Origin of the sequence: Streptomyces sp. NPDC085931 (assembly GCF_044540565.1) — a bacterium.
Classification (GTDB): domain Bacteria; phylum Actinomycetota; class Actinomycetes; order Streptomycetales; family Streptomycetaceae; genus Streptomyces.
Genome location: NZ_JBITSK010000001.1, coordinates 114,876 through 172,546, shown reverse-complemented (window position 1 = coordinate 172,546; position 57,671 = coordinate 114,876). Strand labels below are relative to the sequence as shown.

The 57,671-nt window shown below is 72.7% G+C and carries 43 protein-coding genes, 1 tRNA gene and 1 pseudogene (2 of these 45 cut by a window edge); 29 read left to right on the top strand and 16 right to left on the bottom strand.

Translation table 11 applies throughout. From position 1 onward, the window contains the following. Positions 1 to 506: pseudogene (locus ACIGAN_RS00710) on the bottom strand (LysR substrate-binding domain-containing protein); it reaches 377 nt to the left of the window's first position. Positions 507 to 677: 171 nt separating this feature from the next. Between ACIGAN_RS00710 and ACIGAN_RS00705 the strand changes: the two are divergent. After that, a complete protein-coding gene (locus ACIGAN_RS00705; protein ID WP_399854612.1) occupies positions 678 to 1,694 on the top strand; it encodes a bile acid:sodium symporter family protein in 1,017 nt (338 codons plus the stop codon). Here the strand turns inward: ACIGAN_RS00705 and ACIGAN_RS00700 are convergent. The 3 genes from ACIGAN_RS00700 to ACIGAN_RS00690 all read right to left on the bottom strand — a co-directional run bounded on the left by ACIGAN_RS00700 (position 1,630) and on the right by ACIGAN_RS00690 (position 5,853). Continuing rightward, entirely contained in the window at positions 1,630 to 2,871 is a 1,242-nt protein-coding gene (locus ACIGAN_RS00700) for a DUF4185 domain-containing protein (RefSeq protein WP_399854305.1), read from the bottom strand. The two genes, ACIGAN_RS00705 and ACIGAN_RS00700, sit on opposite strands and share 65 nt — an antisense overlap. An 11-nt stretch (positions 2,872 to 2,882) precedes the next feature. Next, complete coding sequence (locus ACIGAN_RS00695; protein ID WP_399854304.1) at positions 2,883 to 4,766, bottom strand: exo-alpha-sialidase; 1,884 nt, start codon at positions 4,764 to 4,766, stop codon at positions 2,883 to 2,885. Positions 4,767 to 4,935: 169 nt separating this feature from the next. Then, positions 4,936 to 5,853, bottom strand: a complete 918-nt coding sequence (locus ACIGAN_RS00690) for a zinc-binding alcohol dehydrogenase family protein (protein ID WP_399854303.1) — start codon at positions 5,851 to 5,853, stop codon at positions 4,936 to 4,938. 122 nt (positions 5,854 to 5,975) lie between these two features. Between ACIGAN_RS00690 and ACIGAN_RS00685 the strand changes: the two genes are divergently transcribed. Beyond that, positions 5,976 to 6,413: a MarR family winged helix-turn-helix transcriptional regulator gene (locus ACIGAN_RS00685; RefSeq protein WP_365093917.1), complete on the top strand. Its 438-nt coding sequence runs from the start codon at positions 5,976 to 5,978 to the stop codon at positions 6,411 to 6,413. Between the two features lie 96 nt (positions 6,414 to 6,509). Here the strand turns inward: ACIGAN_RS00685 and fdhD are convergent, their stop codons facing one another. Genes fdhD through ACIGAN_RS00660 form a run of 5 tightly spaced genes read right to left on the bottom strand, consistent with a single transcriptional unit; the run spans position 6,510 to position 12,940 of the window. Beyond that, a complete protein-coding gene (fdhD, locus tag ACIGAN_RS00680) occupies positions 6,510 to 7,358 on the bottom strand; it encodes a formate dehydrogenase accessory sulfurtransferase FdhD (protein WP_365741932.1) in 849 nt (282 codons plus the stop codon). A gap of 7 nt (positions 7,359 to 7,365) precedes the next feature. Continuing rightward, entirely contained in the window at positions 7,366 to 8,226 is an 861-nt protein-coding gene (locus ACIGAN_RS00675; RefSeq protein WP_399854302.1) for a 2Fe-2S iron-sulfur cluster-binding protein, read from the bottom strand. Continuing rightward, positions 8,223 to 10,046, bottom strand: a complete 1,824-nt coding sequence (locus ACIGAN_RS00670) for an NADH-ubiquinone oxidoreductase-F iron-sulfur binding region domain-containing protein (protein ID WP_399854301.1) — start codon at positions 10,044 to 10,046, stop codon at positions 8,223 to 8,225. Before ACIGAN_RS00670 ends, ACIGAN_RS00675 begins: the two co-directional genes overlap by 4 nt. A 6-nt stretch (positions 10,047 to 10,052) precedes the next feature. Next, positions 10,053 to 11,972, bottom strand: a complete 1,920-nt coding sequence (locus tag ACIGAN_RS00665) for a molybdopterin oxidoreductase family protein (RefSeq protein ID WP_399854300.1) — start codon at positions 11,970 to 11,972, stop codon at positions 10,053 to 10,055. After that, the gene (locus ACIGAN_RS00660; protein ID WP_365741923.1) at positions 11,969 to 12,940 is read right to left on the bottom strand and encodes a 2-dehydropantoate 2-reductase; all 972 of its coding nucleotides are present in this window, start codon (positions 12,938 to 12,940) and stop codon (positions 11,969 to 11,971) included. Before ACIGAN_RS00660 ends, ACIGAN_RS00665 begins: the two co-directional genes overlap by 4 nt. Positions 12,941 to 13,136: 196 nt before the next feature. Between ACIGAN_RS00660 and ACIGAN_RS00655 the strand changes: the two genes are divergently transcribed. The 19 genes from ACIGAN_RS00655 to ACIGAN_RS00565 all read left to right on the top strand — a co-directional run bounded on the left by ACIGAN_RS00655 (position 13,137) and on the right by ACIGAN_RS00565 (position 37,020). Beyond that, positions 13,137 to 14,471 carry an OFA family MFS transporter gene (locus tag ACIGAN_RS00655; RefSeq protein ID WP_365741921.1) on the top strand — a complete coding sequence of 445 codons (1,335 nt, stop codon included), beginning with the start codon at positions 13,137 to 13,139 and terminating at the stop codon, positions 14,469 to 14,471. Then, positions 14,440 to 14,580, top strand: a complete 141-nt coding sequence (locus ACIGAN_RS00650) for an MFS transporter small subunit (protein ID WP_365093934.1) — start codon at positions 14,440 to 14,442, stop codon at positions 14,578 to 14,580. The genes ACIGAN_RS00655 and ACIGAN_RS00650 overlap by 32 nt, the downstream gene beginning before the upstream one ends. Positions 14,581 to 14,729: 149 nt before the next feature. Next, positions 14,730 to 15,668, top strand: coding sequence for a beta-ketoacyl-ACP synthase III (locus ACIGAN_RS00645; RefSeq protein WP_365093936.1), 939 nt, complete (start codon positions 14,730 to 14,732; stop codon positions 15,666 to 15,668). Positions 15,669 to 15,837: 169 nt separating this feature from the next. Next, positions 15,838 to 16,515, top strand: a complete 678-nt coding sequence (locus ACIGAN_RS00640) for a GntR family transcriptional regulator (RefSeq protein ID WP_365093939.1) — start codon at positions 15,838 to 15,840, stop codon at positions 16,513 to 16,515. 279 nt (positions 16,516 to 16,794) lie between these two features. Then, positions 16,795 to 17,976 (top strand): ROK family transcriptional regulator, encoded by a 1,182-nt coding sequence (locus ACIGAN_RS00635; protein ID WP_365093942.1) that lies wholly within the window; start codon positions 16,795 to 16,797, stop codon positions 17,974 to 17,976. 160 nt (positions 17,977 to 18,136) lie between these two features. Further along, the gene (locus tag ACIGAN_RS00630; RefSeq protein ID WP_399854299.1) at positions 18,137 to 19,654 is read left to right on the top strand and encodes a sugar ABC transporter ATP-binding protein; all 1,518 of its coding nucleotides are present in this window, start codon (positions 18,137 to 18,139) and stop codon (positions 19,652 to 19,654) included. Further along, positions 19,651 to 20,670 (top strand): ABC transporter permease, encoded by a 1,020-nt coding sequence (locus tag ACIGAN_RS00625; protein WP_365741914.1) that lies wholly within the window; start codon positions 19,651 to 19,653, stop codon positions 20,668 to 20,670. The genes ACIGAN_RS00630 and ACIGAN_RS00625 overlap by 4 nt, the downstream gene beginning before the upstream one ends. 17 nt (positions 20,671 to 20,687) lie before the next feature. Beyond that, on the top strand, positions 20,688 to 21,734 hold the full coding sequence (locus ACIGAN_RS00620) for a substrate-binding domain-containing protein (protein WP_365093951.1): 1,047 nt from the start codon (positions 20,688 to 20,690) through the stop codon (positions 21,732 to 21,734). Positions 21,735 to 21,789: 55 nt separating this feature from the next. Further along, positions 21,790 to 23,001: a Gfo/Idh/MocA family protein gene (locus ACIGAN_RS00615; RefSeq protein ID WP_365093953.1), complete on the top strand. Its 1,212-nt coding sequence runs from the start codon at positions 21,790 to 21,792 to the stop codon at positions 22,999 to 23,001. Positions 23,002 to 23,015: 14 nt separating this feature from the next. After that, positions 23,016 to 24,014, top strand: coding sequence for a sugar phosphate isomerase/epimerase family protein (locus ACIGAN_RS00610; RefSeq protein ID WP_365741911.1), 999 nt, complete (start codon positions 23,016 to 23,018; stop codon positions 24,012 to 24,014). 263 nt (positions 24,015 to 24,277) lie between these two features. After that, positions 24,278 to 28,009: a ThuA domain-containing protein gene (locus tag ACIGAN_RS00605; RefSeq protein WP_399854298.1), complete on the top strand. Its 3,732-nt coding sequence runs from the start codon at positions 24,278 to 24,280 to the stop codon at positions 28,007 to 28,009. Positions 28,010 to 28,091: 82 nt separating this feature from the next. Next, positions 28,092 to 29,492: an inositol-3-phosphate synthase gene (locus ACIGAN_RS00600; RefSeq protein ID WP_399854297.1), complete on the top strand. Its 1,401-nt coding sequence runs from the start codon at positions 28,092 to 28,094 to the stop codon at positions 29,490 to 29,492. Positions 29,493 to 29,494: 2 nt separating this feature from the next. Continuing rightward, positions 29,495 to 30,607, top strand: a complete 1,113-nt coding sequence (locus tag ACIGAN_RS00595; protein ID WP_399854611.1) for an SCO3242 family prenyltransferase — start codon at positions 29,495 to 29,497, stop codon at positions 30,605 to 30,607. After that, positions 30,604 to 31,623 carry a sugar phosphate isomerase/epimerase family protein gene (locus ACIGAN_RS00590; RefSeq protein WP_399854296.1) on the top strand — a complete coding sequence of 340 codons (1,020 nt, stop codon included), beginning with the start codon at positions 30,604 to 30,606 and terminating at the stop codon, positions 31,621 to 31,623. The genes ACIGAN_RS00595 and ACIGAN_RS00590 overlap by 4 nt, the downstream gene beginning before the upstream one ends. Next, complete coding sequence (locus tag ACIGAN_RS00585) at positions 31,620 to 32,372, top strand: EboA domain-containing protein (protein ID WP_399854295.1); 753 nt, start codon at positions 31,620 to 31,622, stop codon at positions 32,370 to 32,372. Before ACIGAN_RS00590 ends, ACIGAN_RS00585 begins: the two co-directional genes overlap by 4 nt. Then, entirely contained in the window at positions 32,372 to 33,280 is a 909-nt protein-coding gene (locus tag ACIGAN_RS00580; protein WP_365741900.1) for a TatD family hydrolase, read from the top strand. The genes ACIGAN_RS00585 and ACIGAN_RS00580 overlap by 1 nt, the downstream gene beginning before the upstream one ends. A gap of 3 nt (positions 33,281 to 33,283) precedes the next feature. Then, positions 33,284 to 34,453 (top strand): metabolite traffic protein EboE, encoded by a 1,170-nt coding sequence (gene eboE / locus ACIGAN_RS00575; RefSeq protein WP_365741898.1) that lies wholly within the window; start codon positions 33,284 to 33,286, stop codon positions 34,451 to 34,453. After that, entirely contained in the window at positions 34,450 to 35,862 is a 1,413-nt protein-coding gene (locus ACIGAN_RS00570; RefSeq protein ID WP_399854294.1) for a nucleotide pyrophosphatase/phosphodiesterase family protein, read from the top strand. The genes eboE and ACIGAN_RS00570 overlap by 4 nt, the downstream gene beginning before the upstream one ends. 105 nt (positions 35,863 to 35,967) lie before the next feature. Further along, a complete protein-coding gene (locus tag ACIGAN_RS00565; RefSeq protein ID WP_365741894.1) occupies positions 35,968 to 37,020 on the top strand; it encodes a sugar phosphate isomerase/epimerase family protein in 1,053 nt (350 codons plus the stop codon). A gap of 68 nt (positions 37,021 to 37,088) precedes the next feature. Here ACIGAN_RS00565 and ACIGAN_RS00560 read toward each other — a convergent pair whose 3' ends face one another. The 5 genes from ACIGAN_RS00560 to ACIGAN_RS00540 form a co-directional block, all read right to left on the bottom strand. Then, a complete protein-coding gene (locus ACIGAN_RS00560; RefSeq protein ID WP_399854293.1) occupies positions 37,089 to 38,474 on the bottom strand; it encodes an OFA family MFS transporter in 1,386 nt (461 codons plus the stop codon). Between the two features lies 1 nt (position 38,475). Next, entirely contained in the window at positions 38,476 to 39,864 is a 1,389-nt protein-coding gene (locus tag ACIGAN_RS00555; RefSeq protein WP_365741890.1) for an OFA family MFS transporter, read from the bottom strand. 122 nt (positions 39,865 to 39,986) lie between these two features. Then, positions 39,987 to 42,131 carry an acetate--CoA ligase family protein gene (locus ACIGAN_RS00550; protein WP_399854292.1) on the bottom strand — a complete coding sequence of 715 codons (2,145 nt, stop codon included), beginning with the start codon at positions 42,129 to 42,131 and terminating at the stop codon, positions 39,987 to 39,989. Between the two features lie 4 nt (positions 42,132 to 42,135). Beyond that, on the bottom strand, positions 42,136 to 43,377 hold the full coding sequence (frc, locus tag ACIGAN_RS00545) for a formyl-CoA transferase (RefSeq protein ID WP_365093987.1): 1,242 nt from the start codon (positions 43,375 to 43,377) through the stop codon (positions 42,136 to 42,138). 12 nt (positions 43,378 to 43,389) lie between these two features. Further along, complete coding sequence (locus ACIGAN_RS00540; protein ID WP_365741883.1) at positions 43,390 to 45,072, bottom strand: thiamine pyrophosphate-binding protein; 1,683 nt, start codon at positions 45,070 to 45,072, stop codon at positions 43,390 to 43,392. 142 nt (positions 45,073 to 45,214) lie between these two features. On the opposite strand from ACIGAN_RS00540, the gene sucC reads away from it, so the two are divergent. From sucC to ACIGAN_RS00525, 3 genes are read left to right on the top strand one after another with little or no spacing between them, the layout of a single operon-like run. Further along, positions 45,215 to 46,345 carry an ADP-forming succinate--CoA ligase subunit beta gene (sucC, locus tag ACIGAN_RS00535; RefSeq protein WP_399854291.1) on the top strand — a complete coding sequence of 377 codons (1,131 nt, stop codon included), beginning with the start codon at positions 45,215 to 45,217 and terminating at the stop codon, positions 46,343 to 46,345. Between the two features lie 14 nt (positions 46,346 to 46,359). Beyond that, a complete protein-coding gene (gene sucD, locus ACIGAN_RS00530; RefSeq protein WP_399854290.1) occupies positions 46,360 to 47,253 on the top strand; it encodes a succinate--CoA ligase subunit alpha in 894 nt (297 codons plus the stop codon). Between the two features lie 48 nt (positions 47,254 to 47,301). Continuing rightward, positions 47,302 to 48,843: an aldehyde dehydrogenase family protein gene (locus tag ACIGAN_RS00525; RefSeq protein WP_399854289.1), complete on the top strand. Its 1,542-nt coding sequence runs from the start codon at positions 47,302 to 47,304 to the stop codon at positions 48,841 to 48,843. Between the two features lie 401 nt (positions 48,844 to 49,244). Here the strand turns inward: ACIGAN_RS00525 and ACIGAN_RS00520 are convergent, their stop codons facing one another. Continuing rightward, positions 49,245 to 50,576 (bottom strand): DUF2254 domain-containing protein, encoded by a 1,332-nt coding sequence (locus ACIGAN_RS00520; RefSeq protein ID WP_399854288.1) that lies wholly within the window; start codon positions 50,574 to 50,576, stop codon positions 49,245 to 49,247. 142 nt (positions 50,577 to 50,718) lie between these two features. On the opposite strand from ACIGAN_RS00520, the gene ACIGAN_RS00515 reads away from it, so the two are divergent. Beyond that, a tRNA-Leu gene (locus ACIGAN_RS00515) sits at positions 50,719 to 50,803 on the top strand. 109 nt (positions 50,804 to 50,912) lie between these two features. On the opposite strand, the gene ACIGAN_RS00510 is transcribed toward ACIGAN_RS00515, so the two are convergent. Continuing rightward, the gene (locus ACIGAN_RS00510; RefSeq protein WP_399854287.1) at positions 50,913 to 52,703 is read right to left on the bottom strand and encodes a helix-turn-helix domain-containing protein; all 1,791 of its coding nucleotides are present in this window, start codon (positions 52,701 to 52,703) and stop codon (positions 50,913 to 50,915) included. A 266-nt stretch (positions 52,704 to 52,969) separates the two neighbouring features. Between ACIGAN_RS00510 and ACIGAN_RS00505 the strand changes: the two genes are divergently transcribed. The 4 genes from ACIGAN_RS00505 to fusA form a co-directional block, all read left to right on the top strand. Then, entirely contained in the window at positions 52,970 to 53,803 is an 834-nt protein-coding gene (locus tag ACIGAN_RS00505) for an NAD(P)H-binding protein (protein WP_399854286.1), read from the top strand. Between the two features lie 146 nt (positions 53,804 to 53,949). After that, positions 53,950 to 54,864: a YceI family protein gene (locus ACIGAN_RS00500; protein WP_365741871.1), complete on the top strand. Its 915-nt coding sequence runs from the start codon at positions 53,950 to 53,952 to the stop codon at positions 54,862 to 54,864. A gap of 123 nt (positions 54,865 to 54,987) precedes the next feature. Beyond that, positions 54,988 to 55,818, top strand: coding sequence for a hypothetical protein (locus ACIGAN_RS00495; RefSeq protein ID WP_399854285.1), 831 nt, complete (start codon positions 54,988 to 54,990; stop codon positions 55,816 to 55,818). Positions 55,819 to 56,217: 399 nt separating this feature from the next. Next, positions 56,218 to 57,671, top strand: the 5' portion of a protein-coding gene (gene fusA / locus ACIGAN_RS00490) for an elongation factor G (protein ID WP_399854284.1). It continues 589 nt past the right edge of the window; the window shows 1,454 of its 2,043 coding nt (coding positions 1–1,454); its start codon is at positions 56,218 to 56,220; the stop codon falls past the right edge of the window.

Here is a 57,671-nt window from a genome sequence, read left to right as displayed (position 1 = left end):
GCTCGGCGCCGATCCACACCAGCCGGTCGTGCCGGACCAGCTCACCGCGCGGGTCCTCGGGCCGCCGCTTGGCGAGGACGAGGTCGAGCTGCCCGGCGGCCAGCTGCTCGTGCAGCGTCCCCGACAGCTCCACCGTCAGCTCCAGGTCGACCTCCGGGTGCTCGTGCCGGAAGCCCTCCAGGATCTCCGGCAGCCGGGTCAGCACGAAGTCCTCCGAGGGCGCCGAAGCGCAGCCGGCCGCGCAGCCGGGTGCCGGTGAAGAACGCCGCCGCCTGCTCGTGCACCTCCAGGATCCGGCGGGCGAAACCGAGCATGGCCTCGCCGTCCTCGGTCAGCTCCACGGAGTGGGTGTCCCGGCTGAACAGCGTCCGCCCGGTCGCGTCCTCCAGCCGCCGCACGTGCTGGCTCACCGTCGACTGCCGCAGTCCGAGCCGTCGCGCGGCCTGCGTGAAGCTCAGGGTCTGCGCCACCGACAGGAAGGTCCGCAGATGCGAGGGGTCGTACACGCGACCGAGCTTATCTCGCCACGTGATGACAGTCAGAGCGGTGTACGGGATTCCCGATCGCCGGGCGGGGGAGCAGGATGGAAGGGGGACGTCCCGGCCTTGCCGGGTCCGCCCGTCCCGTCCGTACCGAGTGAGTGGAGCCTCGTGAAACGCCTGCGCCGGCCGCGCCGGATGCCGATCGACCCGTACATCCTCCTCCTGCTGGCGACGGTGGGCCTCGCCGCGCTGCTCCCGGCGCGGGGGACCACCGCGGAGGTGGCCTCCGGCGCCTCCACGGCGGCGATCGCCCTGCTGTTCTTCCTGTACGGGGCCCGGCTCTCCACCCGCGAGGCGCTGGACGGACTGCGCCACTGGCGGCTCCACGTCACGGTCCTGGCCTGCACCTTCGCCGTCTTCCCGCTGCTCGGCCTGGCGGCCCGCGGGCTGGTACCGGTGATCCTGACGCATCCCCTCTACCAAGGGCTGCTCTTCCTCACGCTCGTCCCGTCGACCGTGCAGTCCTCGATCGCCTTCACCTCGATGGCCCGCGGCAACGTGCCCGCCGCGATCTGCGCGGGCTCCTTCTCCTCCCTCGTCGGCATCATCGCCACCCCGCTGCTCGCCGCCTCCCTGCTGGGCGGCAGCGGCGGCGGCTTCTCCGCCGACTCGCTGGTGCGGATCGTGCTGCAGCTGCTCGTGCCGTTCCTCGCCGGACAGCTGCTGCGCCGCTGGATCGGCGGTTTCGTCACCCGCCACAAGAAGGTCCTCGGCCTGGTGGACCGCGGCTCGATCCTGCTCGTCGTCTACACGGCGTTCAGCCAGGGCATGGTGCAGGGCATCTGGCACCAGGTCAGCCCGCTCAGGCTGGGCGGGCTGCTGGCCGTCGAGGCCGTGATCCTCGCCGTGATGCTGCTGCTGACCTGGTACGGCGGGAAGGCGCTGGGCTTCGGCCGGGAGGACCGCATCACGCTCCAGTTCGCCGGCTCGAAGAAGTCCCTGGCCGCCGGACTGCCCATGGCGAGCGTCCTGTTCGGCGTGCACGCCTCGCTGGCCGTGCTGCCGCTGATGCTCTTCCACCAGATGCAGCTGATGGTCTGCGCGGTGATCGCCAAGCGCCGCTCCCGCGACCCCGGGGCCACCGGCGTCAGCGCGCCGGAGCCGGCCGCAGGATCACGAACCGCGGTCGGTACAGGGACACGTTCCGGCTGAGCTGAGCCGCCGCGCCGGCCGTCTCCAGCCAGTTGACGTCGTAACTCAGCACGAGCCGTCCCTCCCCGCTCAGCACCGGGTGAGCCTGCGGGTTGTAGGCGGCGACCTGGCCCGGCGGCAGCTCCGGGCTGAACTCCCTCACCGGCCCGTGCCACGGCCCCTGCGGGGAGCACGCCCAGTACACGGCCACGGCGGTCAGGCCCCTGGTGCCGGTGGCCATGGTGAACAGCAGGTAGGCGCCGTCGTCGCGGACCACCGAGAAGGCGCTGCCCACCCCCCGGCGCCGCCCGTCCCCGAGCACCGCCCGGGGTCGGGCGCCGGCCGTCCAGTCCGAGCCGTCCCAGTACTGCCAGGCGGCCGGATCGGCCAGCCTGCCCTCCGGCACCCGGGCCGCGTAGGCGTGCGACGCCGGGCGGGACACGGCCCGGCCGTCGTCCCCGCCGAAGACGTACGTCCAGCCGTCCTCGGCCACCAGCGTGGTGCCGAACAGCACGCGCCGGGACGGGTCGGGGACCAGCTGCTCGTCGAGGACCTTCGCGACCGACTCCAGGCGCAGACCGGGCAGGGACAGCGTGGCGACCTCGGTCGCGGTGGGCACGCCGTAGATCCAGGGGGCGGGGCCGGCCGTGCGGACCCACAGCAGGACGCGGACGACCTGCTCGGCGGAGCCGGGGGAGCGGGGCTCGACGCGGGCCGCGACCGGCCAGCGCCACTGGTTCGGTGCCGGGTCGGCGAAGAGCGGGGCGGGGAGCGTGGATTCGAGCCGGCCGTCGCGCATCAGCACGGCCGAGTTGCGCACCAGCGGTGCGGTGGCGTCCCGCCAGGCGTAGGACTCGCCGTGCGGGTTGGGCGGGCCGTACACCGGGCCCAGGTAGGTGTCCGAGAACAGCCACAGCACGCGGCCGTCCGGCAGCCGCACCGAGTGGGTGCCGTCGCCGCCGGTCCAGTCGTCGGTGCGGGAGGCGTCGTCGCCGTAGCGGGTGAACTCGCCGGTGAGGCGCTCGTCCGGCTGCCAGGAACCGACCGTGCGCGCCCGGCAGGCACCGCCGTCGGGCCGCGCGTCCTCGTCGCCCGGCCGGGCGATGAGCAGCGCGGCCCCGAGAACCAGGACCAGCAGCAGGCCGATCCCGGTTCCCGCGCGCTGTCGTGCTCGTGCTGCGTATGCGTCGTCGGGCACGCCCCGTGACGTTAGTTGCTGCCGCTCACCTGGTCCATGGGGAGCCAGGCCACCGTGCCCCGCGCGGCCGCGCCCGAGGCGCCGGAGGCCAGCTCCCGGTCGGACAGGGCACGGTTCCACACGCGGACGTCGTCGACCGCCCCGGTGAGGTACGCCCTGCTGTCCATGCGCTGCCCGATGTGCACCCCGAAGGGGGAGTTGCGGCTGACCGAGCCCGCCACGTCCGGGGTGCTGACCGCCTCGCCGTCCAGGAGGAGCGTCAGCCGCCCGCCGCCGCGGCGCAGCGCCAGGTGGTGCCAGCGGCCGTCGTTGCGGGCGCCGTCGCTCCATACCGAGGCCGTGCGGACGGTCGCCGCGCCCGAGCGGGTGGTGATCAGCGCCCGGACCCGGTCGCTCGCCGGCTCGCCGCGCAGCCAGACCTGCGGCTGGGTGCCGCCGATGCCGCCCATCCACAAGAAGGGCTGCTCCCCGGCCGTGGCGGTGTAGCGGAAGAACAGGGAGGCCGTGAAGTCACCCTCGCCGAGCGGCAGCCGGGAGCGGTACGGCAGGCGTACGGCGTCGTCGGTGCCGTCGAAGGACATCGCGCTGCCGCGCACTCCCGCCGTGCGCGCGGCTCCGCCGAGAACGGCCGCCGGCTCGGCGCCCGCCGCCGCGTCCCGGGTGGTCGGGTCGGCGCCCCGGCGGGGCTTCAGCCAGTCCTCGGTGAAGCGCGCGAAGCGGATCTCGTCCCGGGCGTCGGCCGCGCCGCCCTCGTAGAGCAGGCCCACGGTCGAGCCGTCGACCGCCGCCATGTCGGAGTAGCCGGACCAGTCGGTGGTGACGACCGTGCCCCGGTCCACGCTCTCCCAGGTGCGCCCGCCGTCGTAGGAGGAGCGGACCGTCATCGTGCGGCGCCGGTCGGGATCGGCCGGGGCCGACAGCAGCATGCGGTCGCCGAGGCGCAGCGTCGCGCCCTGCACCTGCGGCGTGTAGAAGTCCGGCAGGGCGCGGAAGGGCGTGGCGAAACTGTCGCCGCCGTCGGTGCTGACGGTCTGGGCGCGGTGGCCGAGGTCGGTGCCGTCCTGCTCCCGGCCGCTGACGAGGAGGGCGCCGTCGGCGCGCTCGGTGAGCGTCACCTCGGACGGCTTCTGCCGGAAGGTGCCGTCCTCCTCTATGGGCCAGGTGTCGGTGGCACCGATCCGCCAGTGGTCGCCGCCGTCGTCGCTGACGACGAGCGCCGCGTGGTTCGCCGAGACGCGACTGCCGTTCCACGTCTCGGTGTTGACGCCGAACACCAGCCGCCCGGCGTGCTCGCCGCGGGTCAGCTGGATGCCGTGCACGGGGCCGGTGGCGTACCAGGAGTTCCAGTCTCCGGGCAGGATCTGGTCGCTCAGGTCGCGCGGTCGCGACCAGGTCCGGCCGTCGTCGTCGCTGTACTGCAGGTGCGGGGTGCGGTCGCAGGGGATCGAGCAGTTCCCGGCGTCCGTGCGGCCGGTGTTGTACGTCTCGGCCAGCAGGACGCGGCCGGTGCGGCGGTCCACCAGGGGCGCGGGGTTGCCGTGCGTGTCGCCGGCGCCCTCGTTGACGACCTGGAGCGGGCCCCAGGTGCGGCCGCCGTCGGTGGAGCGCTTGAGGACGATGTCGATGTCGGCGGCGTCCCCGCAGTTGAGGACGCGGCCCTCGGCGAAGGCGAGCAGTGTGCCGCTGGTGGTGCGCACGATCGCCGGGATCCGGAAGCAGGCGTAACCGGGGTCCTGGGCGGCCTTGAAGAGGACCTGCTGCTCGAACTCCGGTGCCGCCGTGGGGGGTTGGGCCCCGGCCGGTGCGGGGGCCGCGAGCAGCGCCGCGGCGGCCGCGGCGGCGGTCAGGGTGGCGGTCGGGGCGGATCTCAGACGGGTGCGAAGACTTGACGGCATGGTGCGGCCTGCCCTTCATGCGTCTGTCGGCTGGACCACCGGGGCACGGGCATGCAAGGTCAGTTCATCCGGACATCCGGACATCCCATGTCCTGGGTGGGGTCACAGACGGTACTTGGCTTCCCGGACCCCCACAAGCACCGTGCGCCAGGGGATCGGGCGCCGTGCGTCAGGGGATCAGGACGACCTTGCCGAGGTTGGACCGCGCCTCGATCTCCCCGTGCGCCTTCGCCGCGTCCGCCAGGGCGAACTCGCCGTGCACGGCCGGCCGGAGCTCACCGGCCGCGAACAGCCGCCACAGCTCCTCGCGCCACTGCTCGTACACTTCCGGCCTCCCGCGGGTGATCCGGGCCACCTGGAAGCCGATGACCGACTTGGCGCCCACGAGCAGGTCGTAGGCCCGGACGGTGCCGCCGCCCGAGCTGTACGCCACCAGCCGTCCCTCCGGGGCGAGCGCGGCGAGGGCCGGGGCGAGCACCTCGCCGCCGACGGCGTCCAGGGCGTAGTCGACGGGCGTGCCCCAGCTGTCGTCGCCGTAGGTGATGACGTGGTCGGCGCCCAGGCCCCGGACGAAAGAGGCCTTGGCCGGGTCCGAGACGGCGCCCACGACCCGCCCCGCGCCGCGTGTCCTGGCCAGTTGCACCGCCAGGTGGCCGACCCCGCCGGCCGCCGCCGTGACCAGGGCCGCTTCGCCCGGCTCCGGGCGCGCCGCCTCCAGGGCGCCGAGCGCGACGAGGCCGCTGCGCACCAGGGCGACCGCGGTGACGGCCCCGGCGTCGCGCGGGACCGGGGAGGCCATCGCCTCGTGCAGGAGCGCGAAGTCGGCGTAGCCGTGGCCGAAGCAGAGTCCGGTCACCCGGTCGCCGGTGGAGAAGCGGCTGACGCCCTCGCCGACGGCCGTGACCTCCCCGGCGATCTCACCGCCGAGCGGGACCGGCTCGGCCGCCTCCGTGACCTTCCGGACGACCGGGAGTGTCACGCCGATCGCCTCCGTGCGCACGAGCAGCTCTCCGGGGCCCGGCTCGGGGACCGGGGCCACCTCGACGAACAGGGGGCCGCCTCGGGATTCGTAGCGGACGCGGCGCATCGCACCTCCGGGATCGCGGGTCGTCCCGCGGGTCGTGGGGCATCCCGACGGATTCGTTGGGACGCCCAACGGTATAGGAGGATCATAGGAAGAACCAACGATTTCTTGGCTAGGCTGCGCCCATGTCGGAAGCTCCCCTCCTCGCGATCCGCTCCCTGCCCAGCTGGCTGCTCGGCCGCGCCGCCGCCCGGGGCCGGGCCCTGGTGGCCGAGGCCCTGGCCGAACTGGACCTGCGGATGTGGCACCACGTGGTGCTGTCGGCCGTCCGCGACCTCGCGCCCGTCGCCCAGGCCGACCTCGGCCGCGCGGTGCGGCTCGACCCCAAGGACCTGGTCGGCGTCCTCGACGACCTCCAGGCGGCCGGCCTCGCGGTGCGCGAGCCCGATCCGCGCGACCGCCGCAAGAACGCGGTGTCCCTCACCGCACGGGGAGCCCGCCTGCTCGAGCGGTGCGAGAAGGCGGCGCGGGCCGCCAACGACGAGCTGCTCGCCCCGCTGTCGGCGGCGGAGCGGGAGCAGTTCACCGGGATGCTGCGGCGGATATCCGGCACGGGGGACTGACGGGCCGCGCGGCCGGAAGGCCGAGACGGGGCCCCTGCGGCGCAGGGGGCGCTCCCCGCCGGTCGGGGCCCCGCCCGTGCAGCGGGGCGAACCTGCTCAGCCCTGGGCGGCCGCGGCCCGCACAGCGATCCGGTCCTCACCCGCGTACACGTTCATGGAGGCGCCCCGCAGGAAGCCCACCAGCGTCAGGCCCGTCTCGGCGGCCAGGTCCACCGCCAGCGAGGACGGGGCCGACACCGCCGCCAGCACCGGGATGCCGGCCATCACGGCCTTCTGCGCCAGTTCGAAGGAGGCCCGGCCCGACACGAGCAGGACCGCCCGCGACAGCGGCAGCCCCCCGCTCTGCAGGGCGCGGCCGACCAGTTTGTCGACCGCGTTGTGCCGGCCCACGTCCTCCCGCACGTCGAGCAGTTCGCCGTCCTCGGAGAACAGGGCCGCCGCGTGCAGGCCGCCCGTCCGGTCGAAGACCCGCTGGGCGGCGCGCAGCCGGTCCGGCAGGCTCGCCAGCAGCTCGGGGGTGACCCGGACCGGCGGGGTGTCGGCGATGGGCCAGCGGGCCGTGGTGCGCACCGCGTCCAGCGACGCCTTGCCGCACAGGCCGCAGGAGGACGTCGTGTAGACGTTGCGCTCCAGGGTGATGTCGGGGATCACCACGTCCGGGGCCGTCTGCACGTCGACCACGTTGTACGTGTTCGAACCGTCGGCCGTGGCCCCGGCGCAGTAGACGATGTTCCGCAGGTCCCGCTGCCCGCCCAGCACGCCCTCGCTCACCAGGAAGCCCGCCGCCAGCGCGAAGTCGTCGCCCGGGGTGCGCATGGTGATCGCCAGGGGCTTGCCGTTCAGCCGGATCTCCAGTGGCTCCTCGGCGACGAGCGTGTCGGGACGGCTGGAGACCGCCCCGTCCCGGATGCGGAGCACCTTGCGTCGTTCCGTGACTCGTCCCATGTCCTGATCAGTCCCGGTTCTGTACGTGCTGGTAGCCGAAGCGGCCCTTGATGCAGAGATTGCCGTGGGTCACCGGGTTGTCGTGCGGCGAGGTGACCTTGACGATCTCATTGTCCTGCACGTGCAGCGTCAGGTTGCAGCCCACTCCGCAGTACGCGCACACCGTGGTCGTCTCCGTCTGTCTGGATTCGTCCCAGGTACCCGCCGCGCGCATGTCGAACTCGGACTTGAACGACAGCGCGCCCGTGGGGCACACCTCGATGCAGTTGCCGCAGTACACGCACGCCGAGTCGGTCAGCGGCGCGTCGTGCTCGACGGCGATCCGCGCGTCGAAACCGCGCCCGGCGACCGAGATCGCGAAGGTGTTCTGCCACTGGTCGCCGCAGGCGTCGACGCACTTGTAGCAGAGGATGCACTTGTCGTAGTCCCGCACGTAGAGGTCGTTGTCGACCCGGGGCTCCTCGCCGAGCCGGGCCGCGTCCGGGCCGAAGCGGTCCGGCTTCGCCTCGTACTCCTTGAGCCACCCGGCGACCCGGGGCGTGGTCGACAGGTCGACGGAGGACGCCAGCAGCTCCAGGACGACCTTCCGGCTGTGCCGGGCCCGCTCGGTGTCCGTGCGGACCTCCATGCCCGGCTCGGCCTTGCGCGAGCAGGCCGGGGCCAGGGTGCGCGCCCCCTCGACCTCGACGACACAGACCCGGCAGGCGTTCTTCGGGCGCAGCGTGTCGCCCTCGCACAGGGTGGGGATGTCCTTGCCCGCCGCCCGGCAGGCGTCGAGGATCGTCGAGCCCTCGGGCACCCGGGCGGGTGCGCCGTCGAGGGTGAACTCCAGCAGCCGGCGCGGGATCCCCAGCGGTGTGACGGTCATTCGTACGCCCCCAGACGGTCGATGGCGGATTCCACGGCGTTCCACGCGGTCTGCCCCAAGCCGCAGATGGAGGCGTCCCGCATCGCACGGCCGACCTCCCTGAGCAGGGCGATGTCGCCCGCAGCGGCGGCTCCCGTGCGCTCCGCGATCCGGTGCAGCGCCTCCTCCTGGCGCACGGTCCCGACCCGGCAGGGCACGCACTGCCCGCACGACTCGTCGCGGAAGAACTCGGCGATGCGCAGCAGCAGCCGGGGCAGGGGCACGCTGTCGTCGAAGGCCATCACGACGCCCGAGCCCAGGGTCGTGCCGGCCTCGCGCGTGCCCTCGAAGGTGAGCGGGATGTCCAGCTCGTCGGCCCGGACGAAACCGCCCGCCGCCCCGCCGAGCAGCACCGCCCGCAGCCCGTCCCGCACCCCGGCCAGCGCGAGCAGCTCGCCCAGCGTGGCGCCGAACGACAGCTCGTAGACACCGGGCCGTGCCACGCTCCCGGACACGCAGAACAGCTTGGGCCCGGTGGAGCGCTCCGTGCCGATCGCCGCGTACGCCGGGGCGCCCAGGGTCAGGATCGGCAGCACGTTGACCAGCGTCTCGACGTTGTTCTCCACCGTCGGCTTGCCGAACAGGCCCTTCTCCACCGGGAACGGGGGCTTCGAGCGGGGCTCGCCCCGGTAGCCCTCGACGGAGTTGAACAGGGCCGTCTCCTCGCCGCAGATGTAGGCGCCCGCGCCGCGCCGGATTTCGATGTCGAAGGCGTACCCCTGACCGAGGACGTCGTCGCCGAGCAGGCCCCGGGCGCGCGCCTGGCCGATCGCGTGCTCCAGGCGGCGCAGGGCGCGCGGATACTCGCCGCGCAGGTACAGGTAGCCCCGGTGGGCGCCGGTGGCGTACCCGGCGATCGTCATCGCCTCGATCAGCGCGTACGGGTCGCCCTCCATCAGGACCCGGTCCTTGAAGGTGCCGGGCTCGGACTCGTCGGCGTTGCAGACCAGGTAGTGCGGGCGGTCCGGCTGGGACGCCGTGGCCTGCCACTTGCGGCCGGTGGGGAAGGCGGCCCCGCCCCGCCCGACCAGGCCCGAGTCGGTGACCTCGCGGATGACGCCCGCAGGGCCCAGCTCGAAGGCCCGGCGCAGGGCCGCGTAACCGCCGTGGGCGCGGTAGTCGTCGAGCGACGCCGGATCGACCACGCCGACGCGGTGCAGCAGCATCAGGCCGGCCTGCCCGGCCTGCGGCACCGCCAGCGCGGCCGGGGGCTCCTGCGGCGCCGAGTCCGGCGCGCTCGCGGCGAGGACGGCGTCGCGCACGGTCGCCGGCGCCGACACCGCCGTGCGCACCGGGTCACCGGCCCTGATCGCCAGCGCCGCCGGGGCGCGTTCGCACAGGCCCAGGCACGGGCTGCGCTGCACGCTCACCCCGCTGCCGGGGCCCAGCCGCTCCTCGATCCCCGCGCACAGCCCGGGCGCCCCGGCCGCCGCGCACGCCAGGTCCGTGCACACGTGCAGCACGGTCGCCGGGCGCGGGGTGACGGAGAACATCGCGTAGAAGGTGGCGACCCCGTACGCCTCGGCCGGGGGCACCGTCAGCCGCCGGCACAGGTAGTCCAGGGCCCCGTCGCTGATCCAGCCGACCCGGTCGTTGAGGGCGTGCAGCCCCGGCAGCAGCAGGTCGCGGCGGTCCCGGGCCTCACGTCCGCCCCGGGCCCACCGCAGGTCCGCGTCGGAACGGTCGGCGCCCTCCCAGGAGGACTCCGGGGGCCCGAGCAGGGCGTCCACGGCCGCCCGTTCCTCGTCCGTCGGTTTGCTGTCGCCGAAGTGCAGGTCCACGGTGCGTCACCCCACGATGGTCGCGATGGGCAGCTTCTCGATCCGGATCGCCGACGCCTTGAACTCCGCCGTCCCGGCGATCGGGCAGTTCGCCTCGATCGTCAGCGCGTTGGTGTCCACCTCGTCCGGGAAGTGCATGGTCATGAAGGCGAGCCCGGGCCGCAGCGCGGGATCGACCCACACCGGCGCGGTCACCGACCCGCGCCGCGAGGTCACCCGCACCCGCTCACCGACCACGACCCCGTAGCGCTCCGCGTCCTCGGGGGACAGCTCGATGTACTCGCCGCGGCGCAGCGGCGAGGCGTAACCACCGCTCTGCACCCCGGTGTTGTACGAGTCGAGCCGCCGCCCTGTGGTGAGCCGGATCGGGTAGCGCTCGTCGGTGAGGTCCACCGGCGGGTCGTGCTGCACGATCCCGAACGGCGCGAGCCGCCCGCGCCGGGCGGGGTCGGGGTCCCACAACCGGCCGTGCAGATAGGTCGGTTCCAGCCCGTCGGTGCTGGGGCAGGGCCACTGGATGCCCTGGTGCTCCTCCAGGCGCGCGTACGTCATGCCGTAGTGGTCGGGGGAGACCGAGCGCAGCTCGTTCCACACGGTCTCGGCGTCGGCGTACTTCCAGTCGTGGCCGAGGCGGGCGGCGAGGTCGCAGAGGATGTCGATGTCCTCGCGGGCCTCGCCGGGCGGGGTGACGGCCCGGCGCACGCGCTGGACCCGGCGTTCGCTGTTGGTGGTGGTGCCCTCGGTCTCCGCCCAGCCGGCCGTGGCGGGCAGGACGACGTCCGCCAGCTCGGCCGTCTTCGTCAGGAAGATGTCCTGCACGACCAGGAAGTCGAGCGCCTGCAGCCGTCGCACGGCCTGCTCGCTGTCGGCCTCGGACTGGGCCGGGTTCTCACCGATGCAGTAGACGGCCTTGAGGGTGCCGTCCTCCATCGCCTCGAACATCTCCGTGAGGTTCAGGCCGTAGTGCGGCTGGATGACGGTGTCCCAGGCCGACTCGAACTTCAGCCGGGTGTCCGGGTTGAGGATGTCCTGGAAGCCCGGCAGGCGGTTGGGGATCGCGCCCATGTCGCCGCCGCCCTGCACGTTGTTCTGCCCGCGCAGCGGCTGCAGGCCCGAGCCCCAGCGGCCGACGTGCCCGGTGAGCAGGGACAGGTTGATCAGGGCACGCACGTTGTCGGTGCCGTTGTGGTGCTCGGTGATGCCGAGGGTCCAGCACAACTGGGCGCGCTCGGCCCGGGCGTAGGCGTGCGCCAGCTCCCTGATGGCCGCCGCCGGGACGCCGGTCACCTTCTCGGCGAGCGACAGCGTCCACGGCTCGACCAGGGCCCGGTACTCCTCGAAGCCGGTGGTCGCCCGCTCGATGAACGCCTCGTTGGCCAGCCCCGCGCGGATGATCTCGCGGCCGATCGCGTGCGCCATCGGGATGTCCGTGCCGACGTTCAGGCCCAGCCAGCTCTCGGCCCACTCGGCGGTGGAGGTGCGGCGCGGATCGACCGCGTACATCCGCGCCCCGTTCCGGATGCCCTTCAGCACGTGCTGGAAGAAGATCGGGTGCGCGAAGCGGGCGTTGGATCCCCACATCACGATGACGTCGGTGTGCTCGATCTCCTCGTACGACGAGGTGCCGCCGCCCGAGCCGAACGCCGCCGACAGGCCGGCCACGCTCGGGGCGTGGCAGGTGCGGTTGCAGGAGTCGACGTTGTTGGTGCCCATGACGACCCGGGCGAACTTCTGCGCCACGTAGTTCATTTCGTTGGTGGCGCGGGCGCAGGAGAACATGCCGAACGCCCCCCTGTTGCGGTCCAGGCCCCGGGCGGCACGGTCCAGGGCCTCCTCCCAGCTCGCCCGTCGGAAGGGCTCGTCACGCGAGTCCCTGACCAGCGGGTGCGTGAGCCGGGTGTACGTCTTCGGCCGGCGTTTCCTCATGCGGCGCTCCTCAGGGCGAGCAGGTCCGAGATGGCGTGCACGGTGCGCAGGGTGGGCACGTCCACGCCGGTGATCTCCGCCAGCTCCACGACGGCCGCGAGCAGCACGTCGAGTTCGAGCGGCTTGCCGCGCTCCAGGTCCTGGAGCGTGGAGGTGCGGTGGTCGCCGACGCGCTCGGCGCCCGCCAGCCGGCGCTCGATGGACACCCCGACGTCGCAGCCCAGGGCCTCGGCGACGGCGAGGGTCTCGGTCATCATGATCTCGATGACCCGGCGCGTCCCGCCGTGCAGGCACATCTGCCGCATGGTGGCGCGGGCGAGCGCGCTGATCGGGTTGAAGGAGATGTTGCCGAGCAGCTTGAGCCAGATGTCGTTGCGCAGGTCCGGCTCGACCGGGCACTTCAGGCCACCGGCCTGCATGGCCGCGCCGAAGCGCAGACAGCGCGCCGAACGGCTGCGGTCGGGCTCGCCGATGGAGAACCGGGTGCCTTCCAAGTGCCGGACGACGCCCGGCCCTTCGAGTTCGGTCGCGGCGTAGACCACGCATCCGACGGCCCGCTCGGGCGCGAGCACCGCACTGACCGCGCCGCCCGGGTCCACGCTCTCGATCCGGTGGCCGTCGAAGGGGCCGCCGTGGCGGTGGAAGTACCACCAGGGGATGCCGTTCTGGGCCGCCACGACGGCCGTGGTGCCGTGCAGCAGTGGCGCGATCAGCGGCCCGCACGCCGCGTACGCGTTGGCTTTCAGACCCAGGAACACGTAGTCGGCCGGGCCCACTTCGGCCGGGTCGTCGGTCGCGTGCGGGTGCGCGGTGAAGTCGCCGCGCGGGCTGCGCACCCGGACTCCGTGCCGCCTCATGGCCGCCAAGTGCGGTCCACGGGCGATGAGATGCACATCGGCGCCCGCGCGGTGGAGCGCGGCGCCGACGTAGGCGCCGATGGCACCGGCGCCGAGAACTGCGACTTTCATAACGAGGGAGCTCCGTTCGGTCGAGGGTACCGAGGAACTGCCGAGGCTCTGTCGACGAAATATTGTCTACAGTATGGAGGTTGGGGCGGCAAGGGTCCGCGCACCGACCGTTCGGCGCAGACCGCATACCGCTCACCGCATACGGTCGACGCGCCGCCTTCTCAACCGGCCCGCGGATCCTTACCGTCCGGGGTTCATGAGTCCCCCCGTCGCGCCCGTGGGCTGGAGCCGCTGGCTCGTCCCGCCCGCCGCTCTCTCCGTACACCTCTCCATCGGCCAGGCCTACGCCTGGAGCGTGTTCAAGCCGCCCCTGGAGTCCGCGCTCGGGCTCAGCGGCACCCAGAGCGCGCTGCCCTTCCAGCTGGGCATCGTCATGCTGGGCCTGTCCGCCGCGTTCGGCGGCACGCTCGTGGAGCGCAACGGCCCGCGCTGGGCGATGACCGTCGCGCTGATCTGCTTCTCCTCCGGCTTCCTGCTCTCCGCGCTGGGCGCGTCCCTGGAGCAGTACTGGCTGATCGTCCTCGGCTACGGCTTCGTCGGCGGCATCGGCCTCGGCATCGGCTACATCTCCCCGGTCTCCACCCTCATCAAGTGGTTCCCGGACCGGCCCGGCATGGCCACCGGCATCGCCATCATGGGCTTCGGCGGCGGCGCGCTCATCGCCTCGCCGTGGAGCGCCCAGATGCTGGAGTCGTTCGGCTCCGACAGCTCCGGCATCGCGCTGGCCTTCCTCGTCCACGGGCTGTCGTACGCGGTCTTCATGCTGCTGGGCGTGCTGCTGGTCCGGGTCCCGCGCGACGCCCCGCAGGCGGGAGTCAGCGCGCGGCCGGCCCCCGCCGGACCGCAGGTGTCGGCGAACCGGGCCATCCGCACCCCCCAGTTCTGGTTCCTGTGGATCGTGCTCTGCATGAACGTCACCGCCGGCATCGGCATCCTGGAGAAGGCCGCGCCGATGATCACCGACTTCTTCGCGGACACCTCCACACCGGTGTCGGCGACGGCCGCCGCCGGTTTCGTCGCGCTGCTCTCGGCGGCGAACATGGCCGGGCGCATCGGCTGGTCCTCGACCTCCGACCTCATCGGCCGCAAGAACATCTACCGCGTCTACCTCGGAGCCGGCGCGCTGATGTACACCCTGATCGCCCTGTTCGGCGACTCCTCCAAGCCCTTGTTCGTGCTGTGCGCGCTGGTCATCCTCTCCTTCTACGGGGGCGGCTTCGCGACGATCCCGGCGTACCTGAAGGACCTCTTCGGCACCTACCAGGTCGGGGCCATCCACGGGCGGCTGCTCACCGCCTGGTCCACGGCCGGGGTGCTCGGGCCGCTCATCGTCAACTGGATCGCCGACCGGCAGGAGGAGGCCGGCCGGCATGGCGCGTCGCTGTACGGCCTGTCGTTCGTCATCATGATCGGCCTGCTCGTCGTCGGCTTCGTCGCCAACGAACTCGTCCGACCCGTCGCCCCCCGCCACCACGTCCCCGCCCCGAGGGAGGCCGCTCATGCCGAGCGACAGCAGTCAGAGCCCGCCTAGCGCCGACCGGCGGTGGCTGATCGCCCTGGCCTGGGTGTGGGTGGGCGTCCCGCTCGCCTACGGGCTGTACGAGCTGGTCCGCAAGGCGACGCAGCTGTTCACCGGGTAGCCGTTCGACAGGTGTCCGGGTGTCCGCACTCCTGACGGAAGCTGACAACCAGGGCGCCCGATTCCTGTCGCCTCGGCTGCCGTCGTACCCGCGAGTCACTGATCAGACTGGTGGATCCGCTGCCCAAGGAGACGAGGGGGACCCACCCAATGAACGGCTCGCGCATCGCCGCCGTCGGCCACTACCAGCCCGCCAAGGTGCTCACCAACGAGGACCTGGCGGGCCTGGTGGACACCACTGACGAGTGGATCAGGAGCCGGGTGGGCATCCGCACCCGCCACATCGCGGGCCCGGACGAGCCGGTCGACGAGCTGGGCGCGCACGCCGCCGCCAAGGCCCTGGCGGCGGCCGGACTGGCCCCGGCCGACATCGACCTGGTGCTGGTCGCCACCTCCACCGCCGTCGACCGCTCGCCCAACATGGCCGCCCGGGTCGCCGCCCGGCTCGGCGTCCCGCAGGCCGCCACCATGGACCTCAACGTGGTGTGCGCCGGCTTCACCCACGCCCTGGCCACCGCCGACCACGCCGTCCGCGCCGGGGGCTCCCGCCGGGCGCTGGTCATCGGGGCCGACAAGATGTCCGAGGTGACCGACTGGAGCGACCGCACCACGTGCGTACTCGTCGGGGACGGGGCCGGGGCCGCGGTGGTGGAGGCCGCGGACGAACCGGCCATCGGGCCCGTGCTGTGGGGCTCGGTGCCCGAGATGGGCCACGCGGTACGGATCGAGGGCACCCCGCCGCGCTTCGCGCAGGAGGGGCAGAGCGTCTACCGCTGGGCGACCACACAGCTGCCGCCCATCGCGCGCCGGGCGTGCGAGCGCGCCGGGCTGGAGCCCGCCGACCTCGCCGGGGTCGTACTGCACCAGGCGAACCTGCGCATCATCGAACCCCTCGCCGAGAAGATCGGCGCCGTCAACGCCGTCGTCGCCCGCGATGTCACCGAGTCCGGCAACACCTCGGCCGCGAGCATCCCGCTGGCCTTCTCCAAGCTGGTCGAGCGCGGCGCGATCACCACGGGCGACGCGGTCCTGCTGTTCGGCTTCGGCGGGAACCTCTCGTACGCGGGCCAGGTCGTGCGCTGCCCCTGAGTCCCGCCGGCCGCGCGGAGGGTGAGGCGGGCGATGTGACGCGGCCAACTCCCCGGAACCCTGGCCCTTGTGCGCCGTAGACTGTAGACGAAAGACAATCGATACTGACTCTGCGGCGACACCGGCGTCGGCCGCGCTGTGCACGGCCCTGCCGAGGAGGGGGACCGCGATGCTGTCGACAGGCCTGCCCCAAGGGGCGGTACCCAAGCTGGAACGCCCGGGTCCGCTGCGCGACCGCGTCTACGAGGCACTCCTCGAACTCATCACCACCCGCGCCCTGCAGCCCGGCCAGCATCTGGTCGAGAGCGAACTCGCCGGGCATCTGGGCGTGTCCCGGCAGCCGGTGCGCGAGGCGCTGCAGCGGCTCAACACCGAGGGGTGGGTCGATCTGCGGCCCGCCCAGGGCGCGTTCGTGCACGAGCCGACGGAGGAGGAGGCCGACCAGCTCCTCACGGTCCGTACGCTGCTGGAGGCCGAGGCGGCCCGCCTCGCCGCGGCCAACGCCGACAGCGCCGGCATCGCCACCCTGGAAGCGCTGTGCGCACAGGGCGAGAAGGCCGTGGAGGCCGACGACGTGGACGGGGCCGTCGCCATGAACGCGCGCTTCCACGCCAAGATCATGGAGCTGGCCGGCAACACGGTCCTGGCCGAACTCGCCGCCCAGGTGGACCGGCGCGTGCGCTGGTACTACACGCCGGTGGCCCGGCAGCGCGGCCACCAGTCCTGGATCGAGCACCGCGAACTCATCGCCGCGGTCAGCGCCCGCGACGAGCAGCGGGCCACCCAGCTGATGCGCGAACACACCGAGCACACGCGGCGGTCGTACCACGCCCGAGCGCGTTCGTAGGCTCCGGCCGATCCGGCGGCACCTCCCCCGGCGCGCACCGCCCGGGGGAGGTGCCGGCCTGCGCTTCTCACCGTCCGGGCCCCTCCCGGTCCATCGGGCAGGAGGGGTGCCTGCTCCCGTCTTTGTCCTCTGAGTGGAAAAAGTAGGGGGCAATTCCTGCGCGACTTCTTCCCACTCCCGGCAGCCGCTGCTACGTTCCCTCCGAAAGCACACGCCACCGAGGTGGCGGAAAACCGGCGCGCACAGGCCGATCGAGGCGGGGAGGGGCTCGTGAGACGTATGACCGCACGACCCGGAAACGCCCACCAGGCCCGACTGCTCAAACTGCTGCGCGACGGCGGCCCCAACTCCCGCGCCCAGCTGGGCGACCAGGTCGACCTCTCACGGTCCAAGCTCGCCGTGGAGGTGGACCGGCTGCTGGAGACGGGGCTGGTCGTGGCCGACGGACTCGCCGCCTCGCGCGGTGGCCGCCGCTCCCACAACATCCGGCTCAACCCCGAACTCCGGTTCCTCGGCGTCGACATCGGCGCGACCTCGGTCGACGTCGCCGTCACCAACGCCGAGCTGGAGACCCTCGGGCACATCAACCACCCCATGGACGTGCGCGAGGGCCCGGTCGCGGTCTTCGAGCAGGTCCTGGCCATGGCCGCGAAGCTGAGGGCCTCCGGGCTCGCGGAGGGGTTCGACGGCGCCGGCATCGGCGTCCCCGGCCCGGTCCGCTTCCCCGAGGGCGTGCCGGTCGCACCGCCGATCATGCCCGGCTGGGACGGCTTCCCCGTGCGGGAGGCGCTCAGCCAGGAACTCGGCTGCCCGGTCATGGTCGACAACGACGTGAACCTGATGGCGATGGGGGAGCAGCACGCGGGCGTCGCCCGCACCGTCGCCGACTTCCTCTGCGTCAAGATCGGCACCGGCATCGGCTGCGGCATCGTCGTCGGCGGTGAGGTCTACCGCGGCACGACGGGCAGCGCCGGTGACATCGGGCACATCCAGGCCGTCCCCGACGGCCGCCCCTGCGCCTGCGGCAACCGGGGCTGCCTGGAAGCCCACTTCAGCGGGGCGGCCCTCGCCCGCGACGCCCTGGAGGCCGCCCAGCAGGGGCTCTCGGCCGAACTGGCGTCACGCCTGGAGACGAGCGGTGAACTGACCGCCGTCGACGTCGCCGCGGCCGCCGCCGCCGGGGACGCCACCGCCCTGGAACTGATCCGCGAGGGCGGCAACCGCACCGGCCAGGTCATCGCCGGCCTGGTCAGCTTCTTCAACCCGGGCCTGGTGGTGATCGGCGGCGGGGTGACCGGACTCGGCCACACCCTGCTCGCCGCCATCCGCACCCAGGTCTACCGCCAGTCGCTGCCGCTCGCGACCGGCAACCTGCCCATCGTCCTGGGCGAACTGGGACCCGCCGCTGGCGTCACCGGCGCGGCCCGGCTCATCAGCGACCACCTGTTCTCTCCCGCCTAAGCGCACCTCAGCACGTCAGCGAAACCCCGGCACGTCAGCGAAACCCCGGCACATCAGCGCACTCCAGCACGTCAGCGCACTCCAGCACGTCGGCACCGCGCTCTCCGTACCGAGCCCCGCCCTGCCCTGAACCGGCCCGCACGCCCGCCAAGGGGACCTCATGGCACCAGAACCACCGCTGCTCAGCATGTCCGGCATCACCAAGTCGTTCCCCGGAGTCCGGGCCCTCGACGGCGTCGACCTCGACGTCCTGGCCGGCGAGGTGCACTGCCTGCTCGGCCAGAACGGCGCCGGCAAGTCGACCCTCATCAAGGTCCTGGCCGGCGCCCACCAGCCCGACACGGGCCGCCTCCGCTGGCGCGGCGAGGACGTCACCCTGCGCTCGCCGATCGCCGCCATGCGCCTCGGCATCGCGACCATCTACCAGGAACTCGACCTGGTGGAACACCTGTCGGTGGCCGAGAACGTCCACCTCGGACACGAACCGACCGCCGCCGGCTTCGTCGTCCGCGGCAAGGCGGCCAAGGCGTCGGCCGCCGCCCTGCTCAAGCGGCTCGGCCACGCGGAGATCGACCCGGGCCGCCTGGTCGGCGAGCTGTCGGCCGCGCAGCAGCAGATCGTGTCCATGGCCCGGGCGCTCTCCCACGACGTGCGGCTCATCGTCATGGACGAGCCGTCCGCCGCCCTCGACCCGGACGAGGTCGACAACCTCTTCCGCATCGTCGGCGACCTGACCGCCGCCGGAGTCGCCGTCGTCTACATCTCCCACCGCCTGGAGGAGATCCGCCGCATCGGCGACCGGGTCACCGTCCTGAAGGACGGCCGCGCCGTGGCGAACGGACTTCCCGCGAAGTCGACCCCGACCCGCGACGTCGTCGCCCTGATGACCGGCCGCAACGTCGAGTACGTCTTCCCGGAGCGGCCCGCCGCCCCGCCGTCCGCCGAACCCGTGCTGACGGTGCAGGGGCTGTCCCGCCAGGGGGAGTTCGAGGCACTCGACCTGCAGGTGCGCCCCGGCGAGATCGTCGGCCTGGCCGGACTCGTCGGCTCGGGCCGCTCCGAGATCCTGGAGACCGTCTACGGCGCCCGCAAACCGACGACCGGTCAGGTGCTGGTCGACGGGCGGCCGTTGAAGCCAGGCAGCGTCCGGGCCGCCGTCCGGGCCGGGCTCGGCCTCGCCCCCGAGGAACGCAAGGCGCAGGCCCTGCTGATGCTGGAGTCCGTCACCCGGAACGTGTCGGTCTCCTCCATGTCCCGCTTCTCGCGCGGCGGCTGGATCGACCGGGGCGCCGAACTCGGTGCCGCCCGGGCCGCCACCCGCGAGCTGTCGCTCCGGCCCGACAACCCGTCGGTTCCCGTCCGCACCCTGTCCGGCGGCAACCAGCAGAAGGCCGTCCTGGCCCGCTGGCTGCTGCGCGGCTGCAAGGTGCTGCTGCTCGACGAACCCACCCGAGGCGTGGACGTCGGCGCCCGCGCCGAGCTCTACGCGGTCATCCGCCGCCTCGCCGACGAGGGCCTCGCGGTCCTGCTGGTCTCCAGCGAGGTGCCCGAGGTGCTCGGCCTGGCCGACCGTGTCCTGGTGCTGCGCGAGGGCCGGGTCGTCCACACGGCACCCGCGCGCGAACTCGACGAACACCGCGTACTCGACCTGGTCATGGAAGGAAGCCCGGCGTCATGACGCAGCCCGTCTCCCCGCCCCGGGACAGCACCGCCGACAAGGTGCCCCAGGCCCAGCCCCCCGCCTGGCGCGGCCTGATGGCCCGTGCCGACGTCCGCACCCTGTCCCTGCTCGGCGTGCTCGCCGTGCTGGTCCTCATCGGCGGCATCACCAAACCCGACGAGTTCCTCGACACCCGCAACCTGCAACTCGTCCTCACCCAGGCGTCCGTCATCGGCGTCGTCACCGTCGGCATGACCTTCGTCATCGTCTCCGGCGGCATCGACCTGTCGGTCGGCGCGATCGTCGCCCTCGCCTCGGTGTGGGCCACCACCGTCGCCACCCAGGAGTACGGCTTCGCCGGGATCCTCTTCACGGCCGTCGTCGTCGGGGTCGGCTGCGGGCTGGTCAACGGGGTGCTCATCGCCTACGGCGCGATGGTGCCGTTCATCGCCACCCTCGCCATGCTGGCCTCCGCCCGCGGCCTGTCCCTGCAGATCACCGACGGCAAGACGCAGATCGTCACCGTGCCCTCGGTCCTGGACCTGGGGGAGCGCGACGCCTACGTCCTCGGCGTCCCGCCGCTGGTCCTGGTGTTCGCCGTCGTCACCGTCATCGGCTGGCTGGTGCTCAACCGCACCACCTTCGGCCGCCGCACGGTCGCCGTCGGCGGCAACCCGGAGGCGGCCCGGCTCGCCGGCATCGACGTCCGCCGCCAGCGGCTCTACCTCTACCTGCTGTCCGGGCTGTGCTGCGGCATCGCCGCCTTCCTGCTGATCGTCCTGTCCGGCTCCGGCCAGAACACCAACGGCAACCTCTACGAACTCGACGCCATCGCCGCCGCCATCATCGGCGGCACCCTCCTCACCGGCGGCCGCGGCACCATCACCGGCTCCGTCCTCGGCGTCCTGATCTTCACCACGATCACCAACATCTTCGCCCTGAACAACCTGCAGAGCGACGTCCAGCAGATCGCCAAGGGCGCGATCATCGTCGCCGCCGTGCTGGTCCAGCGCCGTACCGCGAGCACGACCTGAGGAAAGGGTTCACCGCCATGCCAGAGATCACGAGCCGCAGAGGACTGCTCTTCGGAGCCGCCGCCGTCTCCGCCGGTGCCCTCATCACGGGGTGCACCAGCAACGAGCCGTCCGACTCCAAGGACGAGCCGGCGGGCAACAACCAGCCGGCCGCCGACGACAAGCCCGGCAAGCAGGTCACCATCGGCTTCGCCGGACCGCAGGCCGACCACGGCTGGCTCAACGCCATCAACGACAACGCCAAGAGCCGCGCCGAGAAGTACTCCGACGTCACCCTGGAGATCACCGAGGGCTCCAACGACACCGCCCAGCAGATCGGCCAGATCGAGACCCTCATCAACAAGAAGGTCGACGTCCTGGTCGTGCTCCCCGCCGACGGCAAGGCCCTCACCCAGGTCGGCCTGAAGGCCATGCGCGCGGGCATCCCGGTCGTCAACCTCGACCGGATCTTCAACACCCCGCAGGCCTACCGCTGCTGGATCGGCGGCGACAACTACGGCATGGGCCTCAACGCCGGCCACTACATCGGCGAGAAGCTCAAGGACAAGCCCGACGCCCGCGTCATCGAACTCGCCGGCCTCGACAACCTGGAGCTGACCAAGCAGCGCACCAAGGGCTTCGACGACGCCCTGAAGAACTACCCCAACATCAAGAAGGTCGCCCGCCAGGCCGCCGAGTTCACCGTCGAGTCCGGGCAGGCCAAGATGGCGCAACTGCTTCAGGCCCAGTCGAAGTTCGACGCGCTGTGGAACCACGACGACGACCAGGGCGTCGGCGCGCTGCGCGCCATCGAGCAGGCCGGGCGCGACGACTTCCTGATGGTCGGCGGCGCGGGCGCCCTGTCCGCCTTCCAGGCCATCAAGAAGGACGACGGCGTGCTCAAGGCGACGGTGCTGTACCCGCCGACCATGGCCGCCTCCGCGATCGACCTCGCCCGCGCCCTCGGCCAGGGCAAGGGCATCGGCGGCATGGCCGAGTTCGAGATCCCCGCCTCCCTCACGCTCTACTCGGCGGTCGTCGACAAGACCAACGTCGACCAGTACATGCCCACCGGCTTCCAGTGATCCCGCCCGCACCCCCCACGTGCGCCACCCCGACCAGGACGAGGAGGACACCCGTATGGGACAGCCGCAAGCGCCGTCAGATGGGACCGAGGCAGGCAAGCCACCCCTGCGCGTGGGCATGGTGGGCTACGCCTTCATGGGCGCCGCCCACTCCCAGGGCTGGCGCACCGCGGGCCGCGTCTTCGACCTGCCGCTGGACCCGGTGCAGGCCGTGATCTGCGGCCGGGACCGCGCCGCCGCGCAGGCGGCGGCCGACCGGCACGGCTGGGCGTCCGTCGAGACCGACTGGCGGGCGCTCGTGGCACGCGACGACGTCGACCTCGTCGACATCTGCACCCCCGGCGACAGCCACGCCGAGATCGCGCTGGCCGCCCTGGCCGCCGGCAAGCACGTGCTGTGCGAGAAGCCGCTCGCCAACTCCGTCGCGGAGGCCACCTCGATGGCCCGGGCGGCCGAGGAGGCGTACGGGCGGGGGCAGGTGGCGATGGTCGGCTTCAACTACCGCCGGGTGCCGGCCACCGCCCAGGCCCGCCGGATGGTCGCCGACGGCCGGCTCGGCAGGCTGCGGCACGTGCGCGTGACGTACCTGCAGGACTGGCTGGTGGACCCCGAGTTCCCGCTGACCTGGCGGCTGCGCAAGGAGCAGGCCGGTTCGGGCTCGCTCGGTGACCTGGGGGCGCACATCATCGACCTGGCCCAGTACCTCGTGGGGGAGCCGCTGGCCGGGGTCTCCGCGCTGACGGAGACGTTCGTGCGGGAGCGGCCGCTGCCCACCGGCGCCAGCAGCGGGCTGTCCTCCGTCTCGGCCGCGGGCAAGGGCGAGGTCACCGTGGACGACGCGGCCCTGTTCACGGCCCGCTTCCCCTCCGGCGCGATCGCCTCCTTCGAGGCCACCCGCTATGCCACCGGCCGCAAGAACGCCCTGCGCATCGAGCTCAACGGCGAGCGCGGCTCGCTCGCCTTCGACCTGGAGCGGCTCAACGAGCTGTCCTTCCACGACGGCACCCAGCCGGGCACGGAGGCCGGCTTCCGCCGCATCCTGGTCACCGAGCCCGACCACCCCTACCTGGAGGCCTGGTGGCCGCCCGGCCACGGCCTCGGCTACGAGCACACCTTCGTCCACCAGGCCCGCGACCTCGTCCACGCCATCGCCGAGGGGCGCCGCCCCGACCCCTCCTTCACCGACGGGCTCCAGGTGCAGCGGGTGCTCGCCGCGGTGGAGGAGAGCGCCGAGAAGAACTCCGTCTACACCCCGATCGCGGTCTGAGGAGGCCCCTTTCCATGCCGCGCACCTTCACGCTCTTCACCGGCCAGTGGGCGGACCTGCCGCTGGAGGAGGTCTGCCGCCTGGCCCGCGACTTCGGCTACGACGGCCTCGAACTCGCCTGCTGGGGAGACCACTTCGAGGTCGACAAGGCGCTGAGCGACCCGTCCTACGTGGACTCCAGGCACCAGCTCCTCGACAAGTACGGACTGAAGTGCTGGGCGATCTCCAACCACCTGGTCGGCCAGGCCGTCTGCGACGCCATCATCGACGAACGGCACCAGGCGATCCTCCCGGGGGCGATCTGGGGCGACGGGGACCCGGAAGGGGTCCGGCAGCGGGCCGCCGAGCGCATGAAGGACACCGCGCGCGCCGCGGCCGCCTTCGGCGTCGACACCGTCATCGGCTTCACCGGCTCCGCCATCTGGCACCTCGTCGCCATGTTCCCGCCCGCCCCCGACACGATGATCGAGCGCGGCTACCAGGATTTCGCCGACCGCTGGAACCCGATCCTCGACGTCTTCGACGCCGAGGGCGTGCGGTTCGCCCACGAGGTCCACCCCAGCGAGATCGCCTACGACTACTGGACGACCCAGCGGGCCCTCGAAGCCGTCGACCGGCGCCCCGCCTTCGGCCTCAACTTCGACCCCTCGCACTTCGTGTGGCAGGACCTCGACCCGGTCGGCTTCCTGTGGGACTTCCGCGACCGCATCTACCACGTCGACTGCAAGGAGGCCCGCAAACGCCTCGACGGGCGCAACGGCCGGCTCGGCTCCCACCTGCCCTGGGGCGACCCGCGGCGCGGCTGGGACTTCGTCTCCGCCGGGCACGGTGACGTGCCCTGGGAGGACGTCTTCCGGATGCTGCGCTCCATCGACTACCAGGGCCCGGTCTCCGTCGAATGGGAGGACGCCGGCATGGACCGGCTCCAGGGGGCGCCCGAGGCGCTGACCCGGCTCAAGGCGTTCGACTTCGAACCCCCGAGCGCGTCCTTCGACGCGGCGTTCAACAGCTGAACCGCACACCCGGCCCAGGTCGGGGACGGGGACCGGCACCTCCCGCCGGTCCCCCCTCCGACCTGCCCGGATACCGCTTTGTCCTGTGTTGGGAGAAAGCTGAACCGATCCTGGCGCAAGGGGTGTTCGCCCCGGACGGAGACGGTTACCGTCCTTGAAGTGTTCAGGACACACGCACCTCCGGGGTGACGGCGCACCCCGGCGCCCGCACCGCACGTCTTCGTACCCACCCCGTACGGCCCACCCGTTCCCGGAGGGACTTCGTGCACAGAAGCAGCCCCACCCGCACCCGCACCCCCAGACGGCCCACCCTGCGCACCACCCTCGCCCTGTTCACCGGCCTGCTCCTGGCCGTGGGCACCCCCGCCACCGTCGCGGGCGCCCACCCCGGTCACCCGGAGCACGACGAACCGGCGGCCGCCGAGGGCCAGTTCCAGCAGGTTCCGCTCGCCAAGGGCGAGCCCGAGATGGGCGAGCCGATGTCGCTCGCCGTGCTCCCCGACCGCAGCGTCCTGCACACCTCGCGCGACGGCACGCTGCGCCTGACCGACCAGGGCGGCGTCACCAAGGTCGCCGGCAAGATCCCCGTCTACACCCACGACGAGGAAGGCCTCCAAGGCGTCGGCGTCGACCCGGACTTCAAGAACAACCGGGCGATCTACCTCTACTACGCCCCGCCGCTGGACACCCCCGCGGGCGACGCCCCGGAGACCGGCACCGCCGAGGACTTCGAGAAGTTCGACGGCGTCAACCGCCTCTCCCGCTTCACGCTGAACACCAACGGCACCCTCAACCTGGCCAGCGAGAAGAAGGTCATCGACGTCGCGGCCTCCCGCGGCCTGTGCTGCCACGTCGGCGGCGACATCGACTTCGACGCGGACGGCAACCTCTACCTGTCGACCGGCGACGACACCAACCCCTTCGCCTCCGACGGCTACACCCCCATCGACGACCGGCCGAACCGCAACCCGGCCTTCGACGCCCGCCGCAGCTCCGGCAACACCAACGACCTGCGCGGCAAGATCCTGCGCATCAAGGTCGCCGAGGACGGCTCCTACACGATCCCCGAGGGCAACCTCTTCGCCCCGGGCACCGACAAGACCCGCCCCGAGATCTACGCGATGGGCTTCCGCAACCCGTTCCGGATGAGCGTCGACGACAAGACGGGCATCGTCTACGTCGGCGACTACGGCCCCGACGCCGGCGCCGCCGATCCCAAGCGCGGTCCGGCCGGACAGGTCGAGTTCGCCAAGGTGACCAAGGCGGCCAACTTCGGCTGGCCGTTCTGCACCGGGAACAACGACGCCTACGTCGACTACGACTTCGCCACCAAGGAGTCCGGCGAGAAGTTCGACTGCGCCGCCCCGAAGAACACCTCCCCGCACAACACGGGCTTGACCGACCTGCCGCCCGCGCAGGCCGCCTGGATCCCGTACGACGACGGCTCCGTGCCCGAGTTCGGCACCGGCTCCGAGTCCCCGATGGCCGGCCCGGTCTACCGCTACGACCCCGAGCTCGACTCCAGCGTGAAGTTCCCCGAGGCCTACGACGGCGACTTCTTCGCCGGTGAGTTCGGCCGCCGCTGGATCAAGCGGATCGAGCAGACCTCCGACGGACCCGACGGGTCGGTCGCGAAGATCAACGACTTCCCGTGGACCGGCACCCAGATCATGGACATGGAGTTCGGCCCCGACGGCGCCCTCTACGTCCTCGACTACGGCGTCTCCTGGTTCCAGGGCGACGAGCACTCCGCGCTGTACCGGATCGAGAACGCCGAGGACGGCTTCTCCCCGATCGCCGAGGTGAGCGCCGACAAGACGTCCGGAGCGGCCGGGCTGAAGGTCACCTTCACCGGCTCCGCCAAGGACGCCGACTCCACCGACCTCACCTACAGCTGGGACTTCGGCGACGGCACCAAGGGCGAGGGCCTCAACCCCACCCACCGGTACAAGAAGGTCGGCACCTACAGCGCCACCTTCACCGCCAAGGACCCCGAGGGCAACACCGGCAACGCCAGCGTCCGGATCGTGGTCGGCAACACCGAGCCCAAGGTGACGATCGAGACCCCGGCCAACGGCACCCTGGCCGCCTTCGGCCAGCCCGTCCCCTTCAAGGTGAAGGTCACCGACCCCGAGGAGACCGTCGACTGCTCCAAGGTCAAGGTCGCCTACAGCCTCGGCCACGACTCCCACGCCCACGAACTGACCAGCGAGATGGGCTGCGAGGGCACCCTGAAGCCGCCGCCCGGTGACGGCGGCCACGACCCCAACGCCAACATCTACGGCGTCGTCGGCGCCAGCTACACCGACGGCGGCGCGAACGGCCAGGAGGAGCTGACCGGCACCGCCCGCACCGTCCTGCAGCCGCTGCACCGCCAGGGCGAGCACTTCACCACCCAGTCCGGCGTGTCCGTCATCGACAAGACCGGCGCCCACGGCGGCAAGACCGTCGGCGACATCAACGACGGCGACTGGATCTCCTTCACCCCCTACCGGTTCGACGGGCAGAAGAAGCTGACCGTGCGGGCCTCCTCCGGCGGAGCGGGCGGCTTCGTCGAGCTGCGCACTGGCTCGCCCGAGGGGCCGCTGCACGGCTCGGCGTACATCCCGCCGACCGGCGGCTGGGAGACCTTCCAGAACGTCGACGTGCCACTGCGGTCGCTGCCGAAGAAGACCACCGACATCTACCTGGTCTTCAAGGGCGGCGAGGGCGCGCTGTACGACGTGGACGACTTCGAGTTCTCCAAGGAGCCCTTCAAGGGCGGCAAGAAGGTCCTGGTCTTCTCCAAGACCGCCGGCTTCCGCCACGACTCCATCCCGGCCGGCATCGCCGCGCTGAAGGAACTCGGCGGCCCCGCCGGCATCACGGTCGACGCCACCGAGGAGGCCCGGCAGTTCACCACCACCAACCTCGCCAAGTACGACGCGGTCGCCTTCCTGTCCACCACCGGCGACGTGCTCGACGCCGGGCAGCAGAAGGCGTTCGAGGACTACGTGGCGGGCGGCGGCGGGTACATGGGCATCCACGCGGCGGCCGACACCGAGTACGACTGGGAGTTCTACGGCGGCCTCGTCGGCGCCTACTTCCACTCGCACCCGGCCATCCAGAAGGCCACCGTCCGCGTCGAGGACCACGACCACCCGTCCACCGCGCACCTGGGCGACGCCTGGGAGCGCACCGACGAGTGGTACAACTACCGCACCAACCCGCGCGAGCAGGCCAAGGTCCTCGCCACCCTGGACGAGACCACCTACCAGGGCGGCACCATGAAGGGCGACCACCCGATCGCCTGGTGCCAGAGCTACGGCGGCGGCCGCTCCTTCTACACCGGCGGCGGCCACACCAAGGAGTCCTACGCCGACGAGGCCTTCCGCGCGCATCTGCTCGGCGGCCTGCAGTACGCCACCGGCCAGGTGAAGGCGGACTGCAAGCCGGGCAAGGACCACCGGAAGATCTTCAACGGCCAGACCCTGGACGGCTGGAAGCAGGCCGGCCCCGGCAAGTTCGCCGTCAAGGACGGCGTGATGGAGACCGAGGGCGGCATGGGCCTGCTCTGGTACCAGGCCAAGGAGCTGAAGTCGTACTCCCTCAAGCTCGACTGGAAGACGCAGGGCGACGACAACTCCGGGATCTTCGTGGGCTTCCCCGCCTCCGACGACCCCTGGTCCGCCGTGAACAAGGGCTACGAGATCCAGATCGACGCCACGGACGCGCCCGACCGCACCACGGGCTCCGTCTACTCCTTCAAGTCGGCCAACATCAAGGCCCGTGACCAGGTTCTGCGGCCGCCCGGCCAGTGGAACTCCTACGAGATCAAGGTCCAGGGCGAACGCCTCCAGGTGTTCCTCAACGGAGTCAAGATCAACGACTTCACCAACAAGGACCCCGAGCGGAGCCTGACCGACGGCTACATCGGCCTGCAGAACCACGGCGCCGACGACCAGGTCTCCTTCCGCAACATCCAGCTCAAGGAACTGCCCGTCCAGGGCCAGTGAACGGCGGCGGGCGGGGGACGCCGGACCCCCGCCCGCCGTCTCCCCCCTCCCCCCGGGTTCGCGCACGACCAGGAGGCTGCCCATGTCCGCGTCCCTTCCCCGACCGCGTGTGGGGGTGTGGCTGATCGGAGCCCGCGGCTCCGTCGCCACCACCGTCGTCACGGGGTGCGCCGCCGTCACCGCGGGACTGCACCCGCCCACCGGCATGGTGACCGAGACCCCCGCCTTCACCGACAGCGGGCTTCTCGCCCTGTCCGACCTCGTCTTCGGCGGCCACGACACCCTCGACTGCCCCCTGCCCAAACGCGCCGAGACCCTGACCGCCGGCGGCGTCCTGCCCCCGGGCATCGCCACCGCCGTCGCCGCCGAACTCGCCGCCGCCGACCGGGAGATCCGCCCCGGCGGCCCCACACCCGGCGACACCCGCAGCGAGGCCGACCTGATCACGGACTTCGCCCGCGACATCCGCGACTTCACCCGCCGCCACGCACTGCAGCGGACCGTGGTGGTGAACGTCGCCTCCACCGAACCCGCCTCCCAGGGCCCCGGCGCCCCGCTCCCGGCCAGCACCCTGTACGCCCTGGCCGCCCTGCGCGCGGGTTGCCCCTACGTCAACTTCACCCCTTCCGAGGGCATGCACCACCCCGTGGCCGCCCGCGAGGCCGAGCACAGCGGGCTGCCCTACGCAGGCCGCGACGGCAAGACCGGGCAGACCCTGCTGCGCGCCGTGCTGGGCCCGATGTTCGCCCAGCGGGCCCTGCACGTGCGGGCCTGGTCCGGCACGAACCTGCTCGGCGGCGGAGACGGCGCCGCCCTCGCCGACCCGGCCGCCGCGGCGGCGAAGAACGCCGGCAAGGAACGCGTCCTCGCCGACACCCTCGGCCATGTCCCCGAGGGCGAGGTCCACATCGACGACGTCCCCGCCCTCGGCGACTGGAAGACCGCCTGGGACCACATCGCCTTCGACGGCTTCCTCGGCACCCGCATGATCCTGCAGACCATCTGGCAGGGCTGCGACTCGGCACTCGCCGCGCCCCTGGTGCTCGACCTCGCCCGCCTCACCGCCCGCGCCCACGAGAAGGGCCTGTCCGGCCCGCTCGCCCCTCTCGGCTTCTACTTCAAGGACCCGGTGGGGGAGGGCCCCTCGGGCCTGTCCGAACAGTACGAGGCCCTGCTCCGGTTCGGATCCGCCCTCGGTGGCGTGGCCGCGACCGGCCTCGGCACGGGAAGGGGGAGCGGCCCTGGCACGCGGCCGGAGGGCGCTCCGGGCGCGGGGGCGGAGTCCGGACCCGGGGCGGCGACGGGGAGCAGCCCTGGCACGCGGCCGGAGGGCGACCTGGGCGCGGGAGTGGAGTCCGGACCCGGGGCGGCGACGGGGAGCAGCCCTGGCACGCGGCCGGAGGGCGACCTGGGCGCGGGAGTGGAGTCCGGACCCGGGGTGGGAGCGGGGCAGCGGGGCGACACGGCGGAGGGCGTGCTGTGACGCTGCGCGAGAACCCCGGCCCACGCCCCGACGGCGGGAACCCCGGCCCACACCTCGACGGCGAGAACCCCGGCCCACGCCCCGGCGGCACCGGCACGGCGGCCCCCGGGTCCGCAGCCCGCGGCACGGCCGGGCGAACGGACACCGGCTCCCCGCAGCGCCGCCGGCGCACCCGCCGCGCCTGGGCCGAACTCCTGCGTCTGCCCGCCCTGTTCAGCGTCCCCGGCGACGCCCTGGCCGGCACGGCCGCCGCCGGGGCGCGGCCGGACAGGCGCACCCTGCTCGCCATCGGTTCCTCCCTCTGCCTCTACGAGGCCGGCATGGCCCTGAACGACTGGGCGGACCGCGACGTCGACGCCGTCGAACGCCCGCACCGCCCCTTGCCCTCCGGCCGCATCCGGCCGGCCGCCGCGCTGACCGCGGCCTGCGCGCTCACCGCGGCAGGGCTGGCCCTGGCCGCCCGCGCCGGACGACCCGCCCTGACCGTGGCCGCACCCCTGGCCGCGACCGTCTGGGCCTACGACCTCGGTGTGAAGCACACGCCGGCCGGACCCGTCGCCATGGGCGCCGCCCGGGGACTGGACCTGCTGCTGGGAGCCGCGGCCACCACCGGCCGCACTGCCCGGGCCCTGCCCTCCGCCGTCCTCCTCGGCACCCACACCATCGCCGTGACGACGGTCTCCCGCCAGGAGGCCCGGGGCGGCTCCCCCCTGGCCCCGCTGGCGGCCCTCGCGACGACGGCTCTGCTGACCCGCGCGGTGACGCGCCGCCCCGGGGAACCGGCATCCGGCCCCTCCCCGGCGACGGCCCTCACCCCGGCCCGCACCCCGGCCGGCTCCCGAACCGGCCGCCGGCACCCCGCCGACGCGACGGCCGAGCTGCTCACCGCCGCCTGCGCGGCCACCTACGCCGCGAGTGCCGCCCGCCCCTACTTCCACGCCGCCCTGAACCCCTCACCCCCGCTCACCCAACGCGCCGTCGGCGCCGGCATCCGCGCCACGATCCCCCTCCAGGCCGCCCTCACCGCCCGCTCCCGGGGCACGGCCGCCGCCCTCCTCATCACCGCCCTGGCCCCGCTCGGCGCGAAGTTCGCGAAGAAGGTGAGCGTCACATGAGCCCGGACACCCCCGCCTTCACGAGCACTGCCCGCGCGGCCTCGGACGCGACGGCCGGCCGGCCCGGCGCCTTCCCCCCGCTCCGCTTCGGCTACGGCACCAACGGACTCGCCGACCTCCGTCTCGACGACGCCCTCTCCCTCCTCGCCGACCTCGGCTACGACGGCGTCGGACTGACCCTCGACCACATGCACCTCGACCCGCTCGCCCCCGACCTCGCCGCCCGCACCGGGCGCGTCGCGCGGCGGCTGGACGCGCTGGGCCTGGGCGTCACCGTCGAGACCGGCGCGCGCTACGTGCTCGACCCGCGGCGCAAGCACGGCCCGTCGCTGCTCGACCCGCACCCCGACGACCGGGCCCGCCGCGTCGACCTCCTCGTCCGGGCCGTCCGTGTCGCCGCCGACCTCGGTGCCCACGCCGTGCACTGCTTCAGCGGCATCCTCCCCGAGGGCACCGACTCCGGCACCGCCTGGAAACGCCTCGCCGAGACCCTCACCCCCGTCCTGGACGCCGCCGCCACCGCCGGCGTCCCGCTCGCCGTCGAACCCGAGCCCGGCCACCTCCTCGCCACCCTCGCCGACTTCCACCACCTGCGCCGCGCCCTCGGCGACCCCGAGCCGCTCGGCCTCACCCTGGACATCGGCCACTGCCAGTGCCTCGAACCCCTGCCTCCCGCCGACTGCGTCCGAGCCGCCGCCCCATGGCTGCGGCACGTCCAGATCGAGGACATGCGGCGCGGCGTCCACGAGCACCTCCCCTTCGGGGACGGCGAGATCGACTTCCCGTCGGTCCTGGCGGCCCTCGCCGCCACCGGCTACCAGGGCCTGACCGTCGTCGAGCTGCCCCGCCACTCCCACGCGGGCCCGCACTTCGCCGCCCGATCCCTGCCCTTCCTCCGCCACGCCGAGCAGGCCGCCGCGGCCGTCGCGCCGCCGCCCCCCGCTCCGGCCCGCCGGCCGACCGCGCCACCCCACGGCGCTCCCTCCACCACCCCTGAAGGGAGCAGCACCCCATGACCCACCCCCGCGCCACCCCCGCGGCGAGCACCGCGAGCACCCCGGACACCCGCGGCACCTCGACCCACACCGACTCGCCCACCCCCGGCACCGCGGCCCCCACCCTCCCCTCGCTCGCCGACCTCCACCGCCGCCTGACCACCGACCTCGACCCGGACGCCCGCGCCTGGCTGGAGCGCGCCCTGGACGAGGCCGCCGCCCACCCCGGCATCCACGGGCCCATCTCCGCGTGGGAGCTGCGCCTCGCCGAGGCCGGCCGCCGCTGCGGGGCCGCCCACGCCGACAGCGCACGCGTGCTGATCCTCCACGCGGCCCGGGCCGGCACCGACGCCCTGACCCGCGTGTACTTCCAGGGCACCGCCGACGAGCGCCGCGCCGTCCTGCACGCCCTGCCGCACCTCGTGACCGGCCCGGCCGCCCTGCCGCTCGTCGAGGACGCCCTGCGCACCAACGACACCCGGCTCCTCACCGCCGCCGTCGGCCCCTACGCCGCCCGGCACCTGGACGCCCACGCCTGGCGCCACGCCGTACTGAAGTGCCTGTTCACCGGCGTGCCCGTCGACCACGTGGCGGACCTGCCCCGACGGGCCCGCGGCGACGGCGAACTCGCCCGCATGCTGGGCGACTACGCCGCCGAGCGCACCGCCGCCGGCCGCCCCGTCCCCGAGGACCTGTACCGCGTCCTGGACCTGACCGAGTCCGCCACCCCCGCCCCGGGACCGGACCACCCCCACGGCAAGGAGTCCTGATGCGCATCTTCGACCCCCACATCCACATGACCTCCCGGACTACCGACGACTACGAGGCCATGTACGCCGCCGGTGTCCGCGCCGTCGTCGAGCCCGCCTTCTGGCTCGGCCAGCCCCGGACGTCGCCCGCCTCCTTCCGCGACTACTTCGACGCCCTCCTCGGCTGGGAGCCCTTCCGCGCCGCCCAGTACGGCATCGCCCACCACTGCACGATCGCCCTCAACCCCAAGGAGGCGAACGACCCGCGCTGCGTGCCCGTGCTCGACGAACTGCCCCGGTATCTCGTCAAGGACAACGTCGTGGCCGTCGGGGAGATCGGCTACGACTCGATGACCCCCGCCGAGGACACCGCCCTCGCCGCGCAACTGCAGCTCGCCGCCGACCACGGCCTGCCCGCCCTGGTGCACACCCCGCACCGCGACAAGCTCGCCGGGCTGCGCCGCACCCTCGACGCCGTACGGGAGTCCGCCCTGCCCGTGGAACGCGTCCTGGTCGACCACCTCAACGAGACCACCGTCAAGGAGGCCAAGGACAGCGGCTGCTGGCTGGGCTTCTCCGTCTATCCGGACACCAAGATGGACGAGGAGCGGATGGTCGCCATCCTGCGCGCCTACGGCCCCGAGCAGGTCCTGGTCAACTCCGCCGCCGACTGGGGAAAGAGCGACCCGCTCAAGACCCGCAAGGTCGCTGACCTGATGCTCGCCGAGGGCTTCGACGAGGACACCGTCGACCAGGTGCTGTGGCGCAACCCGGTCGCCTTCTACGGACTCAGCGGCCGGCTGAACCTCGACGTCACCGGCACCGGGGCCACCCACGAGGGCAACTCCGTCCTGCGCGGCGTCCCGAAGGACCCGCAGCCGGACCCCGGGCCCGGGGAAGCGGCCCGCGTCCCCGCAGCGGAGGCGTGAGCCATGCGCTTCCGCCACCCCGACGGCACCACCGTCCACCTCGCCTACTGCACCAACGTCCACCCCGCCGAGACCCTCGACGGCGTGCTCGCCCAGCTCCGCGACCACTGCGAACCCGTCCGCCGCCGCCTCGGCCGCGACCGGCTCGGCATCGGACTGTGGCTCGCCAAGGACGCCGCCCACGCCCTGGTCACCGACCCCGCGGCGCTGCGCGGCCTGCGCGGCGAACTCGACCGGCGCGGCCTGGAGGTCGTCACCCTCAACGGCTTCCCCTACGAGGGCTTCGGCGCCGAAGAGGTCAAGTACCGCGTGTACAAGCCGGACTGGGCCGACCCGGAACGCCTCGACCACACCACCGCCCTGGCCCGTGTACTCGCCGGGCTCCTCCCCGACGACGTCACCGACGGGACCATCTCCACCCTGCCCCTGGCCTGGCGCACCGCCTACGACGACCGGCGGGCCGAGGCCGCCCACGCGGCCCTGCGCACCCTCGCCGAGCGTCTCGACGCCATCGAGGAACTCACCGGCCGCTCCCTCCGCGTCGGCCTGGAACCGGAACCCGGCTGCGTCGTCGAGACCACCCGCGACGCCATCGCCCCGCTCACCGCGATCGGCCGCGACCGCATCGGCATCTGCGTGGACACCTGCCATCTCGCCACCTCCTTCGAGGACCCGCACTTCGCCCTGGACGCCCTCGCCGCAGCCCGCGTCCCCGTCGTCAAATCGCAGCTCTCCGCCGCCCTGCACGCCGAACACCCCCATCTGCCCCAGGTCCGCGAGGCACTCGCCGCCTTCGCCGAACCCCGCTTCCTGCACCAGACCCGCACCGCCACCGCCGCCGGGCTGCGGGCCACCGACGATCTGGACGAGGCCCTCGCCGGCCACGCCCTGCCGGACGGCGCACCCTGGCGCGCCCACTTCCACGTCCCCCTCCACGCGGCCCCCGCCGCGCCCCTCACCTCCACCCTCCCGGTCCTCAAGGCCGCACTCACCCGGCTCGTCGGCGGGCCCACCCCGCTCACCCGTCACCTGGAGGTCGAGACCTACACCTGGCAGGCCCTCCCGCCCGAGCTGCGCCCCAAGGGCCGCGCCCAGCTGGCCGACGGCATCGCCGCCGAACTCACCCTCGCCCGCGACCTGTTGACCGACCTCGGCCTGAAGGAGCTGCCGTGAGCACCCCCGAGCAGCCGGCCCCGGCCGGCGCGGACCGCCCCACCCCGCTGCTCGTCCTCGACGTGGTCGGCCTCACCCCCCGTCTCCTCGACCACATGCCCCACCTCAAGGCACTCGGCCGGTCCGGCTCCGTCGCCCCGCTGGGCACCGTCCTGCCCGCCGTCACCTGCGCCGCCCAGTCCACGTTCCTCACCGGCACCATGCCTTCCGAGCACGGCATCGTCGGCAACGGCTGGTACTTCCGCGAACTCGGCGACGTCCTGCTGTGGCGCCAGCACAACGGGCTCGTGGCCGGTGACAAGCTGTGGGACGCGGCCCGCCGCGCGCACCCCGGCTACACCGTCGCCAACATCTGCTGGTGGTATGCCATGGGCGCCGACACCGACATCACCGTCACCCCGCGTCCCGTCTACTACGCCGACGGCCGCAAGGAACCCGACTGCTACACCCGGCCGCCCGCACTGCACGACGAACTCACCGAGGAACTCGGCACCTTCCCCCTCTTCCACTTCTGGGGCCCGGGCGCGGACCTCGTCTCCAGCCGGTGGATCATCGACGCGACCCGCCACATCATCCGCACCCGCCATCCCGACCTGGCCCTGTGCTACCTCCCTCACCTCGACTACGACCTGCAGCGGTTCGGCCCCGACGACCCCCGCTCCCTGCAGGCGGCCGCCGACCTGGACAACGCCCTGGTGCCGCTCCTGGACGAGGCCCGGGCCGAGGGCCGCACGGTCGTCGCGCTGTCCGAGTACGGCATCACCCGCGTGGACCGGCCCGTCGACATCAACCGCGCCCTGCGCCGGGCCGGACTGCTGGAGGTGCACACCCAGGACGGCATGGAGTACCTCGACCCGATGGCCTCGCGGGCCTTCGCGGTCGCCGACCACCAGATCGCCCATGTCTACGTGCGCCGCCCCGAGGACCTCGACGCCACCCGCGCCGCCCTCGACGGGCTGCCCGGCATCGAGCAACTCCTCGACGACGAGGGCAAGAAGGCCCACCACCTCGACCATCCGCGCGCGGGCGAACTCGTCGCCGTGGCGGAACCGGACGCCTGGTTCACGTACTACTACTGGCTCGACGACGACCGCGCGCCCGACTTCGCGCAACTCGTCGAGATCCACCGCAAACCCGGCTACGACCCCGTCGAGCTGTTCATGGATCCCCTCGACCCCTACGTCAAGGTCAAGGCGGCCACCGCGCTGGCCCGCAAGAAACTCGGCATGCGCTACCGCATGGCGGTGGTGCCCCTGGATCCCTCGCCTATTCGGGGCAGCCACGGCCGCCTTCCGCAGAGCGACGACGACGGTCCGCTCCTCATCTGCTCCACCCCCCGCGCTGTCGGCGACCGCGTCGCGGCCACCGATGTGAAGTCACTGCTGCTCCGACTCGCCGGTCTGAGCTGAGGGCGTGGCCGCAGCCACCACGGCTGCCGATGCCCCCGGTCCCGACTGGTCACCAGTGAAGCACTCACCACTGACAACGCCCCGCGATCACGAGGAGTTCCCCGCATGAGCCGCTTCTCCCAGCCCGACCCCGAGCTGAGCCACCGCCTGAGCAGACGAGGCATGCTGGGCGTGGCCGCCGGTGCCACCGCCGCCGCCCTGCTCGGCGCCGCCGCCCCCGCCACCGCGGCCCCGGCGGCCGCCACCACCGGCACCGCCGCCGCGGGCAAGGGCCGCGGCCGGGCCGTCCTGCCGCCCGGCCGCCTCGGCATCCAGCTGTACAGCCTGCGCGACAAGGTCTCCACCCTCGGCTTCGGCCCCGTCTTCGCCGAGCTGGAGCGGTACGGCTACGACGAGGTCGAGTTCGCCGGCTACACCCAGGGATCGGCGGGCCCCATCACGCTCGCCCAGCTCAAGCGGCTGGCCCGCAGCCACGGTCTCAACCCGATCGGCAGCCACGTCGGCTACTACTCCGACGACCCGAACGCCTACACCTTCGCGCAGAACCTCACCAAGGTCCTCGACGACGCCCAGGCCCTCGGCCTGAAGCACGTCGGCACCGCCTCGGGCCCGTTCCGCTACGGCTCGACCGTCGACGCCTGGAAGCGCGCCGCCGAGGACTTCAACACCTACGGCGCCGCCGCCAAGGCCCGGGGCATGAAGTTCTACCAGCACAACCACTCCGAGGAGTTCTCCTTCGCCACCGACAACCCCAAGGTCCGCCTCTACGACATCCTCCTGAAGGAGACCGACCCGGACCTGGTGTACCTGGAGATGGACATCTACTGGGCGTACGTCGGCCAGTTCCGCTTCTCCAAGCGGCCCGACGGCACGGCCGCGCCGTTCGAGCCGCTCGACTACGTCCTGCGGCAGCCCGACCGCTACCCGCTGTTCCACGTCAAGGACGGCGAGAGCGTCCCGTCGGACCCGTACGGCTACCGCATGACCGACGTCGGCGACGGCGACATCGACTACCAGCGGTTCATCTCCGCCGTGACCCGGCTGCGCGGCCACCGCCTGGCCCACCACTGGCAGGCCGAGCACGACAACCCGGCCGAGTCCTTCACCTTCGCGCGCCGCTCCAGCGCGCACCTGCACTCGCTGCGGGAGAAGTGCTGAGCGGCCAGAAGGCATGACGAGGGCCCCTCACCGGAACCGGTGAGGGGCCCTCGTCGTGGAGGAGTGGGTCAGCCCGCGGGCCGGGGCAGGGCCGGTGCGCGTCCCGGTCGGCGCAGCAGCAGGGCGACCGCCGCCGCGAGCATCGACACGCCCCCGGCGAGCGCGTAGGCGCCGTTGTAGCCCCAGGCCGCGACCACCATGGACCCCAGTCCGCCGCCGAACAGACCGCTGATCAGCTTGCCGCTGTAGACGAGACCGTAGTTGGTGGCGTTGTAGTTCTCCCCGAAGTAGTCCGGGGTGAGCGCGGCGAACAGCGGGTAGAACGCGCCTCCGCCGAAGCCGGACAGGAACGCGAAAAACAGGAACAGCCACTCGCTTCGCAGGTCACCCGCCCAGATCACGCCGAACTGGGAGAGGCCCAGCACGACGATGACGAACACCAGGGTGGACTTGCGGCCCCACCGGTCGGACAGCCAGCCCACCACACCGCGGCCGATGCCGTTGACGACCGCCATGACGCCCATGGAGGACGCGGCGACCAGGGGGCCGAACCCCACGTCCTTGGCGAAGTCGACCTGGAACGAGATCCCGAAGATCGACACGCCCGCGGTCATCACAACCATGATCCACATCAGGGGCAGCATGCCCGTCCGGATGGCTTCCCTGGGGGTGTACTGCCTCACCGCCGGCGGGTTCTTGGCGAGGCTCGCGGCGTTCTTCGTGTCACCGGCGAAGGACAGCGGATCGATGTCCCTCGGCCACCAGTTCTTCGGCGGGTCCTTGAAGAAGAACGCGCAGCCCACGACCACGATCATGACGTAGCAGCCGATGAGGTCCAGGACCCGGTGGTAGTTCGCCGTGTCGAAGCCGTAGTTGAAGATGAAGATGAACGGCAGCGACCCGTACGCGAACCCGCCGTTGACGAAGCCGGTGCGGGCGCCGCGCCGCTCCGGGAACCACTTGCCGACCATGTTGATGCAGGTGGCGTAGACGAGGCCGGCGCCCGTGCCGCCGACCACGCCGAAGCCGAGGATCGCCAGCAGGACGTTGCCCAGGTGGGACAGAGCGAGGAACCCCACCAGGCACATGCCGGACCCGAGGTACATGGCCGCACGCGCCGTGAGGTGGCCCCTCTCCCGTAACCAGCCGGCGGGGAAGGCGACGCCGGCCTGGAAGAACACCCAGACGCTGAGAATCCAGAAGGTGTTGCTCTGCGTCCAGCCGTGGGCGTGGGACAGGGTGTCCTCCGCCGAGCCGTACGCGTACTCGAAGACGCTGATGGCCATCATGGCGATCCACGGCAGATACACCATGAGCGTGCGCGAGTGACCGAGGATGTCCCGGTCGGTCTCGCCGACGCGGTAGACGCGGCCGCGTGCGTCGGTCACCTCGCGGTAGGGACGGTGTGCGGCGTCGGAAGAGGAGGGAGATGCTGCGTGCGGGTCTGCCGTCATGTCAGGGGGTGTCCTCGCCGAGCGGTTGGGGGTTCGGAGTGATGCGGTCGGTGCGCTTGTCGCGTCCCGGCGGGGTGAGGAACACGGCCACGCAGCCGGCGAACAGGGAGATGGAGCCCGCCAGGATGAAGGCTCCGGAGTGTCCCCAGGCGCCGACGACCACGGCACCCATGCCCGCTCCGAGGCCGGAGACGAGCTTGGCGCTGTAGACCATGCCGTAGTTGGAGGCGTTGTTGTTCTCACCGAAGTAGTCGGCGGTGAGCGCGGCGAACATCGGGAAGATGGCGCCGCCGCCGAAGCCGGAGATCGAGGAGAAGATCAGGAACAGCGGCAGGTTCTCCGCGTTCGCCGACCAGAGGATGCCGTACTGGGACAGGCCCAGGATGACGCAGACGACCAGCAGGCACCGCTTGCGGCCGTACAGGTCGGAGAGCCAGCCGATGACACCGCGGCCGGTGCCGTTGACGATGGCCTTCAGGGACATGGCGGTGGCGACGATGCCGCCCGCGAAGCCGGCCTCCTCGCCGATCTCCACCTGGAAGGCGATGCCGAAGATGTTCACGCCGGACGTGCACGCCAGGCAGAACCACATCAGGGCCACCCGGCCGGTCTTCCACGCCTCCTTGGGGGAGTACTGGCGCACCGCCGGCGGGTTCATGCGCAGCGACCGGGCCGCGCGCGGGTCCTTCGGCGGGTTGAGCGGGTCGATGTCGGCCGGCCACCAGTTCTTCGGCGGGTCCTTGAAGAAGTAACCGGAGCAGGCCACGATCCCGGCCAGGAACACGCCCACCGAGACCAGCACCCAGCGGAAGTTGGTCAGGTCCATGTAACCGTTGAAGAGGAACACGAACGGCACCGAGCCGTAGGCGAAACCGCCGTTGACGAAGCCCGTCTTGCCGCCCTTGCGCTCGGGATACCACTTGCCGACCATGTTGACGCAGGTGGCGTACACCATGCCCGCGCCCATGCCGCTGAACATGCTGAAGCCGATGTAGGCGAAGACGACGTGCGGCGCGAAGGCCAGGGACAGGTAGCCCATGAGGGTCCCCGCCGCGCCGCACATCATGGCCCAGCGGGCCGGAAGCCGTCCGCTCTCCCGCAGCTTGCCCGCGGGGAAGGCCACCGCGGCCTGGAAGAAGACCCAGACGGTCATCATCCAGAAGATGTGCATGCTGTCCCAGCTGTGCGCCGTGTGCAGGGTCTCCTCGGCGGACGCGAACGCGTACTCGGCGGAGGAGATGCCCATCATCCCGATCCAGGGCAGGATCACCATCCACTTGCGCTTGCGCCCCATGATGTCGATGTCGGTCTCACCGAGGCGGTAGACGCGACCGTTCGCGTCGGTGACCTCCCGGTAGGGAACCGTGGTGGGCAGATCGGTCGTTGTCATGTCGTGTCGCACCCCTTGCGTCGAAAGATCTGGCCAGCGCCCCCTGTCCCATGCCTTTCGTGCGCGCGCGGGTCCCGGGGCCGGCCGACGCGCACCGTCGGCCGTCCCCCCGCTGCCTCACCTCATGTACCGCCCCCCAGCAGCCCCGCCTCCCGCGCCCAGCGGTACTTCGCGCCGAGCACGGCCACCGGCTTCTCCGTCGTGTACGGGTACGCCACGACCCCGCGCTCGAAGAGGTACTGGCAGGCCTCCTCGACCTCCACGTCGCCCGCGAGCGAGGCCACCACGGGCTTGACGATCCCGCGCTCGCGGAACTCGGCCACCACGCGCGCGGTGAGCTCGGCGAAGACCATCGGGGGAGTGACGATCGTGTGCCAGTAGCCCAGGACGAGCGCGTGGATGCGCGGGTCCTCCAGCCCCAGCCGGATCGTCGCCTCGTACGTCGACGGCGGCTCGCCCCCGGTGATGTCCACCGGGTTGCCGGCCGCCCCGAAGGGCGGGATGAACCTCCGGAACGCCTCGTCGAGGTCCGGCGGAATCTCCATCAGGGACAGGCCGTTGTCCGTCACCGCGTCGGAGAGCAGCACCCCGCTGCCGCCGGCGCCCGTGATGATCACGACGTTGTCCCCGCGCGGAGCGGGCAGCACGGGCAACGCGCGCGCGTACTCCAGCATGTCGTTCAGCCCCGGCGCCCGGATGACACCGGCCTGGCGGAGGATGTCGTCGTAGATCGCGTCGTCACCGGCCAGGGCGCCGGTGTGCGAACCGGCCGCCTTCGCGCCCGCCGCCGTACGGCCCGCCTTGAGGACGACCACCGGCTTCTTCGGCACGGTGGCCCGCGCGGCCTCCACGAAGGCGCGCCCGTCCTTGAGGTCCTCCAGGTGCATCGCGATGCACTCGGTGTGCGGGTCCTCGCCGAACCAGGTCAGCAGGTCGTCCTCGTCCAGGTCGGACTTGTTGCCGAGCCCGACGATCGCCGACACGCCCGTCCTGGTGGTGCGGGCGAAGCCCAGGATGGCCATCCCGATGCCGCCCGACTGCGAGGTCAGCGCCACCCCGCCCTTGACGTCGTAGGGCGTGCAGAAGGTGGCGCACAGGTCCTGCCAGGTGGAGTAGTAGCCGTAGATGTTCGGCCCGAGCAGCCGCACCCCGTGCCGCTCGGCGATCGCCACGATCTCCGCCTGGAGTTCGTGCTCGCCGGTCTCCGCGAACCCGGAGGGGATCAGCACGGCGTTCGGGATCTTCTTGCGTCCCACCTCTTCCAGGGCCGAGGCGACGAACTTGGCGGGGATCGCGAAGACCGCCACATCCACCTCACCGGGAACGTCGGTGACACTCTTGTACGCCTTGCGGCCCAGAATGTCATCGGCCTTGGGGTTCACCGGATGGATGTCGCCCGCGAACCCGCCGTCGACGAGGTTGCGCAGCACCGAATTGCCGATCTTCCCCTGCTCGTTGGAGGCGCCGATGACGGCGACCGAGGCGGGCTGCATCAGCCGCCGCATCGAGGTGAGGATCTCGTCCCTGGAGTACTTGCGGCGCGGCGTGGGCTGCGACTCGGCCAGGATCACCCGGATGTCGGCCGCCACCGCCCCCTCCGGGGTGGCGATCACCGGGTTGAGGTCGACCTCCGCGATCTCCGGGAAGTCGGCGACGAGTTCAGAGACCCGGCGGATCTGTTCCGCCACGGCCCACCGGTCCACAGCGGCCTGTCCGCGCACCCCGCGCAGGATCTCCGCCGAGCGGATGGAGTCCAGCATCGACAGCGCCTCGTCGGCGTCCACCGGCGCGAGCCGGAAGGTGACGTCCTTGAGCACCTCGACGAGCACCCCGCCGAGCCCGAAGGCGACCACCTTCCCGAACGTCGGGTCCGTGACCGCCCCGACGATGACCTCCTGGCCCTTGGGCAGCAGTTCCTGCACCTGCACGCCCGAGATGCGGGCGTCGGCGTTGTAGGCGCGGGCGTTGTCGATGATGCGGTGGAACGCGGCCCGTACGTCCGCGGCGCCCTCGACCCCGACGATCACCCCGCCGGCGTCGGTCTTGTGCAGGATGTCCGGCGAGACGATCTTCATCACCACGGGCCCGCCGAAGCGCGCCGCGAACGCCACGGCCTCGTCGACGTCGGTGGCCAGCTCCTCGCCCGGCACGGCGATGCCGTACGCGTCGGCGAGCACCTTGCCCTCGGGCGCGGTCAGCGCGGTCCGGCCCTCGGCTTGCACGGCGTCGAGCAGCAAGCGCACGCGCGCCCGGCGGTCCTCGGCCATCACGTCAGATCACCCCGTTCGACTTGAGCAGGCGCAGTTCCTCGTCCCCGAGGCCCAGTTCGCCGACGTAGACCTCTTCGTTGTGCTCGCCGAGCAGCGGGGAACTGGTCACCTCGACGGGGGAGTCGGACAGTTTGAGCGGGCTGCCGACGGTCACGAACTCACCCCGCTCGGGGTGGGGCACGGTGACGACCATCTCGTTGGCGACCAGCGACCGGTCCTCGATGATCTCCCGCGTGGACAGGATGGGCCCGCAGGGGATGTTGTGCGCGTTGAGCCGCTCCAGCACCTCCCACTTGGGCAGCGTCGAGGACCACTCCTCGATCAGCTGGAACATCTTGTTGAGCCGGGGCAGCCGCGCCTCGGGCGTGGCCCACTCGGGGTCGTCGGCCAGCTCGGGCCGGCCGATGAGCTCGCTGATCGGCCGCCAGCCGACGGGCTGCACGATGACGTAGACGTAGTCGTTCGGCCCGCCCGGCGCGCACTTGACGGCCCAGCCGGGCTGGCCGCCGCCGGACGCGTTCCCGGACCGGGGAACCTCGTCGCCGAAGTCCTCGTTGGGATATTCGGCGAGCGGCCCGTGCGCCAGGCGCTGCTGGTCCCGCAGCTTCACCCGGCACAGGTTCAGCACGGCGTGCTGCATGGCCACGTTGACCCGCTGCCCGCGGCCGGTGTGCTCCCGCTGGTAGAGCGCGGCGAGGATGCCCGCGACAGCGTGCACACCCGTTCCCGAGTCCCCGATCTGGGCCCCCGTCGCCAGCGGCGGCCCGTCCTCGAAGCCGGTGGTCGACATCGACCCGCCCATGGCCTGGGCGACGACCTCGTACGCCTTGAAGTTGGTGTACGGGCCTTCGCCGAACCCCTTGATGGAGGCATAGACGATCCGCGGATTGATCTCCTGGATGCGGTCCCAGGTGAAGCCCATGCGGTCCACCGCGCCCGGCCCGAAGTTCTCGACCATCACGTCGGAACGCCGGATCAGCTCGGTCAGGATCTCCTTGCCGCGTTCGGTCTTGGTGTTGAGGGTGATGCTCCGCTTGTTGCAGTTGAGCATCGTGAAGTAGAGGGAGTCGACGTCCGGCAGATCACGCAGCTGCTTGCGCGTGATGTCGCCGGTCGGTGCCTCCAGCTTGACGACGTCCGCGCCGAGCCAGGCGAGCAGCTGGGTCGCCGAGGGCCCGGACTGGACGTGGGTCATGTCCAGGACGCGGATGCCGTCGAGAGCCCTGGTCGAGGTCTGGGTCATGCCAAGCGCTCCTCACTTGTACATGGTCTGGTTCATGGTTCCGGGGGCGTACGCGTCGGGGTCGACCCAGACGTTGATCAGGGACGGCTTGCCGGACTCGCGGGCGCGCCGCAGGGCGGGGCCGATGTCGGCGGGGTCGCGGACCTCCTCGCCGTGACCGCCGAGCATCTGGGCGAACTTGTCGTAGTGGACGTCGCCGAGGGTGTTGCCGACCCGCTCGCGGTCCTTGCCGTACTTGGCGGCCTGGCCGTAGCGGATCTGGTTCATGGAGGAGTTGTTGCCGACGATGCCGACGAAGGGGAGGTCGTAGCGGACCAGGGTCTCGAAGTCCCAGCCGGTCAGGGAGAACGCGCCGTCGCCGAAGAGCGCGACGACCTCCTTGTCGGGCCGGGCCTGCTTGGCCGCGAGTACGAACGGGACGCCGACGCCGAGCGTGCCGAGCGGGCCCGGGTCCATCCAGTGCCCGGGCGACTTGGGCTGCACGACCTGCCCGGAGAAGGTGACGATGTCGCCGCCGTCGCCGATGTAGATGGAGTCCTCGGTGAGGAAGTCGTTGATCTCGCTGACCAGGCGGTAGGGGTGGATGGGCGAGGCGTCCGACCTGAGGCTGGGCAACCGCTTCTCCAGGGCGGTCTGTTCGGCGGCGCGCAGCTCGTCCAGCCACTCCTTGCGCCGGGACGCCCCGCCGTTGACGCGCCCGGAGGCCGCCTCGGTCACCGACTTCAGCACCAGTCCGGCGTCGCCGACGATGCCGAGGTCGATGTCGCGGTTCTTGCCGACGGTGCGGTAGTCCAGGTCGATCTGCACCACGGTCGCGTCCGCCGACAGCCGCTTGCCGTAGCCCATGCGGAAGTCGAAGGGCGTGCCGACGATGACGATGACGTCGGCGTGGGAGAAGGCGTACCTGCGGGAGAGCTGGAAGTGGTGCGGGTCGCCGGGCGGGAGGGTGCCGCGGCCGGCGCCGTTCATGTAGGCCGGGATGTTCAGCGTGCGCACCAGCTCGATGGCCGATTCGGTGCCGCGGGTCGTCCAGACCTGGCTGCCGAGCAGGACGGCCGGTTTCTCGGCGTGCACCAGCAGGTCGGCGAGCCTCTCGACCGCCTCCGGGTCACCGGCCGAGCGGGTGGAGGCGCGGTAGGCACCGGCCCGGGGCACGCGCGCCTTGTCGGCCGGCACCTTGGCGTCGAGCACGTCGCGCGGGATCTCCAGGAAGGAGGGGCCCGGCGCGCCGAGGAAGCACTCGCGGAACGCCATGGACACCATGTCCGCCGCGCGCGCCGTGTCCGGCACGGTCGCCGCGAACTTGGTGATGGGGTTCATCATGTCGACGTGCGGCAGGTCCTGCAGGGAGCCCATCTTGTGCTGCGTCAGGGCCCCTTGACCGCCGATCAGCAGCATCGGGGACTCCGCGCGGAAGGCGTTGGCGACCCCGGTGACCGCGTCGGTGGTACCCGGACCCGCGGTGACCACGGCGCAGCCGGGCTTGCCGGTGATGCGCGCGTAGCCGTCGGCGGCGTGGGCGGCGACCTGCTCGTGACGGACGTCGACGACCTCGATGCCCTCGTCGACGCAGCCGTCGTAGATGTCGATGATGTGGCCGCCGCACAGCGTGTAGATGCGGTCGACCCCCTCGGCCTTCAGCGCCTTGGCTACGAGATGACCACCGGAGATCACGTCCTGGGTGTCGTCGGGCATGGCGAAGTCCTGTCCCTTCGTAGGGGGTTGGAGCGGCTCGCGGTACATTGCATACAGTCGACGAATACTGTATGAAGCTTGTTATCCCGCATCCGGTGGGTGGTGTCCAGGGGGCGTGCGGCACTTTCAGACAGGAGCCGGAATGGACCTGTACGAGCACCAGGCAAGGGAACTCTTCGAAGAACACGGCATCGTGGTGCCGAGGGCCGAGGTCACCGACTCGCCCAAGGAAGCACGCGAGATCGCCCGCAGGCTCGGTGGACGCGTGGTGGTCAAGGCCCAGGTCAAGACCGGCGGGCGCGGGAAGGCGGGCGGAGTCAGAGTCGCCGCCGATCCCGCGGCCGCCGAGCTCACTGCCCGTCAGATCCTCGGCATGGACATCAAGGGCCACACGGTCGGCACGGTGATGCTGGCCCAGCCCGTGGACATCGAGACCGAGTTCTACGTGTCCTACGTACTCGACCGCGCCGCGGGCCGGTTCCTCGCGATCGCCTCGGCGGAGGGCGGCATGGACATCGAGGAGGTCGCCGCCACCCGCCCCGAGGCCGTGGCCCGCGTCCCCGTCGACCCGGCCCAGGGCGTCACCTCCGCGAAAGCGGCCGAGATCGCCGAGGCGGCCGGACTGCCGCCGCAGACCGTGGACGTCCTCGTCCGGCTCTGGGAGGTCCTGGTCCGCGAGGACGCCCTCCTGGTCGAGGTGAACCCGCTCGTCCGCACCCGGCAGGGGCAAATCCTCGCCCTGGACGGCAAGGTCACCCTCGACGACAACGCCCGCTTCCGGCAGGCCCGATGGGGCGCCGACGAGGCCGAGCACGGAGACTCGCTGGAGGCCGCGGCCGCCGCCAAGGGCCTCAACTACGTCAAGCTCGACGGCGAGGTCGGCATCATCGGCAACGGCGCCGGGCTCGTCATGTCGACCCTGGACGTGGTCGCGGGCTGCGGCGCGCGGCCCGCCGACTTCCTCGACATCGGCGGCGGCGCGAGCGCCCGGATCATGGCCGACGGCCTGTCGATCGTCCTCTCCGACCCGGACGTGAAGTCCGTCTTCGTCAACGTCTTCGGCGGCATCACCGCCTGCGACGCGGTCGCCGACGGCATCGTCCAGGCACTGGACAGCGTCCGGCTGACCAAACCCCTCGTCGTGCGTCTCGACGGCAACAACGCGGCCCGGGGCCGGGCCGTCCTCGACGAGCACGCGCACCCGCTGGTCGAGCAGGTCACCACCATGGACGGCGCCGCCGCCCGTGCCGCCGAACTCGCCACCACGGCCTGACGAGAGGGAACGCCATGGCCATCCACCTCACCAAGGACAGCAAGGTCCTCGTCCAGGGCATGACCGGCGGCGAGGGCATGAAGCACACCCGGCGGATGCTCGCGGCCGGCACGAACATCGTCGGCGGCGTCAACCCGCGCAAGGCCGGCCGCACCGTCGACTTCGACGGCCGTCCCGTACCCGTCTTCGGGTCGGTCTCCGACGGGATGCGCGCCACCGGAGCGGACGTCACCGTCGTCTTCGTGCCGCCCGCCTTCGCCAAGGCGGCCGTCATCGAGGCCGCCGACGCCGGAATCGGGCTCGCGGTCGTCATCACCGAGGGCATCCCCGTCCACGACTCCGTCGCCTTCACCGCCCACGCCCGGGCCAGGGGCACCCGCGTCATCGGCCCCAACTGCCCGGGCCTGATCACCCCCGGCCAGTCCAACGCGGGCATCATCCCGGCCGACATCACCAAACCGGGCCGCATCGGCCTGGTCTCGAAGTCCGGCACGCTGACGTACCAGCTCATGTACGAGCTGCGCGACATCGGCTTCTCGACCTGCGTCGGCATCGGCGGCGACCCCGTCGTCGGCACGACGCACATCGACTGCCTCGCCGCCTTCGAGGACGACCCCGACACCGACCTGATCGTGCTCATCGGCGAGATCGGCGGCGACGCCGAGGAACGCGCGGCGGCGTACGTCCACGAGCACGTCACCAAGCCCGTCGTCGGCTACATCGCCGGCTTCACCGCGCCCGAGGGCCGGACCATGGGGCACGCCGGCGCCATCGTGTCCGGCTCCTCCGGTACAGCGCAGGCGAAGAAGGAGGCACTGGAGGCGGCCGGCGTGCGGGTGGGCAGCACCCCGACCGAGACCGCGAAGCTCGTGCTCGCGCTGCTCGACGACCGGCAGCGGACCCTCTGAGACCGCCCTTTTCCGCCCCCGACCGTGCACCGAGAGCGGAGCGACCCCATGCCACCCACCCTCACCCTCAAACCCGGCACGTCCTGGCCCGACACCTGGCGGCGCTGCCTCGCCGCCGCCCCCGAGGCCTTCCGCGAGGAACGGGTCCTCAACCTCTGGAACGCCGGCTGGCGAGCGGACGGCCGGGTCCTGCCCGCCGCCAGCCCGGTCGACGGCAGCCCGATCGCCGGCCCGCCGCGGCTGGACGGGGCCACCGCCCGGCAGGCCGTGCGCGCCGCCCTCGACCAGCACCGCGCCTGGCGGCACGTCCCGCTGCCCGAACGCCGGGCCCGCGTCGCGGCCACCCTCGACGCCCTCACCGAACACCGCGCGCTCCTCGCGCTGCTGCTCGTCTGGGAGATCGGCAAACCCTGGCGGCTCGCCCAGGCGGACGTCGACCGGGCGATCGACGGGGTCCGCTGGTACGTCGACGGCATCGAACCGATGCTCGCCGGCCGGGCCCCGCTGGACGGACCGGTGTCCAACATCGCCAGCTGGAACTACCCGATGAGCGTGCTCGTTCACGCCATGCTGGTCCAGGCGCTGGCGGGCAACGCGGTCATCGCCAAGACCCCGACCGACGGCGGCGTCGCCTGTCTCACCCTGGCCTGCGCGCTCGCCGCCCGCGAGGGGATCCCCGTGACCCTCGTCAGCGGCAGCGGCAGCGAGCTGTCCGAGGCGCTCGTACGGGCGCCCGAGATCGGCTGCGTCTCCTTCGTGGGGGGCCGCGACACCGGCGCCGCGGTCGCCACGGCCGTCGCCGACCTCGGTAAACGCCATGTCCTCGAACAGGAGGGACTCAACACCTGGGGCATCTGGAACCACTCGGACTGGGACGCGCTCACCGCGGTGATCCCCAAGCTCTTCGACTACGGCAAACAGCGCTGCACGGCGTATCCGCGCTTCGTCGTCCAGCGGCAGCTGTTCGACGCGTTCCTCGCGGCGTACCTTCCGGCGGTGCGCGCGCTCAGGGTCGGGCATCCGCTCGCCGTGGAGAAGCCCGACGACCCCGCCCCGGAGCTGGACTTCGGGCCGGTGATCAACGCGGCGAAGGCGAAGGAGCTGCGGGACCAGGTCGCCGAGGCGGTCGAGCGCGGGGCGGTGCCGCTGCACCGCGGCAGCCCCGACGACGCGCGCTTCCTGCCCGGCCAGGACACCTCCGCCTACGTCCAGCCCGTCACGCTCCTCAACCCGCCGCGCTCCTCCCCGCTGCACCACGCGGAGCCGTTCGGCCCGGTCGACACGATCGTCCTGGTCGACACGGAGGCGGAGCTGCTGGCCGCGATGAACGCCTCCAACGGGGCGCTGGTGGCCACGCTGTCCACGGACGACCGGGCCACCTACGAGCGGCTCGCCCCGCAGATCCGCGCGTTCAAGGTCGGCCACGGCAGGCCCCGCTCCCGCGGCGACCGCGACGAGCTGTTCGGCGGACTCGGGGCGTCCTGGCGCGGGGCGTTCGTGGGCGGCGAACTCCTGGTGCGCGCGGTGACACACGGACCGGCGGGGGAGCGGCTGCCGGGGAACTTCCCGGAGTACCAGCTGGTGCCCTGAGGGGAGCGGGGCGGGGGCGGCGGGACCCGGGGCGCGGTGCGCGGGCCTGTGTCCGGCATCACGGGCCGGTCCGGCGGCCCTGTCCGGGGCGTGGTGTGCGGGCCTGTGTCCGGCCTCACGGGTCCGGTCCGGCGGCCCTGTCCGGGGCGTGGTGTGCGGGGCGGGGGCCCGCTGTGTGCGGCCTTATGGGGCCGGTCAGCCTGGGTTCGGGGTGTGGTGTGCGGGGCGCGGGGCCGCTGTGTGTGGCTCCACGGGGCCGGTCCGTCTCGGGTTCGGGCTGTGGTGCGCGGGCGCGGGGCCGCTGCGTGTGACTCCACGGGGGCGGTCCGCCTGGGGTTCGGGGTGTGGTGCGTGGGCGCGGCCGTGTGCCCGGCTCCACGAGGCCGGTCCGGCCCCGCTCCTCAGCCGATGCCCTGCCGGTCCGGGTGCAGGGCGAAGGCGCGGTCCGCCGGGGTCGGGGCGGTGCGGGCGACCTGCTGGCGGAGCAGTGCGCGGTGGCGCAGCAGCGGCTCCCACCGGTCCCGCGGCGCCAGCGACAACAGGTCGTCCAGCCCGGCCAGCAGGCGCCGCGACACCTGAGGGCTGCCCGCGGCGCAGCCGCGCACCTCCGTGAAACCGAGATCCACCAGCTCGGTCCACCCCGGCACGGGCTGCACCAGCCGCACCGCCCCGTCCCGGTCCCGGTGCAGGGCGGCGTCCAGCGGGTGCCGGCTCAGCGCCGCCAGGAACTGCACGATCCGGTCCAGCGCCTGGACGGCGGTCGTCGGGTCGTTGATCGCGGACGACAGCGCGCGCAACGCGATGTCCGCCAACTGCCGCAGCCCGAAGCCGAGATCCTGGTGGTAGGTCCGCTCCACCCCCACCGAGACGGTGCGGCGCAGCGCCGCGCGCGGCGGGGCGGCACCGCCGTGGACCGCCAGCACGGGCGTGCCCGGCACCACGAAGTCCCCGATCCGCGGGAGCAGCCGCAGCACGACCCCGTGCTTGCGCGCCACCCGCACCAGCCGCGCGATGTGCACGTCCCGCAGCACCCCGGCCCGCCCCTCGTGCGGCACCCACGCGGTGACGGCGCCCAGGCCGGGCGCCTCCTGCCCCGCGGCGCTCGCCGGCATCGAGGCGGCCACCCGGAAGGACTCCGCGGCGATCCGCGCGATCACCTGGCTGATCCGCATCAGCCGCAGGGTGCTGTTCACGTACAGCACGAACAGCAACAGGCTCAGCGCGACCATGCAGAGCGTGAGGACGGACTGCACCAGCGGCAGCGACGTCACGGCGCGGGCGTCGTCGGCGCTGTCGAAGGCGGTCAGCACCAGCAGCGTCAGCACGAACGTGGCCAGGAACACCGCGAAGGTCGCCTTGGTGATCCGGCTGCGGACGAAGAGCCGCACCACGCGCGGGGTGAACTGCCCGCTCGCCATCTGCACGGCCACCAGCGAGATGCTGAACACCACGCCGATGAAGGTCATCATCGCCGAGCCGACCGCGCTCACCACGGCCTTCGCGTCCTGCGCGAACCGCAGCAGCTCGTCGAGCGTGTCGTGGTCGCCCTCCTCCCGGAGCGCCTCCACGAGTGCCGTGTCGAGCGCCTGTGCGCCCAGCCACACCAGGAAGACGGCGGCCATCGCCGCCGTGGGGGCGAACCAGAACGTGTCCCGCAGATGCTCCCTGAGCGGTGACAGGGGCCGCGGGCGGCGACCCGCGACAGGGCTCTGCGTCACCATCCAGTCACTCATGGTGCGACCCTAGAGGCAACGGGCCACGAGGTCCGGGACCCCCGCCCGGCGGACGGAAACGCAGGTGAAAGGCACTCCGAAAGCTTGGTATTGTTGTGCCTGTCGCCCCGGGGAGCACCCCTGGCAAGGCGACGGACACCTGGTCCGGGTGGCGGAATGGCAGACGCGCTAGCTTGAGGTGCTAGTGCCCTTTATCGGGCGTGGGGGTTCAAGTCCCCCCTCGGACACGGACACGCAGGGTGCCGACCAGTTCATGGTCGGCACCCTTTCTCGTGTCGCGCGGCGGTTCCCCCCCCCGCTGCGGTGTGCGCATCGCCCCCCTTTCGTCACTCACCGTCATGGACGATCCGCGCCCCGGTACCCCCGCAGCTTGCGGTACAGCGTCGCCCGGCCGATCCCCAGCGCCGCGGCGGCACGCGCCTTGTTGCCGCCGTGGCGGCGCAACGCCTCCAGGATCGTGGCGCGTTCGGCGTGCTCCATCGGGCTCAGGGGACGTGCGGCGGGGCCTTCGCGCACGGCGTCCGGCAGCTCCGCCCGGCGGACCGGGCCCGCCACCCGCCGCTGCTCCGCCAGCGCCCGCACGACATGGGCGAGTTCGGTGACGTTGCCGGGCCACGGGTACTGCTCCAGCGCCCGCAGGGCGTCCAGCGTCCAGGTCAGCGGCGGCAGGCCGGGCGCCGGGCGGGGAGTGAGGACCGGCAGCAGCTCCCGTACGTCCTCGGCCCGTTCCCGCAGCGGTGGCAGGGTCACCGTGCGGGCCGACAGCTTGTCCAGCAGGCGCTGCAGACACGGGCCGGCCGGCGCGCCCGGTGTGTAGGTGACCAGGAGCGGGGTGTCGGGGCGGGCGTCGAGCAGGGAGTTGAGCGCGGCGACGCCGGGCTGCGCGAGACGCTCGGCGTGCCGGAGCAGCAGCGGCCGGCCGGGTCGCGTCCCGCGCAGGGCCTGTTCCAAGTCGGTGTCCAGTGCCGCGTCGGCGTCCCGGACCGGGCCCGGCCCGAGCAGCTCGCGGGCCAGCGCGGCCTTGCCCGTGCCGCGTTCCCCGGCCAGCAGCAGCGGCTCCCGGGAGCGCGCCAGCTCCACCGCGCGTCCCACGGCATGCCGCCAGGGGAGCGAGGAGCCGGTCAGGGTGACCGTCGCGGGCGGCGGATCCGGCAGCGGGGGCGCCGGATCACCGAGCGCTTCCAGGACCGCCACGATGCCCACGACGGTGCCCTCCAGACGCACGGGCGTGACGTGCGCGGTGCAGCCGGCGCCTTCCGGCAACACCGCCGAGCGCGACTCCGTGTCCCGCCCGAACGCGCCCTGGCGCTCCGCCGCGAGCCCCGGTGCCTCGGCGCGGCGCGCGTCCGCCGCCGTACGCTCCAGCGCGTCGAGCACCTCGGGCGTCAGCAGTCCCCGCGCCGCGTCGCTGATCAGCCGGTTGCGGCCGTCGAGGGCGGCCACGGCCCGGCCCCGGCCCCGCGAGGCGCGCACATAGGCGTCCAGCAGCACCCGCTCGGGCCGGCCCGAGCGCGCCCGCAGTTCCGTCTCGACCGCCGCGGCGGTCGCCTCCGCGAGGGCGGCCCCCGGATGCGGCGCACCTGTGGCGCACAGCGGTGCGGTCACGGTGAGCGTGCCGAGCACCTGGCCGCCGTCCGGGGCGAGCACCGGGACACTGACGGCGGACACCTCCTGCCACCGGTCCAGGAAGTGCTCCGGGCCGTGCACCTCGGCCCGGCGCCGGGTACGCAGCGCCAGGGCCGCGCTGTTGTGGCCGACCTCCTGCTCCGACAGCACGGCAGACGGTTCGACTCCGGGCACGCGTCCGGCCGTCCGCAGCACGCGCAGCCGCTCGTCGGTCAGCACGAGCGCCGTGTCCGCGCCCAGGGCCGGGACGACCCGGTCCAGCACCGGCCCGGCCGCGGCGAGCAGCGCCGACTCGGCGGGGCGTGCCGGCTCGGCGGGACGTGCCGAGGGGAGCGCCCGCTGCCTCAAGTCGTGCGGTACGCCGAAGAACCGGGCCCGCCGCCACGCGGCGACGACCTCCTCCGGCACACCTCCGGGCAACGGTTCCCCTGCCAGGAAGCGCTCGCGGGCGAGGCGCAGCGAAGACCGGGCGGTGGTGGGGGGAGGATCTGCGGTGGTCACGGCACGGCCCACCGTAGCGCGTTCGGTTGAACGGGAAACAACCGCGGTGGTCCGCACACCGAGCGCGGTGGTCCGCACGCCGCACGCCGCGTGCCGCCCGCGGTGGTCCACACACCGCACACGGTGGTCCGCACGCCCCACGCCCTCGCGAGGTGGCCGGGGAGGGCGCGTGGTGTGCTGCTCGCCGCCTGCGGGGGAGGCCGGCCCGGCTGCGGGCGGCACTGTCGCGGACAGAAGGTGACCGCGAGCCTTCCTAGGGTCGGGGCATGACGGAAACGCAGAAGATCCTTGTCACCGGCGCCACCGGAACCGTCGGCCGCCGGGTCGTCGCCGAACTGCTCGTACGGGGGCACCAGGTGCGGGCCCTCACCCGCGACCCGGCCAAGGCCGCCTTCCCGGACGAGGTCGAGATCGTCGGGGGCGACCTGACCGAACCCGACGGGCTCGCACCGGCGCTGGAGGGCGTGAGCGGCCTGCACCTGATCACGTTCGGCGGCGCCGCCTTCGCCCCGCTGCCGACCGGCCCACGGATCCTGGAACTGGCCCGCGCGGCCGGCGTCCGCCGCGTCACCGTGCTGCACGGCGGCGGTCCCACCCCGCTGGAGGACGCGGTGCGGGCCGAGGACGGCGTGGACTGGACGGTGCTCATGCCGGTCGAGTTCATGGCGAACGCCCTGGAGTGGGCGGACGGCATCACGGCAGCGGGCGAGGTGCGCGAGCCGTTCGTCTCCCGGCTGAGCGCCATGGTCCACGAGGGCGACATCGGCGCCGTCGCCGCGGTCGCGCTGACCGAGGAGGGCCATGCGGGCCAGGAGTACGTGATCACCGGCCCCGAGGTGCTCACCGTCGGCGACAAGGTGCGCATCCTCTCCGCCGCCGTCGGCCGGGAGATCGCCCTGGTCGAACTGACCGAGGAGGAGGCCGTCGCGCAGTGGCGGGCCGCCCACCTGCCCCAGGACGTGATCGACTTCCTGCTCCAGGCGTACGGGAACACGCCCGAGGTGGGCCGCACCGTCTCCGGCACCGTCGAGAAGGTCACCGGCCGCCCGGCACGCACCTTCGCGCAGTGGGCCGCCGAACACGCCGGCGCCTTCCGGTGACGGCCGCGGGTGTCTCGTATTGAGACACCCGCGCGCCGGCTCGGCACAGCAAGATCGACAAGGGGGGTGTGACCGCAGCAAGGTGCGGCCTTCGGCGTGCGCCGCATGCCGCCGGGCGGCCGCACACCCGAAGAAAGGTGAACCACATGGCCCTCGCACTGCTCCGGCGCCGGTGGCACAAAGGCACCTCCGCCGCAGCGGCGGGCCTCGCCGTCCCCCTCCCGGCCGGTGCCGGTGCCGTCGCCCGCGAGGTCGTCGACCCGACGGGCGCGCCCCTGGCGGCCGCGGACGTCACCGTCACCGCGCTGGACACCCACCGGGTGGCCGCGCGCGGCACGACCGACCCGTACGGCTACTTCCTCGCAGCGCTGCCGCCCGCCCGGTACAGCCTGCTGATCTCCGCGGAGGGCCTGCGGCCGCACCGGGAGACGATCGAGATCGCGGCCGGAGCCGCGGCGTCCGCCGAGCGCGTCTGGCTGCAGACGGCCGACGCCATGCAGCTGCCGACGCCCGGCACCTGGCTGTTCGACCCGCCGCACACCGCGATCCGGTTCATCGCCAAGCATGTCGGAATGGCCCATGTGCACGGCCGGTTCGAGCGCTTCGACGGCGGTATCCAGGTCGCCCAGGACATGGCCGACTCGCGGGTGCGCGTCCGCATCGACGCCGCCAGCATCACCACCGGCAACACCACCCGCGACAACCACCTGCGCTCCGCCGACTTCCTGGACGTCGAACGCTTCCCGTACATCGACTTCACGAGCACCCGCTTCGCCTACCGCGGCGGCAGCAAGTGGTCGCTGCTGGGCACCCTCACGATGCACGGGGTGAGCCGCTCGGTGGCACTGGACACGACCTACCTGGGCACGGTGAACGGCGGCTACGGCCAGGAACTGCGCTGCGCGGCCCTCGCCACGGCGGAACTGCACCGCGAGGACTACACACTCAACTGGCGTTCCATGCTGGCCCGGGGCATCGCCGTGGTCGGCCCGACGGTGCAACTGGAACTGGACGTCCAGGCGATGTACCGCACCCACGACACCCCCACACCGCCGGAGTAGGCGTCCCGGCCGCGAGGTTCCGCCGGCCAGGCCGCTCCGGTGCCTGGCCGAAATCGCGGCCTTGTCGACAAGTCGCCATCGCATCACCCTTTCAAGGTCACCCGTGACCGCAAGGGGGGAAGCGTGCCATTCGGCAGTGGAGACCGGGCCCAGCTCCGGCAGGTCATCGACCAGCTCTGCGGGCTCGCCACCGACCTCGCCGCCGTCAAGCAGCAGGTCGCCGACCAGCAGCACACCATCGACCGAATCCGCCAGGACACCGACGCCGCCCTGACCCGCGGCCTCACCGACATGCGGGAGATCGCCCGCGACGCCCTGACCCGCACCGACAAGATCACGACCGGACGTCTCACCGGCATCGGCAGCGACCTCGCCGCCGTCCGCGAAGCCCTCACCCGCCTCGACAACCGGCTCCAGGCCGAGACCGCCGGCCCGCGGCAGACCCCGGCCGACCCACCCGGCCCGGACCCCGAGGTCCGGACGACGCCCCAGGCGGCGCCCGAGCCGGAACCGGCCGACCCCGCGCCTCAGCCGACCAGCGAAGCCGGCGACCCACCCGAGCCCGACCAGGCAACCCTGCGGGCCGCGGCCGGCATCTCCGCCGCCACCCTCCACGCCCACCGCGACACCTGGGAGTTCCTCGTCAAACACGCCGGCACCGACCAGCACTTCCACCTGCCGGCCGGCGTCCAGGACACCGAGGGCACGATCCTGGCCAGGGTTTCCGGTCCCAGCCTCGTCGCCGCCCTGACCAGCCTGCACCACGTCAGCCACACCGCCGCCGACCCGGGCACCCGCGCCATCGCCGCCCACCTGCACGAACGGCTCACCGAGACCGTGCGGGCCATCCTCACCCGCCGCCACCGCGGCGACGGAGCCGACCCGGTCCGCATCGTCATCGACGACCGCGCCGCACCGGACGACACAGACGACGGAGACGACAGCGAGCGGTGACAGCACGCAGCCCCCGGCCGCCACGTCGACCGGGGGCTGCCGCACGCTGGGGATGCTCTGCCTGCTGCGTTCACCATGAATAATCCGTGGCCCCGTCTCCACGAGGCTCCCTACACTCACGGGCGTATCCGCGCCGCCCACGATCCGGGCGGGGCTCCGGCGTGACGAATGAAGGGGGACGGCCGTGCGTGACCACACCGCTGCCGCCGTCGCCCTCCCGCGCTACGCGGTGATCCTCGTGTCTTCGTCCCCCCGGTGCCCGCTGCGCGGCGGCACCGGCTGATCGGGACGAACCCCGGGCCTGCAGGCGTGTTCTGACGGGCCGTCGAGTCGATCTCCGAGTTCCCTGTCCCGTAATCGCGCTGCCCTTCTCCCCCTCGCATCGAAAGGCCCCGGGCCGTGCGCATCCACTCGAACCCGCTCGCCGCCGTCCGCAATCTCGGCATCCTCGCCCACGTCGACGCCGGCAAGACCACCGTCACCGAACGGATCCTGTTCGCCACCGGAACCACCCACAAGCGCGGCGAGGTCCACGACGGCACGACCGTCACGGACTTCGACCCGCAGGAGCGCGACCGGGGCATCACCATCTTCGCCGCGGCGGTGAGCTGCGCCTGGGACGGTCACCGGATCAACCTCATCGACACCCCCGGGCACGTCGACTTCGCCGACGAGGTGGAGCGCGCGCTGCGCGTGCTCGACGGTGCCGTCGCCGTGTTCGACGCGGTGGCCGGGGTGGAGCCGCAGAGCGAGTCGGTGTGGCGCCAGGCCGACCGGCACGGCGTGCCGCGCATCGCGTTCGTGAACAAGATGGACCGGGCCGGAGCCGACCTCGACACGGCCGTGGCGTCGATCCGGGAGCGGCTGCACCCCGCGCCGCTGCCCGTCCAGTTGCCGATCGGCGCGGAGGACGCCTTCACCGGGGTCGTCGACCTCGTCCGCATGCGCGCGCTGGTCTGGAGCGGCGGCGACACCCCGGACGACCTGCCCGTACCGGACGACCTGCTCGACGAGGCCCTCGCCCGCCGCCGGGCCCTGGAGGAGGCCGTGGCGGAGCTGCACCCGGGCGCCCTGGAGGAGTTCTGCGCCACGGGCGGGCTCGCGGAGCGGACCCTCGCTGCCGCCCTCGGGGACCTGACCCGCAGCGGGGACGGCGTGGTCGTGCTGTGCGGTTCCGCCTACCGCAACCGCGGGATCGAGCCGCTGCTCGACGCCGTCGTGGCGTGGCTGCCGTCGCCGCTGGACGTGGCACCGGTGCGCGGCACCCACGCCGGGGTGGAGCAGCGGCGGGCCCCCGACCCGGCGGCGCCGCCGCTCGCCCTCGCGTTCAAGGTGCAGGCCACCGCGACCGGACGGCTGACCTATCTGCGGATCTACTCGGGAACCATCGGGAAGGGGGACACACTGTGGGACGCGACCGCCGGCCGCACCGAGCGGATCGGAAGGATCCTCCGCGTGCGGGCCGACCGGCACACACCGCTGGAGCATGCCGTCGCCGGGGACATCGTCGCCGTCGTCGGGCTGAAGTACGCCCGCGCCGGGTCGACCCTGTGCGCGCCGGACGCGCCCCTGCTGCTGGAACCGCCCGGTGCGCCCGAGCCGGTGGTGTCGGTCGCGGTGGAGGCGCGCGGCGCCGGTGACACCGACCGGCTGGCGTCGGGGCTGGCGCGCCTGACCGAGGAGGACCCGTCGCTGGTCGCGCGCACCGACCCGGAGACCGGGCAGACCGTGCTGTCCGGCATGGGGGAACTGCACCTGGAGGTGGCGGTGGAGAAGCTCCGGCGCGAGCTCGGCCTGGAGGTCGGCGTCGGCCGTCCCCGGGTCAGTCACCGCGAGACCGTCGGCCGGGGCGT

Bases quoted from the DNA above. Each gene is read 5' to 3' on its own strand.
- ACIGAN_RS00560 (WP_399854293.1), bottom strand. From the start codon at position 38,474: ATGACGGCAGACCCGCACGCAGCATCTCCCTCCTCTTCCGACGCCGCA.
- ACIGAN_RS00685 (WP_365093917.1), top strand. From the start codon at position 5,976: ATGTCGGAAGCTCCCCTCCTCGCGATCCGCTCCCTGCCCAGCTGGCTG.
- ACIGAN_RS00585 (WP_399854295.1), top strand. From the start codon at position 31,620: ATGACCCACCCCCGCGCCACCCCCGCGGCGAGCACCGCGAGCACCCCG.
- ACIGAN_RS00705 (WP_399854612.1), top strand. From the start codon at position 678: ATGCCGATCGACCCGTACATCCTCCTCCTGCTGGCGACGGTGGGCCTC.
- ACIGAN_RS00655 (WP_365741921.1), top strand. From the start codon at position 13,137: ATGAGTCCCCCCGTCGCGCCCGTGGGCTGGAGCCGCTGGCTCGTCCCG.
- ACIGAN_RS00645 (WP_365093936.1), top strand. From the start codon at position 14,730: ATGAACGGCTCGCGCATCGCCGCCGTCGGCCACTACCAGCCCGCCAAG.
- ACIGAN_RS00695 (WP_399854304.1), bottom strand. From the start codon at position 4,766: ATGCCGTCAAGTCTTCGCACCCGTCTGAGATCCGCCCCGACCGCCACC.
- ACIGAN_RS00690 (WP_399854303.1), bottom strand. From the start codon at position 5,853: ATGCGCCGCGTCCGCTACGAATCCCGAGGCGGCCCCCTGTTCGTCGAG.
- ACIGAN_RS00640 (WP_365093939.1), top strand. From the start codon at position 15,838: ATGCTGTCGACAGGCCTGCCCCAAGGGGCGGTACCCAAGCTGGAACGC.
- ACIGAN_RS00555 (WP_365741890.1), bottom strand. From the start codon at position 39,864: ATGACAACGACCGATCTGCCCACCACGGTTCCCTACCGGGAGGTCACC.
- ACIGAN_RS00600 (WP_399854297.1), top strand. From the start codon at position 28,092: ATGTCCGCGTCCCTTCCCCGACCGCGTGTGGGGGTGTGGCTGATCGGA.
- ACIGAN_RS00565 (WP_365741894.1), top strand. From the start codon at position 35,968: ATGAGCCGCTTCTCCCAGCCCGACCCCGAGCTGAGCCACCGCCTGAGC.
- ACIGAN_RS00520 (WP_399854288.1), bottom strand. From the start codon at position 50,576: ATGAGTGACTGGATGGTGACGCAGAGCCCTGTCGCGGGTCGCCGCCCG.
- sucD (WP_399854290.1), top strand. From the start codon at position 46,360: ATGGCCATCCACCTCACCAAGGACAGCAAGGTCCTCGTCCAGGGCATG.
- ACIGAN_RS00615 (WP_365093953.1), top strand. From the start codon at position 21,790: ATGGGACAGCCGCAAGCGCCGTCAGATGGGACCGAGGCAGGCAAGCCA.
- ACIGAN_RS00650 (WP_365093934.1), top strand. From the start codon at position 14,440: ATGCCGAGCGACAGCAGTCAGAGCCCGCCTAGCGCCGACCGGCGGTGG.
- ACIGAN_RS00580 (WP_365741900.1), top strand. From the start codon at position 32,372: ATGCGCATCTTCGACCCCCACATCCACATGACCTCCCGGACTACCGAC.
- ACIGAN_RS00525 (WP_399854289.1), top strand. From the start codon at position 47,302: ATGCCACCCACCCTCACCCTCAAACCCGGCACGTCCTGGCCCGACACC.
- ACIGAN_RS00590 (WP_399854296.1), top strand. From the start codon at position 30,604: ATGAGCCCGGACACCCCCGCCTTCACGAGCACTGCCCGCGCGGCCTCG.
- ACIGAN_RS00500 (WP_365741871.1), top strand. From the start codon at position 53,950: ATGGCCCTCGCACTGCTCCGGCGCCGGTGGCACAAAGGCACCTCCGCC.
- ACIGAN_RS00625 (WP_365741914.1), top strand. From the start codon at position 19,651: ATGACGCAGCCCGTCTCCCCGCCCCGGGACAGCACCGCCGACAAGGTG.
- ACIGAN_RS00660 (WP_365741923.1), bottom strand. From the start codon at position 12,940: ATGAAAGTCGCAGTTCTCGGCGCCGGTGCCATCGGCGCCTACGTCGGC.
- ACIGAN_RS00610 (WP_365741911.1), top strand. From the start codon at position 23,016: ATGCCGCGCACCTTCACGCTCTTCACCGGCCAGTGGGCGGACCTGCCG.
- ACIGAN_RS00675 (WP_399854302.1), bottom strand. From the start codon at position 8,226: ATGACCGTCACACCGCTGGGGATCCCGCGCCGGCTGCTGGAGTTCACC.
- ACIGAN_RS00620 (WP_365093951.1), top strand. From the start codon at position 20,688: ATGCCAGAGATCACGAGCCGCAGAGGACTGCTCTTCGGAGCCGCCGCC.
- ACIGAN_RS00505 (WP_399854286.1), top strand. From the start codon at position 52,970: ATGACGGAAACGCAGAAGATCCTTGTCACCGGCGCCACCGGAACCGTC.
- ACIGAN_RS00635 (WP_365093942.1), top strand. From the start codon at position 16,795: ATGACCGCACGACCCGGAAACGCCCACCAGGCCCGACTGCTCAAACTG.
- ACIGAN_RS00665 (WP_399854300.1), bottom strand. From the start codon at position 11,972: ATGAGGAAACGCCGGCCGAAGACGTACACCCGGCTCACGCACCCGCTG.
- ACIGAN_RS00630 (WP_399854299.1), top strand. From the start codon at position 18,137: ATGGCACCAGAACCACCGCTGCTCAGCATGTCCGGCATCACCAAGTCG.
- frc (WP_365093987.1), bottom strand. From the start codon at position 43,377: ATGACCCAGACCTCGACCAGGGCTCTCGACGGCATCCGCGTCCTGGAC.
- fdhD (WP_365741932.1), bottom strand. From the start codon at position 7,358: ATGGGACGAGTCACGGAACGACGCAAGGTGCTCCGCATCCGGGACGGG.
- ACIGAN_RS00540 (WP_365741883.1), bottom strand. From the start codon at position 45,072: ATGCCCGACGACACCCAGGACGTGATCTCCGGTGGTCATCTCGTAGCC.
- ACIGAN_RS00550 (WP_399854292.1), bottom strand. From the start codon at position 42,131: ATGGCCGAGGACCGCCGGGCGCGCGTGCGCTTGCTGCTCGACGCCGTG.
- sucC (WP_399854291.1), top strand. From the start codon at position 45,215: ATGGACCTGTACGAGCACCAGGCAAGGGAACTCTTCGAAGAACACGGC.
- eboE (WP_365741898.1), top strand. From the start codon at position 33,284: ATGCGCTTCCGCCACCCCGACGGCACCACCGTCCACCTCGCCTACTGC.